This window comes from Streptomyces sp. NPDC102258 (assembly GCF_055584685.1).
This window is the reverse complement of the sequence record NZ_JBVJLO010000021.1, coordinates 1-55,864: the sequence shown is the minus strand read 5'-3', so window position 1 is coordinate 55,864 and position 55,864 is coordinate 1. Positions and strand designations below refer to the sequence as shown.

At 71.5% G+C, this 55,864-nt stretch carries 51 protein-coding genes and 2 pseudogenes (1 of these 53 cut by a window edge); 27 read left to right on the top strand and 26 right to left on the bottom strand.

What is annotated here, in order from left to right:
* Together ACZ6ZT_RS28775 and ACZ6ZT_RS28770 are read left to right on the top strand one after the other, a co-directional pair.
* Positions 1–25, top strand: a pseudogene (locus tag ACZ6ZT_RS28775) (response regulator transcription factor); its annotated part reaches 587 nt to the left of the window's first position; the annotation flags it as partial.
* Positions 18–869 carry an SDR family oxidoreductase gene (locus tag ACZ6ZT_RS28770; protein ID WP_469722961.1) on the top strand — a complete coding sequence of 284 codons (852 nt, stop codon included), beginning with the start codon at positions 18–20 and terminating at the stop codon, positions 867–869. The pseudogene ACZ6ZT_RS28775 and the gene ACZ6ZT_RS28770, both read left to right, overlap by 8 nt.
* Before the next feature lie 43 nt (positions 870–912).
* Here ACZ6ZT_RS28770 and ACZ6ZT_RS28765 read toward each other — a convergent pair whose 3' ends face one another.
* Positions 913–2,508: an NAD(P)/FAD-dependent oxidoreductase gene (locus ACZ6ZT_RS28765; RefSeq protein ID WP_469722960.1), complete on the bottom strand. Its 1,596-nt coding sequence runs from the start codon at positions 2,506–2,508 to the stop codon at positions 913–915.
* A gap of 103 nt (positions 2,509–2,611) precedes the next feature.
* Positions 2,612–3,151, bottom strand: coding sequence for an EF-hand domain-containing protein (locus tag ACZ6ZT_RS28760; RefSeq protein WP_469722959.1), 540 nt, complete (start codon positions 3,149–3,151; stop codon positions 2,612–2,614).
* A 290-nt stretch (positions 3,152–3,441) separates the two neighbouring features.
* On the opposite strand from ACZ6ZT_RS28760, the gene ACZ6ZT_RS28755 reads away from it, so the two are divergent.
* The gene (locus tag ACZ6ZT_RS28755) at positions 3,442–5,187 is read left to right on the top strand and encodes an immunity 49 family protein (RefSeq protein ID WP_469722958.1); all 1,746 of its coding nucleotides are present in this window, start codon (positions 3,442–3,444) and stop codon (positions 5,185–5,187) included.
* 53 nt (positions 5,188–5,240) lie between these two features.
* On the opposite strand, the gene ACZ6ZT_RS28750 is transcribed toward ACZ6ZT_RS28755, so the two are convergent.
* Positions 5,241–5,780, bottom strand: a complete 540-nt coding sequence (locus ACZ6ZT_RS28750; RefSeq protein ID WP_469722957.1) for a barstar family protein — start codon at positions 5,778–5,780, stop codon at positions 5,241–5,243.
* 705 nt (positions 5,781–6,485) lie between these two features.
* Between ACZ6ZT_RS28750 and ACZ6ZT_RS28745 the strand changes: the two genes are divergently transcribed.
* Positions 6,486–6,734 (top strand): hypothetical protein, encoded by a 249-nt coding sequence (locus tag ACZ6ZT_RS28745; protein WP_469722956.1) that lies wholly within the window; start codon positions 6,486–6,488, stop codon positions 6,732–6,734.
* Between the two features lie 97 nt (positions 6,735–6,831).
* On the opposite strand, the gene ACZ6ZT_RS28740 is transcribed toward ACZ6ZT_RS28745, so the two are convergent.
* Positions 6,832–7,449 (bottom strand): TetR/AcrR family transcriptional regulator, encoded by a 618-nt coding sequence (locus ACZ6ZT_RS28740; RefSeq protein WP_469722955.1) that lies wholly within the window; start codon positions 7,447–7,449, stop codon positions 6,832–6,834.
* Between the two features lie 184 nt (positions 7,450–7,633).
* Here ACZ6ZT_RS28740 and ACZ6ZT_RS28735 point away from each other — a divergent pair, with 184 nt between their 5' ends.
* Complete coding sequence (locus ACZ6ZT_RS28735) at positions 7,634–9,127, top strand: FAD-dependent monooxygenase (protein WP_469722954.1); 1,494 nt, start codon at positions 7,634–7,636, stop codon at positions 9,125–9,127.
* 406 nt (positions 9,128–9,533) lie between these two features.
* Positions 9,534–9,701, top strand: a complete 168-nt coding sequence (locus tag ACZ6ZT_RS28730) for a hypothetical protein (protein ID WP_469722952.1) — start codon at positions 9,534–9,536, stop codon at positions 9,699–9,701.
* Between the two features lie 688 nt (positions 9,702–10,389).
* Here the strand turns inward: ACZ6ZT_RS28730 and ACZ6ZT_RS28725 are convergent.
* The 3 genes from ACZ6ZT_RS28725 to ACZ6ZT_RS28715 all read right to left on the bottom strand — a co-directional run bounded on the left by ACZ6ZT_RS28725 (position 10,390) and on the right by ACZ6ZT_RS28715 (position 13,364).
* Positions 10,390–10,686: a hypothetical protein gene (locus ACZ6ZT_RS28725; protein ID WP_469722951.1), complete on the bottom strand. Its 297-nt coding sequence runs from the start codon at positions 10,684–10,686 to the stop codon at positions 10,390–10,392.
* A 383-nt stretch (positions 10,687–11,069) separates the two neighbouring features.
* Entirely contained in the window at positions 11,070–12,323 is a 1,254-nt protein-coding gene (locus tag ACZ6ZT_RS28720) for a methyltransferase family protein (RefSeq protein ID WP_469722950.1), read from the bottom strand.
* A gap of 159 nt (positions 12,324–12,482) precedes the next feature.
* Positions 12,483–13,364: a helix-turn-helix domain-containing protein gene (locus ACZ6ZT_RS28715; RefSeq protein ID WP_469722949.1), complete on the bottom strand. Its 882-nt coding sequence runs from the start codon at positions 13,362–13,364 to the stop codon at positions 12,483–12,485.
* Positions 13,365–13,562: 198 nt separating this feature from the next.
* Between ACZ6ZT_RS28715 and ACZ6ZT_RS28710 the strand changes: the two genes are divergently transcribed.
* The 3 genes from ACZ6ZT_RS28710 (at position 13,563) to ACZ6ZT_RS28700 (ending at position 16,089) form a co-directional block, all read left to right on the top strand.
* Entirely contained in the window at positions 13,563–13,976 is a 414-nt protein-coding gene (locus tag ACZ6ZT_RS28710; protein WP_469722948.1) for a (R)-mandelonitrile lyase, read from the top strand.
* 145 nt (positions 13,977–14,121) lie between these two features.
* Entirely contained in the window at positions 14,122–15,075 is a 954-nt protein-coding gene (locus tag ACZ6ZT_RS28705) for an alpha/beta hydrolase (protein WP_469722947.1), read from the top strand.
* Between the two features lie 81 nt (positions 15,076–15,156).
* Positions 15,157–16,089 (top strand): alpha/beta hydrolase, encoded by a 933-nt coding sequence (locus ACZ6ZT_RS28700; protein ID WP_469722946.1) that lies wholly within the window; start codon positions 15,157–15,159, stop codon positions 16,087–16,089.
* A 34-nt stretch (positions 16,090–16,123) separates the two neighbouring features.
* On the opposite strand, the gene mptB is transcribed toward ACZ6ZT_RS28700, so the two are convergent.
* On the bottom strand, positions 16,124–17,629 hold the full coding sequence (mptB, locus tag ACZ6ZT_RS28695) for a polyprenol phosphomannose-dependent alpha 1,6 mannosyltransferase MptB (RefSeq protein ID WP_469722945.1): 1,506 nt from the start codon (positions 17,627–17,629) through the stop codon (positions 16,124–16,126).
* Positions 17,630–17,815: 186 nt separating this feature from the next.
* Positions 17,816–18,481, bottom strand: coding sequence for a hypothetical protein (locus tag ACZ6ZT_RS28690; protein ID WP_469722944.1), 666 nt, complete (start codon positions 18,479–18,481; stop codon positions 17,816–17,818).
* 131 nt (positions 18,482–18,612) lie between these two features.
* Between ACZ6ZT_RS28690 and ACZ6ZT_RS28685 the strand changes: the two genes are divergently transcribed.
* Positions 18,613–19,260, top strand: a complete 648-nt coding sequence (locus tag ACZ6ZT_RS28685) for a class I SAM-dependent methyltransferase (protein ID WP_469722943.1) — start codon at positions 18,613–18,615, stop codon at positions 19,258–19,260.
* Positions 19,261–19,269: 9 nt separating this feature from the next.
* On the opposite strand, the gene ACZ6ZT_RS28680 is transcribed toward ACZ6ZT_RS28685, so the two are convergent.
* From ACZ6ZT_RS28680 to ACZ6ZT_RS28670, 3 genes are all read right to left on the bottom strand, one after another.
* On the bottom strand, positions 19,270–19,776 hold the full coding sequence (locus ACZ6ZT_RS28680; RefSeq protein WP_469722941.1) for a DinB family protein: 507 nt from the start codon (positions 19,774–19,776) through the stop codon (positions 19,270–19,272).
* Positions 19,777–19,904: 128 nt separating this feature from the next.
* Positions 19,905–20,288 (bottom strand): peptidase inhibitor family I36 protein, encoded by a 384-nt coding sequence (locus ACZ6ZT_RS28675; protein WP_469722939.1) that lies wholly within the window; start codon positions 20,286–20,288, stop codon positions 19,905–19,907.
* 436 nt (positions 20,289–20,724) lie between these two features.
* Positions 20,725–22,155 carry an MFS transporter gene (locus ACZ6ZT_RS28670; protein WP_469722938.1) on the bottom strand — a complete coding sequence of 477 codons (1,431 nt, stop codon included), beginning with the start codon at positions 22,153–22,155 and terminating at the stop codon, positions 20,725–20,727.
* A gap of 59 nt (positions 22,156–22,214) precedes the next feature.
* Here ACZ6ZT_RS28670 and ACZ6ZT_RS28665 point away from each other — a divergent pair, with 59 nt between their 5' ends.
* The 4 genes from ACZ6ZT_RS28665 to ACZ6ZT_RS28650 all read left to right on the top strand — a co-directional run bounded on the left by ACZ6ZT_RS28665 (position 22,215) and on the right by ACZ6ZT_RS28650 (position 27,891).
* A complete protein-coding gene (locus ACZ6ZT_RS28665; RefSeq protein WP_469722937.1) occupies positions 22,215–22,763 on the top strand; it encodes a winged helix-turn-helix transcriptional regulator in 549 nt (182 codons plus the stop codon).
* A gap of 351 nt (positions 22,764–23,114) precedes the next feature.
* Entirely contained in the window at positions 23,115–24,695 is a 1,581-nt protein-coding gene (locus ACZ6ZT_RS28660) for an amino acid permease (RefSeq protein ID WP_469722935.1), read from the top strand.
* A 21-nt stretch (positions 24,696–24,716) separates the two neighbouring features.
* Positions 24,717–26,363 (top strand): flavin monoamine oxidase family protein, encoded by a 1,647-nt coding sequence (locus ACZ6ZT_RS28655; protein ID WP_469722934.1) that lies wholly within the window; start codon positions 24,717–24,719, stop codon positions 26,361–26,363.
* 151 nt (positions 26,364–26,514) lie between these two features.
* Positions 26,515–27,891 carry a phospholipase D-like domain-containing protein gene (locus tag ACZ6ZT_RS28650; RefSeq protein WP_469722933.1) on the top strand — a complete coding sequence of 459 codons (1,377 nt, stop codon included), beginning with the start codon at positions 26,515–26,517 and terminating at the stop codon, positions 27,889–27,891.
* A gap of 143 nt (positions 27,892–28,034) precedes the next feature.
* Here the strand turns inward: ACZ6ZT_RS28650 and ACZ6ZT_RS28645 are convergent, their stop codons facing one another.
* A complete protein-coding gene (locus tag ACZ6ZT_RS28645) occupies positions 28,035–28,817 on the bottom strand; it encodes a ricin-type beta-trefoil lectin domain protein (RefSeq protein WP_469722932.1) in 783 nt (260 codons plus the stop codon).
* Entirely contained in the window at positions 28,783–29,436 is a 654-nt protein-coding gene (locus tag ACZ6ZT_RS28640; RefSeq protein WP_469722931.1) for a trypsin-like serine protease, read from the bottom strand. Before ACZ6ZT_RS28640 ends, ACZ6ZT_RS28645 begins: the two co-directional genes overlap by 35 nt.
* A 293-nt stretch (positions 29,437–29,729) precedes the next feature.
* Between ACZ6ZT_RS28640 and ACZ6ZT_RS28635 the strand changes: the two genes are divergently transcribed.
* From ACZ6ZT_RS28635 to ACZ6ZT_RS28625, 3 genes are read left to right on the top strand one after another with little or no spacing between them, the layout of a single operon-like run.
* Positions 29,730–30,584, top strand: a complete 855-nt coding sequence (locus ACZ6ZT_RS28635) for a heavy metal-binding domain-containing protein (RefSeq protein ID WP_469722930.1) — start codon at positions 29,730–29,732, stop codon at positions 30,582–30,584.
* Position 30,585: 1 nt separating this feature from the next.
* Positions 30,586–31,455, top strand: coding sequence for a heavy metal-binding domain-containing protein (locus ACZ6ZT_RS28630; protein ID WP_469722929.1), 870 nt, complete (start codon positions 30,586–30,588; stop codon positions 31,453–31,455).
* 1 nt (position 31,456) lies between these two features.
* Entirely contained in the window at positions 31,457–31,840 is a 384-nt protein-coding gene (locus tag ACZ6ZT_RS28625) for a hypothetical protein (RefSeq protein ID WP_469722928.1), read from the top strand.
* 212 nt (positions 31,841–32,052) lie between these two features.
* Here the strand turns inward: ACZ6ZT_RS28625 and ACZ6ZT_RS28620 are convergent, their stop codons facing one another.
* Positions 32,053–32,667: a TetR family transcriptional regulator gene (locus tag ACZ6ZT_RS28620; protein WP_469722927.1), complete on the bottom strand. Its 615-nt coding sequence runs from the start codon at positions 32,665–32,667 to the stop codon at positions 32,053–32,055.
* 81 nt (positions 32,668–32,748) lie between these two features.
* Between ACZ6ZT_RS28620 and ACZ6ZT_RS28615 the strand changes: the two genes are divergently transcribed.
* The 5 genes from ACZ6ZT_RS28615 (at position 32,749) to ACZ6ZT_RS28595 (ending at position 36,886) form a co-directional block, all read left to right on the top strand.
* Entirely contained in the window at positions 32,749–33,678 is a 930-nt protein-coding gene (locus tag ACZ6ZT_RS28615) for an oxidoreductase (protein WP_469722926.1), read from the top strand.
* Positions 33,679–33,966: 288 nt separating this feature from the next.
* Complete coding sequence (locus tag ACZ6ZT_RS28610; protein WP_469722925.1) at positions 33,967–34,173, top strand: hypothetical protein; 207 nt, start codon at positions 33,967–33,969, stop codon at positions 34,171–34,173.
* A gap of 175 nt (positions 34,174–34,348) precedes the next feature.
* On the top strand, positions 34,349–34,771 hold the full coding sequence (locus tag ACZ6ZT_RS28605) for a hypothetical protein (RefSeq protein ID WP_469722924.1): 423 nt from the start codon (positions 34,349–34,351) through the stop codon (positions 34,769–34,771).
* A gap of 319 nt (positions 34,772–35,090) precedes the next feature.
* The gene (locus ACZ6ZT_RS28600; protein WP_469722923.1) at positions 35,091–36,338 is read left to right on the top strand and encodes an MFS transporter; all 1,248 of its coding nucleotides are present in this window, start codon (positions 35,091–35,093) and stop codon (positions 36,336–36,338) included.
* Positions 36,335–36,886: a hypothetical protein gene (locus ACZ6ZT_RS28595; RefSeq protein WP_469722921.1), complete on the top strand. Its 552-nt coding sequence runs from the start codon at positions 36,335–36,337 to the stop codon at positions 36,884–36,886. The genes ACZ6ZT_RS28600 and ACZ6ZT_RS28595 overlap by 4 nt, the downstream gene beginning before the upstream one ends.
* Here ACZ6ZT_RS28595 and ACZ6ZT_RS28590 read toward each other — a convergent pair.
* On the bottom strand, positions 36,823–38,268 hold the full coding sequence (locus ACZ6ZT_RS28590) for an NUDIX domain-containing protein (RefSeq protein WP_469722920.1): 1,446 nt from the start codon (positions 38,266–38,268) through the stop codon (positions 36,823–36,825). The two genes, ACZ6ZT_RS28595 and ACZ6ZT_RS28590, sit on opposite strands and share 64 nt — an antisense overlap.
* Positions 38,269–38,330: 62 nt before the next feature.
* Positions 38,331–40,340: an ABC transporter ATP-binding protein gene (locus ACZ6ZT_RS28585; RefSeq protein ID WP_469722919.1), complete on the bottom strand. Its 2,010-nt coding sequence runs from the start codon at positions 40,338–40,340 to the stop codon at positions 38,331–38,333.
* A gap of 678 nt (positions 40,341–41,018) precedes the next feature.
* Here ACZ6ZT_RS28585 and ACZ6ZT_RS28580 point away from each other — a divergent pair.
* Positions 41,019–42,509, top strand: coding sequence for an MFS transporter (locus ACZ6ZT_RS28580; RefSeq protein ID WP_469722917.1), 1,491 nt, complete (start codon positions 41,019–41,021; stop codon positions 42,507–42,509).
* A gap of 445 nt (positions 42,510–42,954) precedes the next feature.
* On the opposite strand, the gene ACZ6ZT_RS28575 is transcribed toward ACZ6ZT_RS28580, so the two are convergent.
* The 3 genes from ACZ6ZT_RS28575 to ACZ6ZT_RS28565 form a co-directional block, all read right to left on the bottom strand.
* Positions 42,955–43,476, bottom strand: coding sequence for a hypothetical protein (locus ACZ6ZT_RS28575; protein WP_469722916.1), 522 nt, complete (start codon positions 43,474–43,476; stop codon positions 42,955–42,957).
* Positions 43,477–43,796: 320 nt separating this feature from the next.
* The gene (locus ACZ6ZT_RS28570; RefSeq protein WP_469722915.1) at positions 43,797–44,462 is read right to left on the bottom strand and encodes a hypothetical protein; all 666 of its coding nucleotides are present in this window, start codon (positions 44,460–44,462) and stop codon (positions 43,797–43,799) included.
* Positions 44,463–44,625: 163 nt separating this feature from the next.
* Positions 44,626–46,053, bottom strand: coding sequence for an MFS transporter (locus tag ACZ6ZT_RS28565; RefSeq protein ID WP_469722913.1), 1,428 nt, complete (start codon positions 46,051–46,053; stop codon positions 44,626–44,628).
* A 368-nt stretch (positions 46,054–46,421) separates the two neighbouring features.
* On the opposite strand from ACZ6ZT_RS28565, the gene ACZ6ZT_RS28560 reads away from it, so the two are divergent.
* On the top strand, positions 46,422–46,724 hold the full coding sequence (locus ACZ6ZT_RS28560; RefSeq protein ID WP_469723086.1) for an ArsR/SmtB family transcription factor: 303 nt from the start codon (positions 46,422–46,424) through the stop codon (positions 46,722–46,724).
* A 349-nt stretch (positions 46,725–47,073) separates the two neighbouring features.
* Here ACZ6ZT_RS28560 and ACZ6ZT_RS28555 read toward each other — a convergent pair whose 3' ends face one another.
* On the bottom strand, positions 47,074–47,691 hold the full coding sequence (locus ACZ6ZT_RS28555) for a TetR-like C-terminal domain-containing protein (RefSeq protein WP_469722912.1): 618 nt from the start codon (positions 47,689–47,691) through the stop codon (positions 47,074–47,076).
* 68 nt (positions 47,692–47,759) lie between these two features.
* Between ACZ6ZT_RS28555 and ACZ6ZT_RS28550 the strand changes: the two genes are divergently transcribed.
* Positions 47,760–49,094 carry an alpha/beta hydrolase gene (locus ACZ6ZT_RS28550; RefSeq protein ID WP_469722911.1) on the top strand — a complete coding sequence of 445 codons (1,335 nt, stop codon included), beginning with the start codon at positions 47,760–47,762 and terminating at the stop codon, positions 49,092–49,094.
* A gap of 156 nt (positions 49,095–49,250) precedes the next feature.
* Here the strand turns inward: ACZ6ZT_RS28550 and ACZ6ZT_RS28545 are convergent.
* Positions 49,251–49,665 (bottom strand): annotated as a pseudogene (locus ACZ6ZT_RS28545) (M15 family metallopeptidase); the annotation flags it as partial.
* A 50-nt stretch (positions 49,666–49,715) separates the two neighbouring features.
* A complete protein-coding gene (locus ACZ6ZT_RS28540; protein ID WP_469722909.1) occupies positions 49,716–50,501 on the bottom strand; it encodes an amidohydrolase family protein in 786 nt (261 codons plus the stop codon).
* A gap of 102 nt (positions 50,502–50,603) precedes the next feature.
* Here ACZ6ZT_RS28540 and ACZ6ZT_RS28535 point away from each other — a divergent pair, with 102 nt between their 5' ends.
* A complete protein-coding gene (locus ACZ6ZT_RS28535) occupies positions 50,604–50,996 on the top strand; it encodes a MerR family transcriptional regulator (protein ID WP_469722908.1) in 393 nt (130 codons plus the stop codon).
* Positions 50,997–51,350: 354 nt separating this feature from the next.
* Positions 51,351–52,580 (top strand): serine hydrolase domain-containing protein, encoded by a 1,230-nt coding sequence (locus tag ACZ6ZT_RS28530; RefSeq protein WP_469722906.1) that lies wholly within the window; start codon positions 51,351–51,353, stop codon positions 52,578–52,580.
* On the opposite strand, the gene ACZ6ZT_RS28525 is transcribed toward ACZ6ZT_RS28530, so the two are convergent.
* From ACZ6ZT_RS28525 to ACZ6ZT_RS28515, 3 genes are all read right to left on the bottom strand, one after another.
* Positions 52,523–52,804, bottom strand: coding sequence for an ATP-binding protein (locus tag ACZ6ZT_RS28525; protein ID WP_469722905.1), 282 nt, complete (start codon positions 52,802–52,804; stop codon positions 52,523–52,525). The two genes, ACZ6ZT_RS28530 and ACZ6ZT_RS28525, sit on opposite strands and share 58 nt — an antisense overlap.
* Before the next feature lie 720 nt (positions 52,805–53,524).
* Positions 53,525–54,949, bottom strand: coding sequence for a sensor histidine kinase (locus ACZ6ZT_RS28520; RefSeq protein WP_469722904.1), 1,425 nt, complete (start codon positions 54,947–54,949; stop codon positions 53,525–53,527).
* On the bottom strand, positions 54,946–55,680 hold the full coding sequence (locus tag ACZ6ZT_RS28515; protein ID WP_469722902.1) for a response regulator transcription factor: 735 nt from the start codon (positions 55,678–55,680) through the stop codon (positions 54,946–54,948). The genes ACZ6ZT_RS28520 and ACZ6ZT_RS28515 overlap by 4 nt, the downstream gene beginning before the upstream one ends.
* Between the last annotated feature and the right edge of the window lie 184 nt (positions 55,681–55,864).

Genomic DNA, 55,864 nt, shown 5'->3' with positions numbered 1-55,864 from the left:
GGCGACCGTGAAGACCCATGTGGCCAGTAACCGGGGCCACCGGAAACGTGGGCGGGCCGCTGACGCGGGCGCTGGCCGAGGCGGGCCGGCCGGTGACGGCGGTGTCGCGGCACGCGACGCCCGCGACCGACGGCGTCCCCCGCGGCGTCCGCCACCTGAAGGCCGACCTCACCGACGCCGCCACCCTCGAACCGGCCCTGGACGGGGCGCAGGCGCTGTTCCTGATGCTGCCCGGCGACCTGCACGCCGCCGGGGCCGACCCGGCCGGCATCATCCGCCGGGCCGCGGCCGCCGGGGTGCGCCGGATCGTCCTGCTCACCTCGCTGGCCGTGGCGACCAGGCCCTACGGCCCCACCCGCATCGCGATGCGCGCCGTCGAGGACACGCTGCGGGAGTCCGGCCCCGACTGGACCGTCCTGCGGCCGGGCGGCTTCGCCTCCAACGCCCTGTGGTGGGCCGATTCCGTCCGCGAACGACGGGTCGTCGCCGCGCCCTTCGGCGACACCGGGGTGCCGGTCATCGACCCGGCCGACATCGCCGAGGCCGCGGCGGCCTGCCTGCTGGACGACCGGCACAGCGGCGCGGTGTACGAACTGACCGGCCCGGAGACGATCACTCCGCGCGGGCAGGCGCAGGCCATCGCCCACGTGCTGGGCGCACCCGTACGGTTCCACGAGCTCACCCGCGCGGAGGCCGGGGCGGCCATGGCCCGGAGCATGCCGGCCGAACTCGCCGAGGACACCCTGGACATCCTCGGCGCCCCGAGCGCGGCCGAGGTACGCGTCAGCCCGGACGTACGGCGGATCCTCGGCCGCGCCCCCCGCCCCTTCGCCGACTGGGCGGCCCGCAACATCGCCGCGTTCCGCTGAGACCGCTGCGGCCTGCCGCCAGGGCGGCGGACGCCCGCGCCGGTCAGAACCCGCAGGGGGTGCGCGCGTCCTGGAAGAGCTCCGGGTGGCGGCGGCGGTACTCCACCAAGGACTGGGCCACCGCGGCGCCCTCGCCCACGGCCGCGCCGACCCGCTTGACGGACCCCGACCGTACGTCGCCCACCGCGAACACCCCGGGCCGGCTGGTCTCCATCGCCAGCGCGTCCGGACCGGCCCCGCCGCCGGTCAGGACGTACCCGCGCTCGTCGACCTTCAGCGCGCCGCCCAGCCACTCGCTCGACGGGCGGCCGCCGATCAGGACGTACAGGCAGTGCGCGGCGACGGTCCGCTCGCCGCCCTGGCGGTCCCGGAGCGTGAGCCCGGTGAGGGTGGACTCGCCGAGGCAGGCCGCCACTTCGGTGCCCAGTAGCACCTTCAGCCCGGGGGTCCGCTCGATGCGCTGCACCAGGTAGCTCGACATGGACGCGGCGAGGTCCGTGCCCCGGACCAGCAGGGTGACGGAGCGGGCGTAGCGCGCGAAGTAGAGGGCGGCCTGTCCGGCGGAGTTGCCCGCGCCCACCATGTACACGTCCTCCCCGGCGGTCGAGGGGGCGTCGGAGAGACAGGAGCCGTAGTAGACGCCGGAGTTGAGGAGCCGCTCGACCCCGGGGGCCGCCAGGCGGTTCCAGTCCACCCCCGTGGCGACCACCACGGCGGCCGCGGTCACCGAGGCCGTCTCGTCGGTGCCGGCCTTGACGAACTCGACGGTGTGGCCGCCCGTCGCGGTCGGCGTCACCCGGCTGGCCACCCGGGTGGGCTGCCACTCGACGCGCGCCCGGCGCGCCTGCTGCAGGGCCCGCTGGGCCAGGTCACCGCCCGAAAGCCCGACGGGGAAGCCGAGGTAGTTCTCGATCCGCGAGGTCGTCCCCGCCTGTCCGCCGGGCGCGTCGTCCTCGATCACGACCACGCTCATGCCCTCGGCGGCGGCGTACACCGCCGCCGACAGGCCTCCCGGGCCACCGCCGATCACGGCGACGTCGTAGTGGTCCTGCCCGGCCGGCCGGATCAGGCCGAGCCGCTCGGCCAGCGTGCTGATCGACGGGTCCACCAGCTCGGTGCCGTCCCCGAGCCGGACGGTCACCGGCGCCTCCCGCACCTCCTGCTCGGGCCGCCACCGGTAGAGCACGCCGCTGCGGCCGAGGAAGTCGCGTACCGCGTACGCGGCGGGCGAGAAGCGGCTGCCGCGCACCTCGGCGGTGGGCAGGTCGCCCGCGCGGTCGGCGTTCCAGGTGCACAGGGAGTCGTCGAGCGCGTCCCGGAGCCGCTCGGCCCGGCCCTCGTCGCCCCCGTCGGCCTCGGTACGGGCGCCGGGCACGGCCGCGGAGACCCCGGTCAGCGGCAGCCAGCGGACTCCGGGGTGCGCGGCGGCGGGCTCCGGCGCCTCGTCCGCGAGCACGGCCGCCACCGGCACGTTCCGCTCGGCCAACCCCGCCATCGCCCGGACCACCTCGGCCGGCCCTCCGACCTGCAGCACCCGGAACGACGTCCGGTACCAGCTCTGCACCAGCTCGGCCGTCTCGTGCCGGCGGAGCGGATCGGAGTCGGAGAGAACGATCACCGGCAGTGCGGCATCGGCCATCAAGAGGTCCTCCAGGCAGGTGGTGTCGAGGGATCGGCTTCCCTCGCGGCGGCGAGGGCGGCAAGGGCGGGGCGGGGGGCACGGAGCCCCCGGATGCCGCTGCTCAGAGCCGGCCGAAGAACTGGTTCCCGCGCGCCGTGTGCTTCTCGCTCGTGTAGTACTCCTTCATCGCGGAGCTGATCTCGTCACGGCTCAACCGCCCGTCACCGTCGACGTCGAGCCGTTGGAACGCCTCGTCGAAGGTCTCCCGGGGCAGCCCGAACATGCCGTGCAACAGGGAGGTGTACTCCTCGCGGGTCAGCATGCCGTCGCCGTCGAGGTCGGCGAGCTCGGTCCAGGCGTTGCTCATGACCCGGATCCGCTCCCAGATCCGGTTCTGGTCCGTGACGATCCGCGCCCGGAACGCGGCCCGGAACTCCTGCCGGTCGACCACCCCGTCGTCGTTCTTGTCCATCGTCTGGAAGACGGTGTCCCAGAGGTCCGCCAGCGAAGTCCGCAACGCGGCCACGGCGTCCGGGGCGTAGCCGTGCGACTCCGCGACCCGGTCCGAGAGGCCGATGACGTCCGACTTCACGAGCCTGCCGTCGCGGTCCGAGTCGAATACATCGAACGCCCGCTCCAACTTGATGTCCAGAACGCTCACGACACCATCCCCTCACTCCAAGTGGTCACCCCGTCACGGTGCGAGGCGGCCCCAGGAAACCACAAGCCCCGTCCTCCGCGCACGAAAACCCCAGGCCAACCATGCAATCGGGTGACGGCCGCCAACGGCGGGGACAGGGTCGAGGCGGCGAAACGGTGGCCCCGAGCCCCGGGGGCCGGAACGCTTTGTCGGAGCCGGTTCGTATGCTCGACGCGAGGCCGCCGCGCCGCCACCGGGGCGACGGCACCACGACAAGCACCACAACGAGCGTCACCACGGGGGACAAGCACGTGCGTATCGAACGCCACCAGGTCGCGGAGGCACGGCTGTCGCGTGCCGTCGAGGACTTCGCCGAGCGGATCGCCGGAGACGTGCACCGCATGCAGCACGACGAATCCCCGTCGTACGGCTGGGAGATGATCGCGGAGTCCTTCTTCGACTACCTCGGCGCCCGCTCCCTCGCCCACCCCGACCTCGACGGCAAGGACGCCCGCATCGCCGCCGAGTCCGCCGCGGCGGCCGCCATCGGCTCGCTCGCGCTCGAAGCGGGCCTCGGCGACCACGTCTTCATCGAGTACACCGGCACCGGCGTGAACCACGGCGAGACCGGGGACGGCGGGCCCGGCCCGGTCGCCGCCCACACCTGGCTCGACGCGTACTTCCCGGCCTTCACCACCGGTGCCTCCGACGCGAACACGAGGCTCTTCCTCACCGCCGCACCCACCCTGCGCGGCAACGAGCAACGGCCCGACGTGGCGCTCGTCCACGCGCTCATGGCGTTTCTCCACGGATACGCCGAGACCAGCCCCGGACACACGCCGGCGGCCGGCTCCGACGCGGAACGCGCCGCGCTGGTCGAGGAGATCGCCGCGCGGACGGGCGAGGGGACCGACTGGCCCGCGTACCGGGCGGCGCTGACCACCCTCAGGGCGCTCGCCGCGGACGACCGGGCGGCCTTCGAGCGCGCGCTCACCGCGCAGCTGGAGCAGCACCGAGCCCGCCACGAGACCCCCACCGCCCACGGACCCGCCGCGCGCACCCTGCTGCCGTTCGACGCGATCGCGCTGGCGGGCATGGCCACGCGGCTGAAGGAATGGCCCCTGGGGGTCGACTCACCGTACCTGCCGGCCGCGCCCGTCTCCGGCTTCCCGCCCACCGCCCCGCGCGTGGGGGCGTACGGGAAGGGCAAGCGGCCCGACGCCCTGGAAGCGCTCGCCGCGGGCCCCCTCGTCGTCGACCGCCCGCTGCCCCGCCACACCGTGACGGAACTGGACCGCTTCGACGCCAACGCCGCCCGACACCTCGCCAGGTTCGGGAACCCGGCGACGGACCCGGACCGCGCCGTCGCAACGCTGTCTTACGTGAGGACCAGCCAGACCCGCCGGTTCCTCGCGCGGGCCGCGCACGACCCGCGGGGCGAGGACCCGCGGCTGCGGGAGGCACTGCGGCTCGCGGCGCAGGCGGGGGCCGCCCTCTGCCGGCTGGCACGGGCCGAAGCAGGCACCGAGCAGGAGGTCACCGTCGGCGACGCCACCCGCACCCTCCCCGCGGAAGGCCCCTCGCACGACGGGTACGCCCAGCCCTGGAAGGAGGCGGTGGCCCTGGCCCTGATCGACGGCGACGACGCCCTGATCGCCGAATGCCTGGCCATGCCGCCCGCGCTGCTCGAAGGCGGTCGTTACGCCGGCCCCGTCGCGCCCTACGCGGCCGCGCTGCACGCCCACCTCACCGGCGCCGACCCGGTGCCCGCCCTGGACCGGGCCCTCACGCAGTGCGCCGCCCACGACCGCGGCGCCTACCTCCCCCCGCCCGCCCGGCTCCTGTCCCAGCTGGTGGTGGGCGACGCGGCCGGCTTCGCCCTGGCTCTTGCCGACGCCCTGGAAGACCACCGCGACCACCACACCCTCGCCGCCCTGCCCACCGACCCCGCAGCCGCCATAAACCTCGACGCCCTGGCCCTGACCTGCCACGCCCACCGCTCCAACACCCCGATCCCCCTCACCTCGCCCTACCTACCCACCGCCCTCCTGAACTGACGCCCCGCGCACCCTGCGGCCGGGACGGGGGAGCAGGCCCCATTGCTCCCCCGCTACTGAAGAACGAGGGTGACACCGCAGCGTTGGAGAAGCCGAACGATGTCCTCGAAACAGGTGAGCCCTTCATCGGGGTCCGAGACGACGCCGGCCAGAGCTCGGCGCGCCACGTCCGCGTCGTGCCAGATCAAGGTGAAGGGCAGCGCCACGCCGAACCCACCACTCAGGCAGTCCCGGAATGCGTCCCACGCCCAGCCGAAGTAGCACCCGGGCCCTACAAGAGCCTCTGCCATCGCGCAATGCAGACCGGGCACGTCGGTGGCGAACCTGCCGTCGAGATGGTAGGTGCCGCCAGAGCGGTCCGGGCCCTGGCCATTCATGCGGGCGGCCGTTAGGGCCAGCCATGCGGATCTGCCCTGCGCGTTGTGGCGGTACATCACCCCGCCGTGGCGGTGCAGTGCCCACAATTGCACCCAGTCCCGGTCCCACTCGCGGGGCCGATGCATTGCGGCGAGCAAGGCTTCAGCGGCTTCGCACCCGATGAGGTGCAGTGGAGTCGATGGCGGGGTCCCGCGCGGGACGAACAGCCCATCCACTCCCACGCAGTGTCCAGTGGGACTGGCCGCCATGGGGTTCCCGCGAAGAGTTTGAACTGCGGCGACATCCGAAGGGTGTGGTCCACCACTGCAGCGGCTGCTGCTCGTCCCATACCTCGACACGCACATCGCCCAGCAGGCCGCTCGTCCCTGCGGCCGACGACAGGGCATCGCACGACGGACCTGTGGGAGTACACCCTCGCAGCGTCAAAACCTCACGCGGCGGCGTCTTGTCCACGAACATGCCCTCGACGCCCGCGCAGCGCCCCCAATACTTGTCCTCGCCCTCCTCGTCCTCGCGGACCAGCAGGTATCTGACCGGGAAACCCCGGTCCCAGACGCCGTGATGTGAGACCTGCACAAATCCCCCGAACACTCAACCGATCTCTTGGCCCAGATACGACGTCGGTCGGGAGACCAGGTGCTCGGAGATTGCCGCCCCGGGGTCGCGAACGGCGATGCTCGACTGCTCGACACACTCCCGCTCGGTGACTACGCCCCGCATGCCCGACACCAGCGCATCGCTGTGGCCATCACCGTGGCCACCGTCACCCTGTTCGTAGCCGGCGGCTGGTACCTCTGGTACTGGGCGGTCGGGAGTTTCACCAGCAGCCTCGGCGTACCTTGCGCCGAGGCGCCCACTTCCTCCGCGCCACCCGTCTGTCCGCGGGAACCCATGACCGCCGGTGCACGATGGGTGCCTTCATGGGGCTGGACTACAAACTCGACCTGCGCGCGCCCCGCGAGGCCACGGAAAGCCGGCTGCGGGACGCGTACCCGGACATGGAGCTCGACCGGTACTGCGTGGACTCCCACATGTGTGCGGAGCCGAGGGTGAACCCGGTGCCGCTCAAGGACCGGCACGGGCGCAGGCTCGCCGACCTCATACGGGTCGAACTCGACTACGAGGACGGTGGCATCGCGCACCCGCGCATATCCGGGATCACCATGTGACGCACCGACGGCGGCTCGCCCGCTGGAAACAGCTCGGGCATCTGCCGGCTGCTCCTCGTGCGTGTACGTGTACGGGCCGGTCCTGGGTCTCCCTGGATCACTCTGAGCGGTCCGGCCCACCCCGGTGGAGCACGAGTGGGCGCTCTGCCGTCAAGTAGCGCTGCACCGTGGGGGCCAGCCACTCGATGACTTCCTCACGGCTCATCGCGGCGGTCGGCGGGAAGCGCAGCACATAGCGCGTCAGGGCCATGCCCAGGATCTGCGCGGACACCAGGGCGGCGCGGCGCGGCGCCTCGTCCGGGTCGGGGCAGACCGCGGCGGCCAGCGGCACCATCTGCTCGGAGAAGATCGCCCGCACCCGCTCGGCGCCGGCCGCGTTGGTGACGCCGACCCGAAGCAGGGCGGTCAGTACCTCGTCGCCCTCCCAGCGGTCGAAGAAGTGGGCGACCAGCGCCTCTCCGAGCCCGTCGGCCGACAGCGTGTCCGGAGCCGGAAAGCCGAGCTGGATCTCGCAGGCGGCCGCGAACAAGCCCTCCTTGTTGCCGTAGTACCGCATCACCATCGAGGGGTCGATCCCCGCGTCCCTGGCGATGGCCCGGATGGTTGCGCGCTCATAGCCGTCGGCCGCGAAGCGCTCGCGGGCGGCGTCGATGATCGCGGCCTTGGTGGCTCCGGAGGTGCGGCGGGGGCCTCCGGCGGGGGCTTCGGTCGTCATGCCAACAAATGTAGGCCAACGACTGTTGACACGCCAGTTTCCACGGTTCTACCGTTGCCAACGAGCGTTGACCCACAGGTGTTGACCCACAAGCGTTGACTTACGAACGTGACCCGCGAAGGTGACCTACAAGCGCCGACCCGCGACCGACGCCCACCCGCCGGCCGCCGTCCAGGAGGCAGCCATGAACGACTCCACCCACATCCCCGATGCCGCCTTAACAGCCGACGTCCTCGTCGTCGGATCCGGGCCGACCGGGCTGCTCCTCGCCGGCGACCTCGCCGCCGCGGGCGTGCGCGTCACCGTCGTCGAGCGCCGGCCGCAGGGGATCAGCAACATGACGCGCGCCTTCGGCGTCCACGCGCGCACCCTGGAGATGCTCGACGCCCGCGGCCTGGCCGAGGAACTCATCGAGACCGGCACCACCATCAGCCGCATGGACATGTTCGGCCACGTCAGGGTCGACCTGACGCGGCTGCGCTCCCGCTTCCCGTTCCTGCTGGTCTCCCCGCAGTACGAGATGGAGCGCCTCCTGGAGCGACGCGCCGTGACCGAAGGCGTCCAATTCCGGTACGCCACCGAGCTGGTGAGCCTGCGCCAGGACCGCGACGGTGTCACCGCCGAACTGCGCGAGACAGACAGCGAGCGGCGTCTCACCGCCCGCGTCCGCCATCTCGTCGGCGCCGACGGCTCCCGCAGCGGGGTCCGCGAGGCGCTCGGGGTGCCGTTCCCCGGCGCGTCCGTGATCCGCTCGATCGTCCTGGCGGACGTGCGGCTGAAGAAGGAGCCGGACGAGATGCTCAGCGTGAAGGGCTCCCGCGACTCCTTCGCCGTCATCGCCCCCTTCGGCGACGGCTACTTCCGGGTCATGGGGTGGAGCCGCGACCACCAGGTCCCCGACACCGCCCCCGTCGACCTCGACGAGCTGCGTGCCATCGCCAGCGAGGCCTTCGGCACCGACCTCGGGCTGCACGACCCGCGCTGGATCTCCCGCTTCCACAGCGACGAACGCCAGGCCCCGTCCTACCGGGTCGGGCGGGTCTTCCTCGCCGGAGACGCGGCCCACGTCCACTCTCCCGCCGGCGGTCAGGGCATGAACACCGGCCTCCAGGACGCCGCGAACCTCTCCTGGAAGCTCGCCGCCGCGATACGCGGACGCGTCGACGACCCCGAGGTGCTGCTCGACAGTTACGAGGCGGAGCGCCATCCGGTCGGCGCGTCGGTGCTGCGCAGCAGCGGGGCGCTGGTCCGGCTCGCCATGGCCCACACGCCGCTGCAGCGGGCGGCCCGTTCGCTGGCCACCCGGACCCTCAACTCCGTACGCCCGGCCGCCGACAAGGCGCTCGGGATGATCAGCGGCGTCGGCATCTCCTACCGGGCGGAGCGCGGCTCGCACCCGCTCACCGGGAAGCGCGCCCCCGACCTCGAACTCTTGGAGGGCCGTCTCTACGAGGCACTGCGGCGGGGCCAGTTCGTCATCGTGAGTCCGCACGGTGTCCCGAGCACCGCGCCCGAGGGCGTGGTGTGCGCGCGGTGGCGGAGCGGGCGCGGCAGCATGCTCCTCGTGCGGCCCGACGGATACGTGGCCTGGGCGAGCGACCGCCCCGACCCGGCCGGGCTGCACGCGGCGCTCGACCGCTGGACGGGGCCCGCGCGGGAGCGCGCGGTCGCCTCGTAGAGACACACGGAAGGGCGTGCCGCGTCTCATTTGATCATTTTGACCGCATACGAAGAACACCTCTTGAAGTGTGGCCAGCTCGCTTGGCCCCTAGTGAGGGTCTTCGGCGGTTACGGGCCGCGTTCCAGGCCGCCAGTGAACTCGGCCAGGGCACGGGCCAGCTCGGTCAACCTACGGTGTGGCATGCCGTCCGATGCGGCCGTCTCACGAGGCGGTGGATATCCCGGGGGGTGCAGGGGGCGTTGCAGGCTGTCGGCGCACCCCCGCCCCGGGAGGGCCGTGTGAGTGATGAGGACGCCATGTCGGACACCTTCGTGTTGCTGCGGGAAGAGTTTCTGACTTGACGGCGCTTGGGACGGCCACATCAAGGGGCGGCGACGCCGTCCTGGACGTAAGGGATTAGGCCGTGGGGGAGATCGAGCAGCAGGCGCCGGCGACCGCACAGCAGCCGTACGCGGTCCGCTTCTCCGCCACGGCCGCCAAGGTCCTCGACTCCCTGCCCGAGCACGTCGAAGACACCGTGTGGGACGTCCTGGACGCCGCCTCGTCCGACCCGTGGGGCTTCCGGCAGTAGCCACCCATACAACGGCCCGGCCTGCCATTGCAGTTGTTGGGGCCGGGCCGCTGCGCATCCTAGCTACAGCCGTATCCACCGGTCGCCACTCGGGCGGCAACGCGTAGCCGCGCGATAGTCACCAGCACCTCCACCTGGCGCGGCCTGCCACCCTTCGTCCAGCTGAACCCGCACAGCGCCTGGTGCGTGACGCCTCGGAAGCGTTCGTCCTCCGTGGCGGGCGAGCCGTAGCCCGGCACGTTCCAGGTGAACGTTGCCTCCCCGTCGTACGGTGTGCCCCGGCCCAGTCGTAGACCGGCTCGGTCGTGGTACAGCGCATGTGCACGGCAGGCCCCGTCCAGCGCTTGCCGTACCGGATCTGCGAGCTGGCATCGACCGAGTCCGCGCGGCGCTCGAAGGACAGGCCGTAGTCACTCATGTGATCCCACAAGCCCGGCTTCTGGTCGCGTATCATTGAGCGGAATATCGACAGCAGCCGTGCCAGGTCGTGCTGCCCAATCCAGACCTGTTCGTGTCTCCGGGCCGTAGCCGTACGTCGGGTCGTGGGCGGGCTCACTGGAGGGCCCCACGGTTGGCGGTCGGCGGCCTGACGCGTCGTAACCGCTTTCATCTGCTTGACGACCCGGGCTCGCCGGAGCCACGCTGTCCGTGCCGTTCGTGAGCTGGCCGAACCGCCTTGGCATGCAACTCAAGCTTGCGGCGGCGTCGCTCCGGGCAGCGCCCCGGCGAAGGCCCACCACTGCTCGATGGTCCACACGGCGACGCTGGAGCGGTCGGTGGACATCCGCAGCCACACCTCCTCGCCGCCGGGCATGAGCGCCACCTCCAGGTGCGCCTCGTCCCACGTGCCCACCGGGTACATCCACTCGATGCCGTCGGGCCACGTCCGCATCGCCACCGTGCGCACGCTCAGCGCCGCGGCGAAGGCGTCCAGCGCCGTCTTGGGTATCCGCACCGCCGCCGGCTCCCGCTCGATACCCGCCACCTGGCCCCCTCACGTGGTGCGGCGGGACCCGCTCCCACCGTCGCGGATCAGCGTCACATACCCGTGCGCCCACGGTGTCACGCCGTGAGGTGGGGCTCGCGGCCGTACCAGTTGTCCGCTGACAAGTGATCTCGACTAATTGAGAAGCGTGTTTGCCCGCTCGGCCGAGGCTGGTGAACCACCTGCGTGGCTTGGTGGCAGCGGTGCACGCAGTGTGTGGATCATGAACTGGTCTGACGACCTGCTGGCTGGGCTGGACGACATCGACTGGGCTGCTCTGGGGCATGCGTACGGGAGCGCCGAGGACGTGCCGGGCGTACTGCGGGCCGCGTGCGGGAGGACGAGATCGGCGAGCCCTTCGAACATGGCCGCGCCGCCCGGCGCTAGACGATGTCCGGCGGCCGCCGCGCTCTGCATGACACCGTCCTGCAGCGCTCCGAGGACCACCAGGGTCGGTCCTCCGGGAGGGCCGGTACGGGCTCGAACATGGCGGATCCGGCGGCCATGGCCCGGTCGAAGAGCGAGGCCAGGGCGGGATCACGGGCGAAGTGGTCGAAGTGGTGCCGGCCGTGGGAGCCCGTGAACACATCGGTGCCCGTACGCACGGCGTCCCCGAGGCCGCCGAACGACTCGTAGAACGCGCCGCCGTAGATGAGGGCCAGGGGGCGCATCGACCCGGGCACATCCGTACGGAGCAGCCCGCCGGCCGCCGTGAGCCGGTAGCCGTCCCCCTCGGGTTCCGCGAGGCCGAGGGCGGCGAGGTAGCGCAGCAGCCGGCCGAGGGCGTTCGGGTGTGCCCCGACCCGCCGGGCCAGAACGGGCACGGACCGTACGGGGGCGGTGGACCCGGGCGCCGCCATGTTGTCGGCGACGCCCAGTTCGGCGGCGACCGCCACGGCCCGGGTCGCCCAGGCCCCCGTCATGGTTTCCAGCAACCGCCGTGCCGGCTCCGCCGCCGGAGCGGGGTCCGAGCCCGGGGCCTCCGCGTACTGCCCGGCCACGGTGAGCTCCAGCCGCCGGGTGAAGGCGCTGCCTGTGGGCCGCTCGCCCCGGAAGTAGCGGACGGTGGTGTCATCGTGCGGGTTGTGCCCGCCGCCGTCCGGACGCAGTCCCGCCCGGCCCAGGAGCGACTGGAGGCCCTCCAGCACCACCGCATCCCCGTCCGCCACCACGAACGCCATGTGCGACTCGTTGCGTTCGGCGCGTTCCCGCACGGCGATCTCGGACGTCCCCGGCCCGCCGCCGCCCGCCCATACGAAGATCTCGACCTCGTACGGGCGACCGCCGCCGACCGGGGCCCGCAGGATCACCACGTCCAACTCGGCCGGATCCACCCCGTGTCTGCGGGCGAGCCGGTCGCGCACCACGGTGCTCGGCGTGGCCGCCCCGGCCGTCAGGCCCATCCCGCGCAAGGCGTCGCGGAGCCGGTCGAGGGAGGCGGGGAACACCATCACGGCGACGTGGGCCAAGGCGCAGTACCCCTCCACGGCCCGCCGCTCCTCGGCCCCGAGACCGGGCAGCGCCGCGGTCAGGGAGGCGGCCGTGTCGTGCGTACGCAGGTACGCGACGGCCGACGCGAGCGCGGCGGCGTCCTGCGGATCCAGGCCCTCCCGCGTGAGCTGGGGTCCACCGGGCATCGGCACGCATTTCCCTGCTGCGTGTCCGAGCCGGAGCCGGGCACGGCGCCGGCCGACAACGGCCAGGCGTCGATTCTCGCCGCATTCCGACGCCAGAGCCCCCGGTGGAAGCGGAGTTGACCGAAAGCGCACTGCCGTCGCCCTGCGCGCCCTGCCGCTCTAGCTGCCGCGCGGCGCGGCCCCGCGCCCCCGCGTCGCGAGGCCGGTGTCGGACCAGGCGGCCAGGATGCGCAACGCGTCGTGTGAGGGGGAGCCGGGTTCGGCGGTCCAGACGACGAGCTGCTGGTCGGTGTCGACCGTGGAGGCGAGGGTGTCCCAGTCGAGGGTCAGCGCGCCCACGACCGGGTGCCGCAGCACCTTGGTGCCCATGCCGCGGACGGCGACGTGGTGGGCGGCCCACCAGCGGCGGAAGTCGGGGTCGTGGACCGACAGCTCGCCGACGAGCGCGGTCAGCCGCGGACTGCCGGGGTCGCGGGCCGCTTCCATGCGCAGTTGGGCCACGCAGGTGTGGGCGACGTCCTGCCAGTCGGCGTACAGTTCCCGCATTTTCGGGTCGGTGAATACGAGCCGTAGGTAGTTCCGCTGCTTTTCCGGGATCTGCGAGAAATCGGTGACGAGCGCCGCGGCGAGGGGATTCCAGGCCAGGATGTCCATGGTGCGGCCGAGGACGATCGCGGGGGTGGTGGCGAGGTCGTCCAGGAGGCGGCGCAGCCGGGGCTGCACCTGCTGGACGGCGCGGCGGGCCGGTCGCTCGGAGAGGCGGCCGGCGACCTCGAAGAGGTAGGCGCGCTGGTCGTCGTCGAGGCGCAGCACGCGCGCGAGGGTGTGCAGTACCGGAGCCGACGCCTGGATGCGGCCCTGCTCCAGGCGGGTGTAGTAGTCGGTGCTGATGGCGGTGAGGGCGGCGACCTCTTCCCTGCGCAGACCGGGCACGCGGCGGCGGCTGCCGGTGTCGGGCAGCCCGACCGCGCCCGGCGTCAGCTCGGCCCTGCGGGCCTTGAGGAAGGCCCCGAGGGCACCGGGGCGCGCGCTGCTGTTCATGGGGCCCATTCTGGACCCGTCCGTGATGCTGTGGGAGGGAGACTTTTATCCCTGGATGGATTTCTCCCGGGATGGAATCCTCCTCTTTCAGGGGCTCGGAGCGCGTGCGAGAGTTTTTGATGTGACCACGGGAAACGGAAATTCCCTGGTCCGCGAACACACCGCGAGCACACCGCGAGCCCCCCCGGGAGACACGACATGGAATTCGTCCCGCGCCGGAACACGGCCAAGGCCCCGGCCGACTGGTTCACCGGAGACGTCTGGTTCGACGTCATCCACGCCGGCCGGGCACCGTCCCGGCTGCGGGCCAACCTGGTCCGCTTCGCTCCCGGCGCCCGCACCCACTGGCACTCCCACGTACTGGGCCAGACCCTGCACGTCACCTCCGGTGTGGCCCTCGTGGGCACCCGCGACGGTGTCGTCCTGGAAGCCCACCCGGGCCAGACCGTCACCTGTCCGCCCGGTGAGGAGCACTGGCACGGGGCCGGCCCGGACCACTTCATGGAGCACCTCGCCCTGTGGGAGGGAACGGGGGAGGACACCCCGGAAACCGAGTGGAGCGAACCCGTCACCGCGGAGCAGTACGACCGGCCCCGTACGACCTCGGGCTGAACCGGCGGCTCGGCTCGTAGACGGACCGACCCCGTGCCCGCCCCCACGGGCACGCCGCCCCGGACCGGAAACGCCGCGCGGAGCGCCGCGTACGGCCCAGCGGCACCCACCCACTGACACCCCCCCCGCAGCCAGGAGCACCACGATGGAAGCCATCACCTTCCCCAACGGCCAGATCACCCTGGCGGGCAACCTCTACCTGCCCGAGAACCTCAGCAGCAGCAACAACAGCGTCGCGGCGATCGTCGTCGTCCACCCCGGCGGCGGCGTCAAGGAACAGGCCGCAGGACTGTACGCGGGCAAGCTCGCCGAGCAGGGCTTCGTGGCCCTCGCCTTCGACGCCTCCTACCAGGGCGACAGCGGCGGCGAACCCCGCCACCTGGAAGACCCCTACGCCCGCGTCGACGACGTCCGCGCCGCCGTCGACCACCTCCAGACCCTCGACTTCGTCGACCCCGAGCGCATCGGCGCCCTCGGCATCTGCGCCGGCGGCGGCTACAGCGTCAACGCCGCCATGACCGACCACCGCATCAAGGCACTCACCACCGTCAGCGCCGTCAACATCGGCACCAGCTTCCGCCGCGGCTGGTACGGCACCGACCCCGACGCCGCCGCCGTCCCCACCCTCCAGGCCGTCGCCCGGCAGCGCACCGCGGAGGCCTCCCAGGGCGCTGAGCCCGCCTACCTGCCCTACGTCCCGGCCGAGCCGGACGCGGACACCCCCCGCGACCTGGTCGAGGCCGGCGACTACTACCTCACCCCCCGCGCGGCCCACCCCAACGCCAAGAACAAGTTCCTCTTCACCAAGAGCGTCTCCCGGATCTTCACCTTCGACGCCTTCCGCATGGTCGAGGACCTCCTCACCCAGCCCCTCCTCGTCGTCGCGGGCAGCGAGGCCGGATCGCTGTGGATGTCCACCGAACTCCACGGCCGCGCCCGCACCACCAAGCAGCTCCTGCTCGTCGAGGGCGGCACCCATATGGACTTCTACGACGTCCCCAAGTACGTCGACCAGGCCGTCTCCGCCGCCACCCCGTTCTTCACCGAGCACCTCGCGGCCGAGCCGGCCGAGCCGACCAAGCCGGCCGACGCGAGCTGACCGACCCGATGACGAGCGGCCGGTCCCCGTACCGGCCGCTCTCCCGCTCCCCATCCCCCCAACCACACCGAGGAGGACCCCGTGACCGACACCGTCAGGCACGTGGCCGTCAAGGCACTCGCCTGGGACCTGGCCGCCGACATCCACCTCCCGCCCGGCTTCGACGAGAGCACCGCGTACCCCGCGATCGTCGCCGTCCACCCCATCGGCTCGTGCAAGGAGCAGACGGCCGGCCACGTCTACGGACGCGCACTGGCCCGCGAAGGCTTCGTCGTCATCGCCTTCGACGCCAGTTTCCAGGGCGAAAGCGGCGGTGAACCGCGCGCCATCGAGGACCCGGTGGTCCGGTCCCAGGACATCGGCCACGTCATCGACCACCTGGTGACGCTGCCGTACGTCGACGCCGACCGCATCGGTGTCATCGGCGTGTGCGGGGGCGGCGGCTACGCCGTCAACGCCACCCTGACCGACCGCCGCATCAAGGCCGTGGGCAGCGTGACGGGCGTGAACTTCGGGCGCCTGATGCACGAGTCCTTCAGCGGCTACGACCCCATCGGCGCCCTCGACGCCATCGCCGAGCAGCGCACGGCCGAGGCGCGCGGAGGCGAGCGGAAGGTGACCCAGTACCTGCCCGCGTCACCGGCCGCGGCCAGGGAACAGGGGCTCACCGAGATCGACCTGTCCGAGGCCACCGACTACTACCGCACCGAGCGCGGCGAGAAGCCCGGCGGCCGCACCGAGGGACTCTTCTCCCGGCAGGGAGCGGCGATCGGCTGGGACGCCTTCCACCGCGCCGAAGTCCTCCTGACGCGGCCGCTGTGCGTCGTCGTCGGGGACAAGCCCGGTGCGTTCGGCGCCTACCGGGACGGCCTGGAGATCTACCGCCGCGCGGCGTCGAAGGACAAGGAACTGGTCGTCGCGGAAGGCTTCTCCCACTACGACCTGTACGACCGGCCCGAACCGGTCGAGATCGCCCTGAGCCACCTGATCCCGTTCTACAAGAAGCACCTCTGACCGCAGGCCGCCCCACCCGCCCCACCCGTCCGCCTCACCGGCGGGTACCGGCCGCCGCGCGCACGAAACCGGGGCCCCCGATCCGGGGCAGCAGCGCCGCGGGCGCCCACGCCAGGAGCGCCACGCCGGCCGCCGACACCCCCAGGACGGCCGCGAGTACGTACGTCACCGAGGGCGACGAGCCGCTGGGCAGCACGATGAACAGCACCCCCACCATCACCAGCCGCACCCACGTCCGGTCCAGCGACCGCCACCCGACCGCCGCCAGGGGTACCGCCCCCCACAGCAGGTACCAGGGCTGAACGACCGGAGCACACGCCACCAACGCCAGCAGGGCCAGACCCGTGGCGTACTCGGCACCGGTACGCGGCGCCCGCCACACGCAGATGACCACCGCGCACACACCGAGCAGCATCCCGGCCATCCGCACCCCGGCCACCGCGTCGAGACCCGTGTCGGCGCCCATGCCGAAACTGTCGGAGAGCAGGCTCAGCAGACGGCCGACGTCCGTACTGGGCGAGAGCACGGCGTACACCTGCGCGGGAGTGCGCAACGTCCCCAGCCACCCCCAGCCCAGACCGCTGACCGTCACCACCAGGAGGAGGGACACGGCGGCCACGAGCGCGATCCCGACCGCCCGCCGCCTTCCCGGCCACCGCCCGGCCGTGGCCGCGCCCGTGGCCGTGACCGCCCGCGCCCCCGAGGCCGCGGAAGCGACCGAGACAGCGGCCGCACAGCCCAGGGCCACCGCGGCGGGAGCCTTGACCAGCGCGGCCAGTACCAGCACGACCGTCCCCAGAACCCACCGGCCGCGGCGGAAGCACAGCAGCCCGGCCGCCATCAGCCCGATCATCAGCGCCTCGTTGTGCGCCCCGCCCACCAGATGCACCAGAACGAGTGGATTGAGCGCCGCCGCCCACACCGCCCCGTCCTCACCGACGCCCGCCTCGACCGCGATGCGCCGCACGGCCCACACCATCAGCCCCACACCGCACAGGGCCAGCAGGCGCATCCCCAACACCCCCGCCACCACATGGTGTTCACCCGTGAGCATCACAACGCACCGCGTGGCCACGATGGCCACAGGGCCGTACGGCGCCGGCGCGTCGCGCCACATCTCCGGAACGCTGTCCGCGACCGGGCCGCCCAGCACCTCCGGCCCCAGCCGGTACACATCCCAGCCCCGTTCCGCCAGCGCCCCCTGCGCCAGGTAGCTGTAGGCATCGCTGCTGAACAGCAACGGACCCGGCACCAGCGGCAGCACCCAGGACCACCACACCGCACGCAGCCCGCGCCCCCCGGCGGTGTCCCCGTCCCGGACCAGCCGCCCCAGCCACCACCAGGCGGCCACCAGCAGCACCAGCCCCGCGTACGCCACCGCGGCCCCCACCGCCGTCAACGCCGCACTCCGCTGCCCCCACACCCCGTCGGGAACCCCCAGGGGCAGCGCCCCGGCCGACCAGCCGCCGGCCCCCAAAAGCACGGACCCCCACATCCCGAGCAACCGGCACTTCCGGACCGTGAGTCCCGCCTCCACCATGCCGCCACCCTAGGGTGACGACGAGGCTCACTCGGCCGCTCGCGAAGAAGGTCCGCCCTCTCGTCACCTGCCCTTCGAGTGGACGACACGCAACGCAGCCGTCCCACCGAAAAACCCCGGGAGGACGGATCTCCGCCTTGTTCCCTGCTTCGACGCTGAGCGGACCGCGGGGCCGTGGGGACGCTCCTACCGCTCCGTCGGCCGCCATGGCTTCCGGCCCCGCTTTTCGTAGGCCTCGCGGACCCCGCCGGCCAGCCCGAGGAGTACCGCCGCCCCGACGGACACCTGGGCCGCGGTACGCAGGCCCCAGCCGTGGACGTCCACGGCAGCCCGCGGGGAGACCTTGCCCTGCGGGTCGCGGACGACGGCCACGGACCCGCCCTCCTTGGCGAGCCGTGAGGCGGTGTCCAGGTGTTCGGGGCCGCCCGCGGGGCAGTCCAGGCGGTGGTCGTACGAGGTCCGGGTCGTGAAGGTCCAATGGCCATCGGCGTCCATGGAGGAGTCCGTCTCGGTGTGCTCGGTGACCTTCAGCACGACACAACGGATCTCGATGCCCCGGTCCTCCAGCGCGCTGTGCCCCACGGACGCGAGTGCGAGCATGGCGCCGAGGCCGGCGGGGAGGGCGGACAGCGCGATGAGCGAGGCCCCGCGCCGGGCGGCGACGGCGGCATGCCAGCCGAGCAGGGCCAGGGGGAGCAGCAGCCCGCCCAGGAAGAACCCCCAGTTGCCCAGCGACCCGTAGGCCGCTTCCCAGGCCACCCCGAACGCCAGGGCCGCCGCCAGCGGTGGCACGACCAGCGCCACCCCGGTCCGCCAGATCCCGCGTCCCCATCCCCCATGCCAGCCCGCCATGCCCGCCCCCGGTGACTCGTACCCGTACGTCCCAGGTAACCGCGACGGCCCGAACAGGTAAAGAGCGCGCCCGCCCCACCGGAGAACGACTCCTCACCCCGAAACCCCGGGACGGTGTTAGCTTCCTCCCCGTGACGGACCACCAGGAGCGGACGAGGACGGCCTATGACGGGGTCGTCGAGCTGTATGCGTCGATGTTCGCCAACCGGCTGGAGACGCATCCGTTCTCGCGGAACATGATCGCCACCTTCGCCGAGCTGGTCCGTGAGACGGGGAACCCGCTGGTGGCCGACGTCGGGTGCGGGCCCGGGCATCTGACGGACATGCTGCACGACCTGGGGCTGGACGCCTTCGGGCTCGATCTTTCCCCGGGCATGGTCGACCACGCCCGGCGGGCTCACCCGGCGTTGCGGTTCGCGGAGGCGCGGATGGAGGCCCTGCCGGTCGCCGACGGCGCCCTCGGCGGCGTTCTGTCCCACTACTCGATGATTCACACCCCGCCCGGGGAGCTTTCCGCGCTCCTTGCCGAGCAGGTACGGGTCCTGGCGCCCGGAGGCCTGCTCCTGGTCTCCTTCTTCGCGACCGAAGAGCCGGAGCCGATCCGTTTCGACCACAAGGTAGCCCCAGCCTACAGCTGGCCGGCGGACCGCTTCAGCGACCTGCTGACCGAAGCCGGCCTCGTTCCCTTCGCCCGACTCCTCCACGACCCGGCCACCGAACGGGGCTTCCTCGACGCCCACCTGCTGGCCCGCAAGGGGCTGAAGGTGGGCGCGGGCTGAGCCGACCCGTCAGCCGCCGGTCGTACCGTCGAGCATCTCCCGCAGGATGTCCAGGTGGCCGTTGTGGCGGGCCGTTTCCTCGGTGAGGTGGAGGAGGATCCAGCGCAGGTCTACGTGGAGGCCGTTGCGGATGGTTCCCTTGGCCCGCTCGTCCAGGCTGTTCCCGGCGACCAGCTCGCGGTAACGGGCGCTCTGTTCACCGTATTCGTCAACCAGCTGTGTGAGCGGGAAGTCGACGGCGATACGCATCTCGCGGTCGGGGTCCTCCTCGGTCCAGGGGCCCCGGTCTTCCTCGCCGAGGAAGACCACCTGGAACCAGTAGTACTCGACCCAGCGGAGGTGGTTGATCACTCCGCTCAGGGTCATCAGCGGTGAGCCCGGCAGGAGCGCCTTACGGGCGTTCTCCGCGGAGACGCCGTCGCACTTGGCGCGGGCGGTGGCACGTGCGTAGTCGAGGAACGTGGTGAGCTGGGTGCGCTCGTCCCACGCGGGCGGGGTGTCGTCGATTCTGGTCATCGCGCGAAGCGTCCCCGATCACCGCGCCCGATGTCGAGGCATTTACCGGCGGCCCCGACCTGCTCCACCCAACTCCTCATCCGGCGAGCCGGCCACGCCGATCCCAAGGCCCAGCCGTCCTCACCGGCTCAGCCGCAGGCCGGCCCGCCCGAACCGTCGAACTGCACAGAGCTGAAGAAGTCCCGGAACTCGGGGAAGAAGTTGCCCTTGCCGGTCGCGCCGGCAGAAGTCACTTGCGTACAGCCGCTGTAGTTGGCGTCGGACCAGAGGTAGATGGTCGACGACGTCCGGTTCCAGTCCGACTTGGCCCGGTCGTTCATGCCGAGCGCCGCGAGATCCGGAGCACTCGTCCTGACCGTGATCATGTCCCCGGTCCCGTCGAGGCCGGAGAACATGCAGTAGTAGCCGGCGGGGCACCGGTCGTACCCGTCAGCCGCGTGGGCCATGGAGACCGGCACGACAGTGCCGGTCACAGCAGCCACTGCTACGAGTAGTACGGACAGCTTCTTCATCGGCGTTCCTTGGCTGAGGCGTCGTTGACGGCCAACGGCCCGATGACTAAGAAGACACGTCGGGAGCCCCGTCGTACGTCTCCGCATCACAGCTGTCTGAGCTACGCCACGGCGTGGTCACCTCCGTGGCGTGCCGGTCGTCGGTCTCACCAGTGGGTGAGGTCGAACACCCGGGAGCAGTGACCCCTCGGATGACGGGGCCGCCTCCGAGGGGAGTCGCCGTGAGCCGGATCATGGCCCGGACCAGAGCCGCCTGGAGCCGCGCGAGCCCCTCGCCTTGCCAGGGGGAGGCGGGGGCTGCTTGCGGGTCCTCGCCGGAGGGCGGGGGGAGTGGTGGCGTCATGTCTGGTTCACCGCGTCCGGACACCTGTTGGTGACACCCGCTCACCGTAGGCGGTGATGGTCTCCCCGGGGGTGCCGCCCGCGGTGCGGGGAGCTACCTCGGTGTCGCTTTGCGTGGGGTGGCGGCGAGTACCAGGGCGGCCGCGCCGGCCAGCAACGCGGCCGCGATCACCGCGGTCCAGCCGTGCCGGAAGCCCTCCAGCGCGGCCTCGGGGCCGTGGGGGGTGCCGATCAGGCTGACGGTGAGGGCGACGCCCACCACGGCTCCGATCTGCCGTGCCATCGTGGTGACGGCGGATCCGGTGGCGAGGCGTGCCGGGGGCAGCGCCGCCGCCGCGGCCCCGATCAGCGTGGGCAGCGCCAGCCCCACGCCCAGGCCGGTGAGCAGCATCCCCGGGAGCAGCGCGGTGGCGTAGTGGGGGCGGACCTCGATGGCGACGGCCCACCAGGCGACGCCGCCGGCGAACAGCACGGTGGCGAGGGCGGCGAGGCGGCCGGGTCCGAGCCGGCGCACCAGGGCGGCGCTGCCGAGCGCGACCGGGGGGACCAGCAGGGGCCCCGGGGAGATGGCGAGCCCGGTGCGCAGCGCCGAGTATCCCCAGACCTGCTGGCACCACAACGCCGAGGTGAGGAGCATCCCGGCGAAGGCGGCGGTGAACAGCAGCGCGGCCGCGTTGGCCGAGGCGAAGCCGGGCACCCGCATCAGCGACGGTTCGACCACAGGGGCCGGGTGGCGGGCCGAGCGGTACAGGAAACCGCCGGTCAGCAGGAGGGTGGCGAGCAGGCCGCCGAGCACCCGGGCCGACCCCCAGCCCCAGGTGTCCGCCTTGACCAGGGACACGGCGAGGGCGCCGATGGCGAGGGTGAGCAGTGCGGCCCCGAACAGGTCGGGCAGCGGCCCGTTGTCCCGGCCGCGCGGCCTGGGCAGTACGCGTACGCCGACGGCGATGGCGGCGATGCCGACCGGGACGTTGGCGAGGAACACCCAGCGCCAGTCGGCCTCGACGAGCAGTCCGCCGAGGACCGGTCCCAGGCCGGCGGCGATCCCGCCGATGGAGGCCCAGGCCCGGATGGCGCCGGGGCGCTCGGCCGGGGGAGTGGCGTCCAGCAGCAGCGCGAGCGAGGTCGGCATCAGCGCCGCCGCGCCCGCCGCCTGGACCACACGGGCGGCGTCCAGCCAGCCGACGGCGGGAGCGAGCGCGCAGAGCGCGGACGCGGCGGTGAACACGGTCAGGCCGGCGAGGAACACCTTCCGGTGGCCGATCCGGTCGGCCAGCCGTCCGGCGACGACCAGCAGTGCGGCGAAGACGATGGCGTAGCCGTTCAGCACCCAGGAGAGGGTGGCCAGGCTGCTGCCCTCGAAGTGCTGCTGCATCGCCGGCAGCGCGACGTTGACGATGAACAGGTCGAGGTTCGAGACGAAGACCGCGGCCGCGACCACCAGGAACGCGGCACGGCGGTGGGGCCGGTCCTGGTCCGGGTGTGCAGGCGCAACCAGTGGGTTTGATGTTCCAACTATCTCCATGGCCGGGAAAGTAGCGGAAGTGAGTTTGAATACGCAACCCGCTATGGCACCCTGGTGAAGTGACGACCCACCCCGCCGCCGGCCGCTCCGACGACCGCACCACCGACCGCCGGGCCGGCGCGCCGCTGCCGGGCCGCCCCTGCTCCATCGCCGCCGCCCTGCAGGTCCTCGGCGAGAAGTGGGCGCTGCTCGCCGTGCGCGAGCTCTTCTACGGGAACCACCGCTTCGACCGGATCGCCACCAACACCGGCGCGCCACGGGACCGCCTCACCGCACGGCTGCGTGCGCTGGAAGAGGCGGGAGTGGTCGAACGCCGCCTCTACAGCGAACGCCCGGCGCGCTACGAGTACCACCTCACCGACGCCGGCCGGGACCTCGCCCCGCTCACCCAGGCACTGCTCGCCTGGGGCGACCGCTGGCTGTCCCCGGAGCCCCCGGTGGTACTCCGTCACCACCCGGCGGACCGGCCGGACCACCCCGACCACCCGCTGGACGCGGCCTGGACCTGCCGCACCTGCGGGGCGGAGGTGCGCAACCCGGACGTCGGCCTGGAGATCCACTCTCCCGGTTGGGAACGCCAGGGCCCCACGCCGCCGCAAGGGCGTTGATCGGCAGGCGAAGCGTGCTGCGGCCCCGCCCGTTCGCGTGCGCGCGTTCCCGGGAGTAGCGGCGCACCACCACCGCCGTGCGGGGCACTGCGTACGACATCGTCACGCACCACCACTCGGCGACGCCCGAGCAACTGCTCGCGCCCCCCGGCCGCCGTACCCGGGCACGCCGGCCAGGAGCCGGCGGCCGGCTTGTTCCGCGCACATCACCGAACGGTTACGCGGTACCGCAGACCCCCGTCCGGCCCGACAACTCGTCGCCCCCGTAAGGGGATTATCGGACTGCATGCCGATTGTGGCCCACGTCACGCAGGGAGAGAGTGAGCGCCCTCACGACAGGAACGAGGAGCCATGGGCACGGATCACAGCACGGGCGGCGGCGCACCCCAGGTCCAGCGGCTGAAAGCCAACTCGGTCGGCCTGGTCGGTGTCGTCTTCATGGCCGTCGCCACCGCCGCTCCCATCACCGCGATGACCGGCAACCTGCCCATCGCCGTCGGCTTCGGAAACGGCATCGGCGCCCCCGCCGGATACCTCTTCGCGACCGCCGTACTGACCGTCTTCGCCGTCGGCTACGTCGCCATGGCCAAACGGATCACCGCCGCCGGCGCCTTCTACGGGTACATCTCGCACGGCCTCGGCCGGATCGCCGGCATGGCCTCCGGCATGCTGGCGGTCCTCGCCTACATCGTCTTCGAGGCCTCGATCGTCGGCGTCTTCTCCTACTTCGCCAAGACCACCGTCCACGACCAGCTCGGCGTGGACCTGCCCTGGATCGTCTACGCGGCCGCCATGCTCGCGATCACCGCCGCCCTCGCCCACTTCGACATCAACCTCACCGCCAAGGCCCTGGGCGTGATGCTGATCGCCGAGATCGCCGTACTCTTCGCCGTCGCCACCGCCGTACTGATCGCGGGCGGCGGCCCCGACGGGATACCGCTGGAGCCCGTCAACCCGAAGAACGCCTTCACCGGGACCTCCGCCGGCCTCGGCCTCTTCTTCGCCTTCTGGTCCTGGGTCGGCTTCGAATCCACCGCCATGTACGGGGAGGAGTCCAAGAACCCGAAGAAGGTCATCCCCAAGGCCACCCTGATCTCCGTCGTCGGCGTCGGCCTCTTCTACATCTACGTCTCCTGGATGACCATCGCGGGCAACGGACTCGCCGCGTCCGTGGAGCTCTCCGCGTCCGCGAGCCCGCTCGACCTGTTCTTCGCCCCCACCCGGACCTTCATCGGCGCCTGGGCCGTCGACGCCTTCCAGTGGCTGCTGCTCACCGGCTCCTTCGCCTGCGGCATGGCCTTCCACCAGTGCGCCGCCCGCTACCTCTACGCCATCGGCCGCGAGGGCTTCCTGCACCCGGGCCTGGGCCGTACGCACGCCCGGCACGGCTCCCCGTACATCTCCTCCCTGGTGCAGACGGCCATCGCCACCGCCCTGGTCGCGCTGTTCTGGCTGACCGGGCAGGACCCGTACATCCACCTGTACACGCTGCTCGCGATCCTCGGCACCATGGCGATCCTCATCGTCCAGACCCTGTGCTCCTTCGCGGTGATCGGCTACTTCCGCAAGAACCACCCCCAAGACCGGCACTGGTTCCGTACGTTCACGGCCCCGCTGGTCGGCGGCATCGCCATGGCCGCCGTGGTCGTGCTGCTGCTGGCCAACATGAAGACGGCGGCCGGGCTGGCCGCCGACTCGTTCTTCTTCACGCTGATCCCGTGGATCGTCGGGGTCGTCTTCTTCGGCGGGCTCGGACTCGGCCTGTGGCTGAAGTTCAAAGCCCCCGCGCGCTACGAGATCATCGGCCGCGTCGTCCTGGAGGACGCCGCCGAGCGCACGGACGAGCCCACGGACGGGCCCACCGACGGGCCCGCCGCCGGTCCCACCGCCGGCTCCACCGACGAACCCGCCCCCACCGCCGCGAACATCTGAGAAGGAGCCACCCCCATGCCCATGGCCCGTACGCCACTGATGCACGCGCTCCGTCAGCTCGCCGAGGAGCACGCCGCCGGCCGCCGGCTCCGCCAGCCCGTCGCCGAGGTCCGCGGCTCCACCCGCCGCCAGCTCCTCGGGCGCGCCGCCGCCCTCGGCCTCGCCACCTCCCTCGCCTCGGCGGGCGTCTCCGCGGCCACCCCCGCGACCGCCTACGCCACGGAGAGCGCCCCCGAGAAGAAGCCGGTCACCCCCGCCCGCGTCGCCATCGTCGGCGCCGGCATCTCCGGGCTGACCGCCGCCCTCACCCTCAAGGACGCGGGCGTCCCCTTCACGCTCCACGAGGCCAACCCGGCCCGCGTCGGCGGCCGCATGTGGACCCAGCGCTCCCTGTGGGCCTACGGGCAGACCTCCGAGATCGGCGGCGAGCTCATCGACACCAGCCACAAGAAGATCCTGGAGCTCTGCCGCCGCTTCAACCTACCCACCGAGGACTTCCTCGGCGGCGGCCCCAACGGAGCCGAGGAGATCCTCTGGTTCGGCGGCGCCTATTACCCGCGCGAGCAGGCCGACGAGGACTTCAACGCCGTCTACCAGGCCCTCCACCGCGACCTCCAGGACGCCGGCGAGGTCTCCTGGAACTCCTCCACCCCCGCGGGCACCGCCCTCGACAACATGACCCTGTACGAGTGGATCGAGACCCGCATCCCCGGCGGCCACGGCTCGCGCCTCGGCCGCTTCATCGACGTGGCGTACGCCGTCGAGTACGGAGCCGACACCCAGCAGCAGTCCGCCCTCGCCCTGGTCCTGCTGATGGGCTACCAGACCAATCCGGGCAACTTCAACGTCTGGGGCCTGTCCAACGAGCGCTACCACATCACCGGCGGCAACGACCAGCTGCCGAACGCCATCGCCCAGGCCCTGCCCGCCGGTTCGCTCGTCATGGGCCGCGAACTGGTCGCCGTGCGGGTCTCCGACGCCGGCACCCAGACGCTGACCTTCAACGACGCGGGCTCCACCCGGACGGTCGTCGCCGACCACACCATCCTGTGCCTGCCGCTGCCCATCCTCCAACGGATCGACATCACCGGCGCCGGCTTCGACCCGCTGATGAAGAACCTCCTGCGCGACGCCCGCATGGGCTACTGCACCAAGCTCAACATGCAGTTCACCAGCCGCCCCTGGCGCGGCACCGGCCCCTGGCCCGGGGTCTCCGCCGGGGACTGCTTCACCGACAGCGAGGTCCAGCAGACCTGGGACACCACCAAGGTCCAGCCGGGCAACGGCGGCATCCTGCTCCAGTACGGCGGCGGCACCCTGGCCGGCGCCCTCACCCCGGCGACCCCCTTCGCCACCGATTCCGACCCCTACGTACGCGCCCTCGCGGGCCGGATGCTCACCGGGATCGACGCCTTCTTCCCCGGCACCAAGACGGCCTGGAACGGGAAGGCGCAACTGTCGGCCTGGCACCGCAATCCGTACTCCCTCGGCGCGTACTCGTACTGGCCGACCGGCTACCTGCACCGGTACGCCAAGTACGAGGGCACCGCACAGGGCCGCATCCACATCGGCGGCGAGCACTGCAGCTACGACTTCCAGGGATTCATGGAAGGCGGGGCGACCGAGGGGGAGAGGGCGGCAAAGGAAGTGATCACGGCCCTGACGTAACGCCCAGGCGGGGGCCAGGTCCGGGAGGAGGCCGGCCCCCGCGAGGGCGGCGGCGTGGCGTGGCTCCGTCATCCGGGAACCCCCCGAGCGATCCACGACAATGACCACCGAGAAACGATCACCGTACGAGCTGCAAAGAGGATTTTCCGCGATGCGCCACCTCCGCCGAACACTCATCGTCCTGGCCGCCGCCGTGAGCCTGGGAGGGGTCGGGATGTCCGCGTACGCCACCGGTGGCCTTCCCGCCCCCGGCGCCGGCCAGGAGTCCATGCCGTACGCCATCGAGGACTTCGCCGGATATGCCGCGGACCCGGCGCCGGTGGAGCTGGTGGCGACCTTCAACGATCCCGCCAAGACGGCCCCGCGACCGGCCGGCGTCAGCCCCAGCGCCTGGGGCAACCAGAACGCCATCCGCGACCAGTTGATCGACCTGATCCAGCGTGCCGCACCCGGTTCGCTCGTCCGCGGCTCCGTTTACCTGTTCACCGATGACGAGGTGCGCAAGGCTCTTCTCGCCCGCAAGGGCGACCTGCGCATCCAGCTCGTCCTCGACGCGGACACCGTCACCGCGGCCGGCGGAGAATACGCGAACCTCGCCGCCGCCTTGGGGAAGGTGGACTACGGGCAGGACGTCGACGCCGACAGCGCCGGTTCGTTCGTCGTGGCCTGCCCCCAGGGCCGCGGCTGCGTCGGCAACCGGATGCTGCCTCCCGCCGACGGCTCAGGCGAAGGCGAGTCCGCGATCAACCACAACAAGTTCTTCCTCTTCGAGAAGGTCGGCAGCACCAAGAACGTGGTGTTCCAGTCCTCCGCGAACCTCACCACGAACCACCGCGTCGGCATGTACAACAACGCCGTCACCATCCCCGACACCGGCCTGTACCAGGAGTACGACCGCTACTGGAAGCAGCTCCTGGACCACGGCACCCACGGAGCCGGGCTCGCCGACAACTACACCACCAAGGACATCGGCCCGTACAAGACCTACTTCTTCCCGCGCGTGGAGTCCGACCGGGACCCCGCGCCCACCTCGCCGGTCGACCCACGCCAGGACGCCGCTACGGACACGGTCGTCTCCCTCCTCAGGAACGTGGACTGCGCGGCCACACCCCGGCCGCAGATCCGCATCGGCATGTACGCCTTCACCCGTACGCAGGTCGCCGACCAGCTCAGCGCCATGCGCGCCGCGGGCTGCGAGATACGGGTCGCGTACAACGGGGACAACGGCAACGTCGGCTCAGCCGTCAGGAACACCCTGGCCGCCGCCCACCTCAACGAGCTCCGCAAGTGCGAGGGGACCGAGTCCGGCGGCCTAGGAATCCACTCCAAGTACCTGCTCATCGACGGCACGTACCTGGGCACGCCGGGACGCAAACTCGTCTTCACCGGCAGCCACAACTACACCTACCCCAACCTTCGCTCCCAAGACGAGACCCTGCTGAAAATCGACAACGCCGGTGTGTACGAGGCGTTCCGCCAGAACTTCGACACGACCCTCCTCGCCGGCTCCCACTGTCCGCCGGCCTAGGGATCGGAAGGGGGAGCGGGGCCGCCGGACGCGTCCCGCCCCTGCCACCGCTCCTGCGGACCCTGGCAGCCAGGTCCCGTGGGGGCGGTTTCGCTCAGGTACGGAGGTCGCTCGTACGCACTACTCCGGCCGTGGGGCGGTGGTCAGGGGCGGTTCCACTTGGCGTTCGCGCCGGTGCCGCAGGCCCACAGGCCGACCGGGGAGCCGTTGGTGACGGCTTCGCCGAAGACGTTGGCGCACTGCTCGGGCTTGACGGCGCTTGTGAGGGTGGTCCCGTCGTAGTTCCACTTCTGTTCGCCGCGGCCGTCACAGGCCAGGGCCTTGAGCCGGGAGGACTGCGGGGCGCCGGCCTCGGCGGTCAGGCAGAGGTTGCCGTCGGCCTGCATCTGCAGGTAAGCGTCCCAGTTCCAGGTGTACTTGCCCCACAGCTCGCGGCCGGTGGCCCGCTCACGGACCAGGACGTTGCCCTGGATGTCCATGATGACGACGAACGTGTCGTTGCCCATCCACGCGCCGGGCATCAGCTTGTCACCCGAAGCGAGCTTGGGCCCGCGCCCGGCGGTGCCGGTGGACCACAGGGCCCCGCCCTGGCTGGAGCCGCCGTCCTTCGTGTAGATCACCAGGTTGCCGTCCGCCTGCACGTCCAGGCGTGCACCGGTGTTGCCGTAGGTGCGGGAAGACCACAGGGCGCTGGCCCCGTCGGCCTCGTTGGCGCCCTTCTTGTAGACGACGAGGTTGCCGTCGGCCTGCATCTTGGCGTACGCGCCCGGGTTGCCGCCGGTGTGGGAGGCCCACAGCGCGGCACCCTTACCCTCACCGCCGGTGATGTGGTAGAAAACCAGGTTTCCGTCAGCCTGCACGGTCAGACGGCCGCTCTCGCCGAGCAGCGTCTCACCGGACTGCAGTGTCGCCCTGGACTTGAACACGACGGGACGCTGCCTGACCGGCCGCGTTCAGCAGGGGGCCACCCGTGTCGCCCTTGCAGATGGCGTCGGTGCCCTTGCCGGTGAGCGCAAGGGTGGTGGCGTCACTCGTGTTGACCGTGAAGGTGCCGGTGTGCAGCTTGCCGGGCACCCATTCGGTCTTCGTGCGCCCGAATCCGGCTGCGGTGACGTCGGAACCGGCAGCGGGCGCGGCCGCGGCGCGGGCGGCGGTGGCTATCCCGGAGGTGGGAGCGACGAGCCGGGCCAGGATCAGGTCCCGGTCGGGGTGCGGGAACACGTCGGAGACAGCGAGGGCCTTGCCGTCGCTGAGGGTCGCCACGGCCTTCAGCGACGGCTCACCGGCCGGGACGGAGGCACCCGGCGTGGCGGCGAAGCAGCTCGCGGCGGTCAGGACCCAGGAAGCGTCGACGAGCGTCCCGCTGCAAGCGCGGCTGTTCGCCTCCGCTCCGAGCGTCAGCTTCACGGTGTAGGCGTGTTTGCCGGCGGCGGCTTCCGGCCCGGCCACGCCAAGGGCGGGCGTGGCGGAGATCAGACTCGCGGTGACCGCGGCGGTCACGAGCAGACCCGTCATCCGCGCGGTGCGCGGACGGAGCGCAGACATGTGGTGCTTCCTTAACAACAGGACAAGGCGACGCGTACGCGCCGAAGATACTTGGCGGGGCGGTGGAGGGGGGACCCTCGTCAGGTGGGCCGGGTCCCCGACAGTGCTGGCTGGGGCGCGGTGCGCCAACGGGGGTTACCGAGCGGAGGTGTTGGAGTAATTGATCTTCGATCCTTCCGGATGTCCGGTCATACAGGCTGCCCGGTGGCACTCGCGGTCCGCGCGAAGAGCCGGGGAGGCGGACGCCGGACAGCCGGAAGGCGGCCGCCGGGAAGCCGATCGCGAAGGGACCGATGACACACCCGCGCAACGCCGGTTCGGTCGGGACCGGTGACAGCACCTGGGACTCGTTCCTGTCGGCCCCGGAGTTCGCCGCCGTCAACGCGGCAGGCTTCGACCCGGTCGGGCACGTGATCGGCACGACCGTCCACTCCACCGGCTACACCGGCGTCGGAGGCTGCCCCGGTGCGTGGGCGGCCCCGTCGGCGGACGGTCATCCGAAGCCCTCCCGCCGGACCTCGTCCTACGCCCCCCTGACCCAGGCTCTGTACACCGTCCGCAAGCGGGCGCTGACCCGTGCGGTGGACGAGTGCCGGGCGCTCGACGCCGACGGGATCGTCGGGGTGACCCTGGAGACCTGGCCCATGCTGTTGGGGGATCTGGAGTGCACCGTACGGGGCACAGCCGTCCGGGCCCGCTCGCGGATCCGGCCCCACCAGCCCTTCGCCTCACACCTCAGCGGCCAGGACTTCGCCCGGCTGATCCACTCCGGCTGGGTACCCACCGGTCTCGCCTTCGGCATCGCCGTGTGCGGCCGCCACGACGACTGGCGCACTACCCGCAGGGGCCGCTGGACCGCCCCGAACGAGGAGGTCGACGCCTACACCCTGGTGGTGAACCGCGCCCGCCACGAGGCCCGCACCCGGCTGACCCTGGACGCGGCCGCGGCGGGTGGCGACGGGGTGGTGGTCGACCAGACGGACCTGACCGTGGAACGGACCGAGTGCGGTGACGTCCCCCTGGGCTACGCGTACGACTTCAGCGCGGAGGCGGCGTTCGTCGGCACCGCCGTCGCGCGCTTCGGCCGCTCGGCGCGGGCCGCCGGCCCCGGACCGTTGACCTTCATGCGACTCGATCGGGAGCACTGACATGACCGAGCGAACCAGGATGGACCCGGCCGCCGACGGCGCTTCCGGGGACACCTACGAGGATGCCGCGCAGGAAGCCATGCGGCGACTCGCGCGGCCGCCGTCCGGTACGGATCGCGGCGCCTTCTTCACCTCGGACCTCACGGTGAACGAGTTCCTGCTCGTGCGCGAGGCCGGCTTCCGCCCGCTGGGTTTGGTCCTCGGTTCCTCCGTCTACCACGTCGGCATCCAGCTGGGCCGCTGGACGAAGAACCAGGAACTGACCAAGCTGTCGCAGGCCATGTACCACGCGCGCGAACTCGCCATGAGCCGGATGGAGGCCGAGGCGAGCGCGCTCGGCGCGGACGGGATCGTCGGCGTGCGGCTGGACATCGAGTTCAAGGAGTTCGGCTCGGACGTCGCCGAGTTCATCGCGGTCGGCACGGCGGTGAAGGCGGACGGCGCGGACCCGGGACCGGGCGGGACCTGGCTGAACAACAAGGACAAGCCCTTCACCTCGAACCTGTCCGGCCAGGACTTCTGGACGCTCGTCCGGGCCGGGTACGCACCCCTCGACCTGGTCATGGGCTCGTGCGTCTACCACATGGCGCACCAGCGCTTCACGCAGGCGCTGGGCACCGCGGGCCGCAACGTCGAGATCGAGCCCTTCACCCAGGCGCTGTACGACGCACGCGGGCTGGCCATGAGCCGCATGAAGGCGGAGGGGGAAGCCCTGGACGCCGAGGGCGTCGTGGCGGTCCAGCTGCACCAGCACACGCACCGCTGGGGCGGCCACACCACCGAGTTCTTCGCGATCGGTACGGCAGTGCGCCCGCTGCGCGACGACCACGTGATCGAACGGCCGACCCTCGTGCTGGGCCTCGATGGCTGACATGGACGTGGAACTGCTCGCCGCGGCGCTGCGCCGCGACACCGCCGACCTGGACCTCTACGCCGCCGTCCTCACGGCGAACCTCGCGGACTCACTGCCGCCGGACGCGGTACGGGTCACGCGCAGCCGCTCCCTCGGCCAGCGGCTGGCCGGGAGGGCGGGGACGGTCACCGAAGTGGCCGTCTCCCTGGGCGACCGGCGGTTCACCCTGCGGGCGGACACGGCCCGGACGACCGCGGAGATCTGCCACGAGGTGCGAGCCGTCGTCCTCTCGCGGCGCTCCGTGGACCTGGACGAATGGCTCACCGCCCTGGCCCGGGCCCTGTCGGAGTCCGCGGCGTCGAACGCCCGGGCCCGCATGGCGGTGGAACGCTTCCTGACCTGAGAACGGGCTGCACCGATCCCGTCCTGAATTGGCCTCACATGCGGAGCGTGACCTCAAGCCCCGCAGGGCGGCCGCGATCACAGGGCGCCTTGGCACCTGAGCCCCTTCCAGCCTGACGGCGGTTCCGGACGCGTGCTGGAAGGTCCGGGACCGAGCCGTCGACTCGGGCGCAGCGCGAGAGGGCCTCCCGCTGCGCGCACCCGCTAGACGCCTTAAGGCCGCACCACGGCATCCAGCGCCGGTGCCGTGACCAGGAAGGCCCGCTCGGTCAAGGCGGCCGGGTTCTCGGCGCCGTCGCTGTCGCTCCAGCGCCGCAGCACCGTGTGGAAGGCCGACAGCGCCATCCCTGCGGCCAGCTGCGGGTAGAGCTCCACCTCCGGGTCGAGGCCGACACGGTCCGCCACCTCCGCCGCCAACTCGTCGCGCCACTGCGCCTGGAGCTCCAGGAAGCGGGCGAGGAGGGCGGGGGTGCCCAGGATCAGCTGGACGACGTGAAGGGTTCGTTCGGAGTGGCCGGCGCAGGCGTCGATGGCACGCCAGACCGTGTGACGCAGGGCGGTCGACGGGGATTCCGTGGCCGGGCGGCCCGCCAGCTCGGCGCGCATGTCCGCGCCCATTCCGGCCAGGAACTGGACGACGACGTCCTCCTTGGACGCGAAGTAGCGGAAGAACGTCCGCTTCGAGACGCCCGCCGCCGCGGCGATCTCGTCCACCGTGACCGCGTCGAAGCCCTCGCTGGCCAGCAGGCCGAGCGCGGCCCGCGTCAGTTCGTCGGCGACGAGCTGGCGCTTGCGCTGGGCCAGGGTTCCTTCGGGGCTGGGAGTCATACGGCCATCGTATCCGCGAGCCACACATGACCCTAAGAGTCATCGTTGACACTTGGTGTCAGCAATGGCAGCGTAAGTCACATGAATAAACCAGAGCGCTGGACCACCGACCGGATCCCCGACCAGAGCGGACGCGTGGTCGTCGTCACCGGAGCCAACAGCGGACTCGGACTGGCCACCACCCGCGCGCTGGCGCGCAAGGGCGCACGCGTGGTCCTCGCCGTGCGCGACGAGGGGAAGGGCCGTCGCGCTGCCGCGGAGGCGGCGACGCCGGGCGCCCGCCTGGACGTGCTGCCGCTCGACCTGACCGACCTGGACTCCGTGCGCGCGTTCGCCGCCCGGCTGCGCTCCGACGGAGTGCGCCCCGACGTGCTCGTCAACAACGCCGGACTGATGGCCCCGCCCCGCACGCTCACCCCGGACGGGCGCGAGGTCCAGTTCGCCGCCAACCACCTCGGCCACTTCGCCCTCACCGGCCTGCTCCTCGATCTGATGGCGGACGGCAAGGACCCCCGGGTCGTCACGGTGACGTCCGCCAACCACCGCCGGGCGCGGCTCTTCTTCGACGACCTGACCGGCGAGCGCCACTACTCGCCGATGGGCCACTACAACCAGTCGAAGCTCGCCAACGCCGTCTTCGGATGGGAGCTGCACCGGCGGCTCGGCGCGGCCGGCAGCCCGGTGCGCAGTGTGCTGGCCCACCCCGGTTACGCCTCCACCAGCCTCCAGACCACGTCCCCCACCGGCATGGTGAAGCTGATGTTCGGCCGCCTGTTGCTGCCGCTCGCCCAGTCGGCGGACCAGGGCGCCCTGCCCCAGCTGTACGCGGCGACCGCTCCGGACGTCCAGGGCGGCGCTCTGTACGGCCCCGACGGCCTGGGGGAACTGCGCGGTGCGCCCAAGCGGGTGGAACTGGCGGCGCGGGCCTCGGACCCCGCGACCGGAGGACGACTCTGGGACCTCTCCGAGGAACTGACCGGCGTACGCTTCCCCCTCCCGGCCGCCGCCTGACCGGGAGCAAGGGTGATGGGCGGATGGCCACAGGGCATTCAGAGCATCGGGACCTCCGCGTGTGCATCCGATTCGGCGGTTTCCGGAATTCCTCGCCCCACCGCCGAGCGCTCTTCCGCTTTTCGGCCCGTTCGGTGACGTGCGTGGCTTGTTCTCCAGCATGGCGGCGGTGCCCGGCTCGAATCGCCTTGACGAGGTGTCGAACCGGTTGCAAAGGTCAGGGCGAAGACCAACGGGGCGCCACGGGGTTTGTGTTCGGCGCACCGTTCAAACGGGGGAGAGGGCGCGGTGAAGTCAGCGCATTCATTTGTCTTGAACGCCGCCACATGGTTACCCGACGAGCGCGAGAGCGCGTCGGACATGGTGGCCGCAGGCCGCATCACGGCCGACGACGCCATCGCCGACCCGGAGGTCGAGGCGGCCCTCATGACCATGGTCGACCGGTTCGCCCTACCGCATTCGATCGATGGTCCGCCGACTGCGGCCGTCCGTTGATGTGCCCGGTGAACTGGTCGTATTCCTGCGGTCCCGCTTCCTCCGGGGGCAGCGGGACCAGCCGCGCGTGTGCCCCAGGCCGCGGCTGACGCGGTCCGCGCAGCCGGCCCGCCTTCGACGCGCGGCGATCAGGCAGGCCCCGGCGGCCTCTCCCACGCGAGGTCACCGGACCACCGTGGACGAGCAACTGCACCCACGCGCTGCCGGACGTGCACCCCTTCTGGCGGCCCCCTTCACCGCGCTGCGAAGCATCTCCGCCTACCAGCGGGCCGCACGGTCCGAACAGGCGGTACTCGCGGTGCCGGAGCAGACGACGCTGCCGACACCACACCCGCTGGTGGATTCCGGTGACCTCGTCAACTCCGGCGCGCTGCTGGTGTTCGCGCGCGGCGAGGGTCTGCGGGTGAGCGGTGTGGAGGCGTTCGACGGAGCGGAGGCGACCACCGCCCGGCTGCGTGAGCTGGCCGGGGACGGCGGCCCGGACACCCCGCTCGTCCTCGGCCCTGGATCGAGGAACGGGAGTTCGGTGCCGCGGTCCCGGTGCACCGGGTCGCGTCCGGCAGCTACTGCACCAGCGTCTGGCTCGACCTGGCCCTGACGACTCGACCACCGGCAGGCGGTGCGCTGCTACATCGATCCGCTGTCCGGTCGCGGTCACCTGGCCCGTGCTCGCCGTCACCGCCACGGCCACCACTGCCACCACTGACACCGCTGCCGTGGCGTAGCCGAAAGGACACGGACGCGCATGCGCATCGGGGCCGACGTGCTCACCATCGACGCGCCGTCGGCACGCCGGTCATCCCGCCGGCGGCCGTACGCCGCATGGCTCAGACGGCCGCCGGGCCGGCCCCGGCACAGGAAATCCCGTCCCGGGTCTGACCCGGGCACCTCGCAAGACGACCGGAGGACAGCTCCTCATGACCACCCCCTCACCCACTACAGCACTCCCGGGCCGCGTGCTGGCCGTCGCCGTGTGCAGCGCGTTCCTCGTCGGCCTCGACTCGATGATCACCGTGCCGCTCATCCCCGAGATCGCGGCCGACACGAACACCGCCGCCCGGGCCGGCGGCTTGTTCGTCAGCGCCTACGCACTGCTCTTCGCCCTGGTGGCACCCCTGTGCGGCGCCATGTCCGACCGCCTCGGGCGCCGCAGGATCCTCTGCACCGGCCTGGTGGTGTTCGCCCTGGCCAACGTCCTCACCGGCCTGGGCGGCGACTTCACCCTCATCCTGATCAGCCGTGCCGTGGCCGGTTTCGGCTCGGCCATGATCATGCCGAGCGTGTACGCGATGATCGCCGAGAACTTCCCGTTCGAGAAGCGCGGCAAGATCATGGGCATCGTCGTGGCCGGACTGCTCAGCTCCACCGTGCTCGGCGTACCGCTCGGTTCCTACCTCGCCTACCTGATGAGCTGGCGGGCCGCCTTCTTCGCCGTCGCGGTCGTCGCGGCCGCCGTCTACCTCATGGTCCTCGTCCGCCTCCCGGCCGTCGCTCCCAAGGACCCGCAGGAGAGGGCGCCGGGCAACCCCGTCGCGACCTACCTCGGGATGATCCGCCGCGCCGTCACCACGCCCGCGGTGCTGTGCGTTCTCGCCTCGACCCTGCTGTGGAGCGCCGCGCTCTACGGCATGTTCTCGAACATCGGCATCTTCTTCGCCGAGCGTTTCGACCTCAACGAGGCACAGACCGGATTCGCGATCACGGGCTCCGGAGCGGGCAGCATGACGGGAGCCCTCCTCGGCGGCCGTATCGCCGACCGGCTGGGCAAGCGCCGCGTACTCGTCGCCGCCGCACAGGTCGCGGCCGCCGGAGTGAGCGCCGTACCGCTGATCGGGGAGCACCTTGTCCCCGTCCTCATCGTGTTCATCGTCTGGGGCACCGCCGTCGGAGTCGGACAGCCCGCCCTCAAAGCGCTGGTCAGCGAGTTGCGCCCGGAGATGCGCGGCACCGCACTGGCCCTCAACGGCTCCGCGCAGTACGCCGGGATGATGCTGGCCACCAGCATCGCGGCGGCACTGCTGCAGAGCAGCGTTTCGTTCACCGTGATCGGTGTGATCTGCGGAGTCTGCGCCCTCGCCGTCCTGCCCCTTCTCGTCGGAGTCCGGGTCACCGCCCAGCAGGACGCCCCGACCCGCCCTGCCTCCCAGAAGGAGACGACGGCATGAGCACCACGTCCGCCGGCCAGGAGACGGACCTCGGCAAGGTCCTCTTCGAGAAGTTCGTCGACCTGTGGAACGGCGACATGGAACTCGCCGACGCCTCGGAGTTCATCGCCGACGAGTTCACCGTCCACAGCGCCGAACTCGCCCGCTGCCTCGGCTTCCCCGATTCCAACCGGATCACCACCCGCGACGGTCTGCTCGACTGGGTCCGCGCGGTACGCCTGCTGCTCCACGACGTGCGGTTCACCACCGACCCCGGCCCCCTGCGGGACGGCGACTACACGCTCACCGGCACGTACGCCGACGGGGCTCCCACCGCGACCGTCGAACCCGGCACGCCGGTCCAGTACGCCGGAATGTCCCCCTCGGGCCGTACGGGCACACCAGTGCGTCGGGCTACGCGGGCCGGCGGCCGCGGCAGGGGGTGCTGCCGCGAGATGCTGAGGCCCGGCCGGCCGGGCGGATGCGCCAGGTATGGCGGCCGCCCTCACCAGCCCAGCTCCGTGTACAGCCGCCCGGCTGTGATGCCTTCGATGGCCGCCCGGGTGTAGGCGACGAGCGGCTCGGGGAGTTCGTCCGGATGCCACCACTGCCAGCCGAGGCATTTGTCGGGCTCGCGGACCTCCGGGACGCCCTTCCACCGGCGGGCCCGGAACACGAGACCGATACGCGGCCGGGCGCCGGGCGAGTCGACCAGGTGCACCGCATGGACGTACTCGACGTCGGCGGGATCGATGACCAGGCCGGTCTCCTCAAGGGTCTCCCGCAGCAGGCAGGCGATCGCCGGCTCCTGCGCGCAGTGGCCCGCCGGGAAGTGCCACGTGTCCCCTGCGAAGGCGGAGTCCGGCTGGCGCAGCCCGAGCAGGACGCGGCCCTCGTCGTCTTCGAGGTAGAGGTGGACACCCATCACGAGGGGAACGGCCTCGTGCGAAACGGGCGCCGGGCGCGAGCCGGCGGCCGCCTCGCGGGCGACATGGCGGCGGATGAGGTCGCTCGTCGACGGGCTCAGCCGCAGCCGGGGCAGCTCGTCCGGCGCGAACCAGCGGAGCAGGACGCCCTCCCGTAGATCGAGCGTGTCGGGGACGCCGCGCCAGAGGCCGGCGAAGACCTGGACGGGGACGGCGAGTCCGTCGACGCCGGTCGCGGTTTCCACCGCATACGGTTCCAGCTCCCCGACCACCAGACCGGGTACCTCTTCGGCGAGCTCGCGGCGGATGGTGTCTTCCAGCGACCGGTCACCGGCTTCCCGGCCGCCTCCCAGGAGCGCGAACGCACCCGGCTCCCAGATGCCCGGGTAGTTGTCGCGCAGGTGCAGCAGGTAGCGGCCGGCCCCGTCGTACAGCAGGGCGGAGGCGTTCACCGGCTCGGCCCGGCCGTCGAGACCGGCCACCAGCAGCTTGGCGCGCAGGGCGGGAGAGGTGACCTGGTCGAAGGGGAGCCACTGGGCCCCTGTGACCTCCTCGTCCTGAAGGACGGTCTTCGGGCGCCCGTGACCGGTGTGGAAGACGAAGCGCAGGTCGTAGTGGTGATGGGCCGGTTCGCCCTTGGCCGGATCGGCGTCGATGGCGTGGACGTCGATGTCGATGGGGGTGTCCAGAAACCGGGAGGTCAGGCACAGGTCGCCCGGGCTGATCCCCGTCTCCTCGCACACCTCCCGCAGCGCCGCACCGAGCAGCGTACGGTCGTCGGCCTCGACGTGGCCGCCCGGCGCGAGGAGCAGTCCGGTTGACCGGTGCACCGCGTGCAGGACCCGGCGGTCACGGTCGATGACGGCGGCGCTGCAGGTGAGGTGCGCGGGAAACGTCGTGCGGCTGGTCGGGGCAGCGGATTCCGCCAAGGCGGCCAGAAGACCGGCCAGGCCGGTGCGCTCGCGCGGGTGTCGGTCGAGGTAGGCCTCGACGGTGCTGCGGATGTGGGACAGGGCGGGGGGCACGTGATCACCTCGGAGTCGGCGGGGCAGGCGTCGTATTCAGGTGCGGGCGGCGCCGCTGGGGCTCATGCCTCGGGGCCCGTCGCGGCGGCGCGGGGCTGGTAGGCGTCGGCCTGCAGCGTGAACATGGCGGCGTACCTCCCGCCTCGGGCCATGAGCTCGTCGTGGGAACCGGATTCGACGATCCGGCCGCTGTCGAAGACGTGGATACGGTCGCAGTCCACGACGCTGGCCAGCCGGTGGGAGATCAGTACGGTGATCTGGTCCTCGCGCAGCCGTCCCCGCAACACGGCCTCGTACACGGCGTGTTCGGACGGCGGGTCCATGCTCGCGGTCGGCTCGTCCAGAAGCAGCAGCGGTGCCTTCTTGTACAGGCCGCGGCCCACCGCGACCTTCGCCCACTGCCCGCCCGACAGCTCCTGGCCGCCCTTGAACCGCTTCGACAGCAGGGTCTCCCACTGGCGGGGCAGCCCGGCGACCACCCCGTCGGCGCCCGAAGCCCGGGCGGCGTCCATCGCCCGCTGCGGATCGGCCTCCATCAGGCTCCCGGTGGAGATCGTGATGTTCGACAGGGCACTGAAAGGGAAGTGGGCCGGGCCCTGGAGGACGCAGGCGACCTGGCGGTGCACGGAAGGGGCGTCCATCTCGCGGACGTCCACGCCGTCCCAGCGGACCTGGCCCCGCTGCGCCTCGTAGAGGCCGGCGAGGAGTTTGGCGCAGGTGGACTTGCCCGAGCCGTTGAGGCCGACGAAGGCGATGGTCTCGCCGACGGACAGGCTGAGGGTGATCCCGTTCAGAGCCGGGGTGTCCTTGCCGGGATAGGTGAAGTGGACGTCGTCCATGGCGATCGTCTTCACCCGCGAGGGTGCCCGGAGTTCGGCGGTCCGGGGCAGCAGCCGGCGGCAGCGCTCCTGGACGGCGAGGAGGTCGGAGACCCAGAGGGCGTGCTCGTAGACGAGGTGCGCGGTCTCGATGAGCCGGGTCAGCGACGCTTGGGCGGCCTGGATGGCGAGGACCGCGCCCGCGCCCGCGGCCAGCGGCAGCCAGCCGGAGATCAGCATGGCGCCGAGCGCGGTGTAGGTGACGCCGGTCCCGAGGCCTCCGACGGTGCGTCCGGCCAGGTTGAGGACCGCGGAGTAGGTGCCGAGCCGGGTGTCCTCCGCCGCGATCTTCGTGGTGAGACGCCGGTGCTCGTCCAGGAGGGCGTCCTGGGCGGTATCGGAGCGCAGCTCGGCGGCGGCGTCCACGTCCAGGAGCAGCCAGGAGAAGACCCGGACGCGGCGCTGGAGGGCGTTCCACCGTTTGAAGGAGTGGAACCGGGCCCGGGCGCTGCGGACGGCCGCCGCGCCCACCGGCAGGACGGAGAGCAGGAGGAGCGGCAGGAGGGCGGGATGCAGGATGCCCAGGACGGAGGCGGTTCCGAGGAGACCGAGGAGGGCGGAGGCGAGGGAGATGACCTGCCCGACGATCTGCCGCGCGTAGAAGAGGCCGCGGTCGTTCGCGCGGTGGACCTCGTCGTGCCACTCGGCGTCCTCGACCGCCTCCAGCTTCACGTGCGCGGTGAGCCGGAAGAACTCGCACTCCAGAGCCGTGCGGATCTTCGGGGTGACGAGTGCCTGCGCCACCGCGACGGCGGCCTCCAGCACGGCGCGGGCGGCCAGGAGTCCGACGACGAGGAGGATCTGGGGGACGGCGGCGCGCACGCGCTCGGGGGTGGGGCCCTGGGCGAAGAGGTGCTGGAGGACGGAGACCGAGGCGAGCAGCCCGCCGGCGCTCATGACGGCCGAGGCCAGCTGGCAGATGACGATGGCGGTCGTCGCGGTCCGGTCCGCCTGCCAGGCGAACCGCCCGACGAGGGCCGTGATGCTCGGCAGCCGCGTGAGGACCTGGCGCACGGTGGCGTTGGCGGCGGCCCCGTCGTGGACGGACCAGTACGCCTCCTCCATCTCGTCGGCGACGTCGCCGTCCGCGGGCCCGGCCGGCACGGAGGCGGGTGGCAGGGGCAGCGGCAGCGGCTCGGACCGCGGCCCGGGGATTGCGCTCTCGGGGGTTCCGGAACCCGTCCGGCCGCTCATGCGGGCCGCCCCTGTTCGAATCCGGACTCAGGGTGGGCGGGTGTGGGTAAGGCGTTCATGCAGTCCTCCAATTGGGCGGCGGAGTGGCACTGGTGGTCTAGAAACGTGCCGGAACGGGACCCGTAACGGCCCCGATCGGGCGAATCGATCGAACGGAGTCGCGAATGGGGCATGCATCCCGGACGCGTCGGGGGCGGGCGCTTCTGAACTCACACGTTCGAGTGGAGCCAGGCCTGGCGGCACCCGAACAGGGGCTTGCCGCGCGCGGTGACGGTGCGGTGCGGACGCCGGCGGTCGGCAGCCGGCAGTCGGCATGGCGGGACCTTTATCCGGTGTGCGGCGGGGCCCGGGGGTGTCGTACTGTGGATGAGTTCCTGCGCCGAAGCGTCGGTGGTTGTCGGCGGCAGCGACCGGAATTCCTGTTCCTTCTGCCTTCTGTGTCGATCTTGAGGTGACGTCCTATCAATCAGGCCATGTAGTCGTCCGTTTTCCCCACGTGCTGATGTGTCGCACGTGTTCGGGGGCGGACGTCGCGCTGGCCTGAGTTGCGTCACCCCCCCCGTTTTTTCTGTCTCTCCCCGGGTGCAGCTCTGCCGTCTGCCCCGGGTTTCCTGCTGTCGGTTCCCGGCGCGGCTGACGGCTGGGCTCCCCGATTCCTTTGGATCAGGAGTCCCCGTCGTGTCTTCCTCCGCGCTCGGCAACGAGCCGCAGCACACCACCCGGCCCCCGCGCCGCCCAGCACCTCACCTCCCGAAGACGAAGACGAAGACGGCCTTGGCCGCCCGGATCGCCCTCGTGGTGCTGCTGGTCGCCGAGCTCATGGACATCCTCGACCAGTCGATCGTCCTGACCGCCCTGCCCGCGATCCGGGAGTCCACCGGCGCCGGGCCGGCCGCGGTGCAGTGGCTGACCGCCGCGTACTCGCTGACGGTCGCCGTGGGGCTGATCACCGGCGGACGCCTCGGCGACCTCCACGGCCGGCGCAGGATCCTCCTCACGGGCACCGTCGTGTTCACCGTGGCCTCGCTGCTGTGCGGCCTCGCCACCGGCACCGGTCTGCTGATCGCGGCCCGGGTGCTCCAGGGCGGCGGAGTCGCCCTGATGATCCCGCAGGTCCTCGCCACCCTCCACGTCACCTTCGCCGGTGAGAACCGCAGCAAGGCCTTCGGCCTCTACGGAGCCGTCCTCTCACTCGCCAACGTCCTGGGCCCCGTCCTCGGCGGACTGCTCACCGAGGCCGACCTGTTCGGGCTGTCCTGGCGGCCGATCTTCCTGATCAACGTGCCCGTCGGCCTCGCCGTGCTTCTCCTCGGCAACAAGTTCATCCCCGAGTCGACCGGACAGAAGACCGACCGGCTCGACCTGACCGGCGTGCTCCTGTCCGCGCTGGCCGTCGTCCTGATCCTCTTCCCCCTCACCGAGGGCCACACCCACCACTGGCCACTGTGGTGCTTCGCCATGCTCGCCACCGGCCTGTGCGCGCTCGGCGTCTTCCTGCGCCACCAGCAGCGCGAGCAGCACCACGCCCCGCTCGTTGCCCTGTCCCTCTTCCGGAGCCGGCAGTTCTCCGGGGGCCTGTCCACGCAGCTGCTGCTCGGCCTGCTGTGCGGCTTGTTCTTCATGACCTGGACCCTCTACCTCCAGCTCGGCCTGGGCATGACCCCCTTCCACGCGGCCCTGGCCTTCGTGCTGCTCTCCCTGGGCGAACTGGCCGGTGCGACGATCGCGGCGAAGAGCGGCGGCCGTTTCGCCCGCCGCCTGCCCCAGGCCGGGGCGCTGGTCGCGCTCGCCTCGATGGCCTCGTACGGACTCCAGGCCGACCTGTTCCAGGCGGAGCTGACCCTCGCGGCGATGACCGCTCCGGTGGTGCTGATCGGCTTCGGCCTCGGCATGGTCGGCGGCCCGCTCGCCGACATGGCGCTGGCCAGAGTCCCGCACGAGGACGCCGGGTCCGCCTCGGGCCTGTTCAACACGGCCATGCACCTGGGCATCGCCCTCGGCACGGCACTGACCGCCCTGGTCTTCTTCGCCGCCACCGACGGGTCGTCCGACGCCGGGCCCAACCGCGACGCGTTCATCAGCGTGCTGTGGTGGGCGGGCGGCATCCTGGCCCTGATGTGGGCCCTGATGTTCTCCCTGCCCAAGCGCACCAGCAGCCGGGCCGACTGAGCGGCTCTTCGATATTGCGGACGGGGCGCACGCACTGGAGCCGGCCCCCGCGGCCCGCCGCGGACACCGAACGCCTGCGGATGGTGGGCGGCACCTCATGACCGGCTAGTGCATCAGCTCGGAGCGGGGGTGCTCCGGCGCCGCCGGGCCGACGTAGAGCCCGGTGCGGGAGCCAGCTGCTGTCGTCGCCGCCTTCGAACGTGGCGTCGAAGAGCCGGCCAAAGGCCGGCCAGGCGGGCAACCGCCAGAAGCGCGGCTTCCGCGGTGGCCGGGTCGCCGCGCTTCGACCAGCCCCGACTACCGCGAACGCCATGCGGTCGGGTGCGGGATCAACCGCCTCAAGAGACACACCGTGCTGTCGCCACGCGCCGCCACAAGCTCGCCGTCCGCTACGAGGCGACCGTCCACGTCGCCGCCATCAACGAGTGGTCGCGACCCGTGGCAGTCACACGCCGGGATCCACGTTCCACACCATGGGCAGATCGCTGCCGCAGAAGACGCAGGCGAAATCGTCCTCGCGAACGATGTTGTGCTCCTGGCAGTCGGGGCACCGCCGGAACACCACCTCGTGGGTAGATCCGGACGGCCGACCGAGTCCAACAGCGTCCAGAGCGCGGGCGACATCCGCCCATGAGCTGACGTCCGGGCAGTACCCGGTGGACTGGTTGCTGACCTCGCTCACGGTCCACCGGTCTGCCTCGCGCATGAAGCCGATCTCGCCGGCGCTCAGAACCATGTCTCCGCCGGCACAGGCCACGTGCTCGCTTCGCCGCGGCGCCAACTGAAGCACACCGTCCGTGCCGACCACGAAGGTGAAGGGTTCGGCCAGCTCCGCCGCCGATTGCTCCGCGATCCAGCCGCCGAAGTCAGCCGCCGAGCCGATCCGCCGCCCGCCGCCACCTGGCCGGACCGCAGCTTTCAGTTCGACCGGTCCGACATATCGGTAACTCCGACCCCGTGTACTCACGGCAGCCAAGCTAGAGCCCGTCCGACACACGCCCCAATGCCGGGGTTGTCCGGCGCTACCTGCAGACAGGCGCGCCCATGTTCGGAGAGCATCTGGTCCCGCCGTTCTGACGGTACGGAGCCACGGCACACGGCTACGGCAAAGCCACAAGTGCGACAGATCGACTCAACGTCCCAGCGCAACCGGCCGTCCACCAGGGCCTGAACTCCCCAGCACTCCGCTTCCGCATCGCAGTCCTGGCAGACCGCGGAATACCTGACGGATTCAAAGACCGCCTGATCCACACCCACCCCCAACCGAGACGAGGTCAAACGACAAGGTCAGCCCTGGTCCTCCACGCCCCCTCGCAGTCCCCACTCATCGAGACCGGAGTAGATCACTGCGATGCGGCCCCTGGGGAAATCGAGTGACGTAGCCTCCCCGCTGTAGAGGGCTACCAGCGACTCGGGCCCTCGCCACCAGGTATCTGCCAAGCCCATCACCTCGCGCACCGGCGTGTAGCCGTTCAGCTCGATGCCATCGACGTCATCGCCGACGAGTTTGGTGACCTGCCTTGCCCAGATGGACGCGTGGTGAGCCAAGGCGAGCGATTCCACCCAGCCCTCGACGGTCGCATGGAGGGGTGCCCACCGCTCTGCATGGATACCGAACTCACCAGACGGACCGATCATGAATGAGTAGGGGACTGCGGTCCGCTGCATCCCGGCTTCGAACCACCACCCGGCGGAGTCTTCTTCGGGCGAGTCCGGATCGAGGTATTTGGGACCTCCGTCGTACTGCGGTGCGGGTGGCAAGAGCAGACCGCCCCACCGCTCTTGGTAGGCCGCCATTCGATCGATCACCGCTGTTGGGACGTCCCGCTCAAGCCACCACTGCCTGTGACCCTCGACGGGGCGAACGCCGACCTTGACGCCATGCGTGCTGACGAACGACCGCGCTCGGCAGGTCAGGCCGTCGGGCACATCGTTGATGAGGTGAAGATTCACCCGGCGGACGCTACCCAGCCGCCATGGAAAGAGCATGCGCGGGTGCTGCCACCCCCTGGGCACGACCGCCGGGCCCCATCCGGTACGACCGGATCGAGAACGGCCGGGGCGCTGGAGAATGTGGGCCGTCGGTTCAACCGCGCCCCGTCGGAGGTGAGGGACGTCACCGGGCGGCGGAGGCCGCCGGGGCGGGGGCGGCCGGCACGGGGGCGGCGGACTTGCGGATGCCGGTCGCGCTCAGTACGGCGGCCACGGTCAGGGCCACGACGGCTGAGAGCAGGGCGGCCCGCAGACCGGAGAGGAAGTGACCGGAAGTGGCCTGACCGACGAGCAGTCCCATGGCGGCGACTCCGATGAGGCCGCCGAGCTGGCGGGAGGCGTTGAGGACGCCGGAGGCGATCCCGCCGTTGGCCGGTTCCACCGAGCTCAGCATCGCGTTGGTCATGGCGGGGACGACCAGGCCGATACCGAAGCCGGCGACCAGGAACTGTACGACAAGGGCCGGGTAGGAGCCGGAACCCACGGCGGGCAGGACGGCCAGGTAGCCGAGCGCGGCAAGGGCGTTGCCGACGAGCAGGACGCGCCGGGCACCGTGGCGCTTGACCAGTGAGCCGCAGGCCAGGTTGGCGGCCATGATGGCGGCGGTCATGGGAAGGAAGGCAAGGCCGGCGGTGACCGGTGAGTACTCCCACACCTGCTGGAAGAAGAGGCTGAAGACGAAGATGAGGCCGTAGAAGGCGAAGTTCAGCAGGACGCCGATGAGCGAGGTGGCGGTGAACGCCTGGCGCCCGAACAGGTGGAGCGGCAGCATCGGGTCGGCGCTGCGGTGTTCGACGGTGAGGAAGGCGATCAGCGCGGCTGCGAAGACCGCCAGGCAGGTGATGACCAGGGCGGCCCCCCACCCCTGGGCGTTGGCCTCGATGATGGCGGTGGTCAGGCTGCCGAGGCCGATGACGGCAAGCAGCTGGCCGGGCAGGTCGAGGGAGCGTCGGCGGGAGCGGTCACGGGCCGGAGCGGGCTGCGCGTACAGCTGGGTGAGCAGGATGCCGACAGCGGCGATGGGGAGGTTGACGTAGAAGATGGAGCGCCAGCCGAGGGTGTCCACCAGCAGTCCGCCGACGACCGGTCCCAGGGCCAGCGCGAGGCCGCCGGCGGCGGCCCAGAGGCTTACGGCGCGGGTGCGGCGGGCGGGGTCGGGGAAGTTGGTGTTCACGAGGGACAGCGAGGAGGGCACGATCATGGCCGCCCCGATGCCCTGGAGGACGCGCGCCGTGATGAGGGTGATCAGGGACGGGGCGGCGCCGCAGGCCAGCGAGGTGAGGGCGAAGAGCGCGAAGCCGAGGATGAAGATGCCCTTGGGGTCGAAGCGGTCGCCCAGGGCTCCGGCGGTGAGCAGGAAGGCGGCGAAGGTGAGGGTGTAGCCGTTGATCACCCATTCCAGGCCGGAGAGGCTGTCACCGAATTCTCCGGCGAGGGCCTTGGTGGCGACGTTGACGACGCTGACGTCGAGAATGACGACTACGAAGCCCAGGCAGGCGGCGAAGAGGGTCGGGCCCGGCCGGGCCGCGGCGGAGGGTTCATGGCGAATCATGTGCTCTGCCTTTCATGGGTGGTGCGGAAGACGAGGATGGGTACGGGACCGGGCGGCGGCGTACCGGACCGGCCAGGCCGTTCCCGACGCCGGGTGTGGCCGCGGGCTGCCGGGGGCCGCAGCGGACGAGGCCCTGGCAGGCAGGCAGGCAGGCATCACGGGATCGCGCCAGGCACACGTAGACTGTTCGCCGCAAGACGAACACCACGGAGTGTACGCATGGCGACGAACACTCTGCAATCGGTGCCCGGTGTGATCCGGACACCCCGACGGGACGGAGAGCCGCCGTGGCGGCAGCACACGCGCAGCCTGCGCCGGAGAGCCGGCACTCGGCCGGGGCACACGAAGCGGCGGCGACGAGCCATCGCGTGCCGCCGGTCCACACCGACCCTCGGGAGGTGTCCCTGGAGGCCGCCCTGCTCGCGCTGGCCGACCCGGTCCGCCGCACACTCGTACGGGAACTCGCCGGGGCCGGTGACTGGCAGCGTTCGTGCGGGAGTTTCGACGTGCCGGTGACCAAGGCGACCCTCAGTCGGCACTTCGCGGTCCTGCGGGACGCCGGGCTGCTGGAACAGCGCGACGCCGGGGCCAAGCGGCTCAACCGGCTGCGGCGGCCCGAGTTCGACGAGCGCTTTCCCGGGCTGCTCGAATTGGTTTTGGGGACGGACTAAGGCCCTGGGCGATGGGCCGCGGCACCCGCTCGTACAGCGCTGTGGCCACCGCCGACGCCACGGTGGGGTCGGTTCGGCCGGGGCGCCGTAGACCACGGCGAGCGACAGCAAGCCGGCGCAGGCCGCCACATGCAGGACCGGGCGTAGTTGGCGTCCGTACGGTTGACGACCGTACGAAATCCGGTGAGCCGCGCCGCGTGCGTACCCGGCGCCGGGTCGACCACGCCGGTCCGCCAACGTCCGGAGCCACGGGTGCGCCGACCACGTTGGTGAAGCAACCGACGTCCGGGAGGGCGGAAGTCGGCGTGCGCATAGCGTTACGGAGCTCGGCGGAGGCGTTCCGCCGGCGTCAAGGGGCGGGTTCGCCTCGGCGAAGGCTTCGGAACACCGCCGGGGTCGCCCACCCGCGCAACGTGGCGTGAACCGCCGATCGGAACGCGGCCTCGGCCGTGGCGGCGTCGAGGGCCCCGGCCAGTTCGAGAGTCACCAGCCCGTGCAGGGTGGCCCAGATCGACAAGGCGATCGACGCTGCCTCGCCGACGAGGACGGACGCCGCCAACGCGCGCTCGATCGCCGCGAGGAGCGGCCCGATCGGGTCACTGGCACCGACCTCCCCCGAAGGGTCGAAGGACTGCACGCCACCGAACAGCACCGTGTACAGGTGGCTGTGTCCGAGCCCCCAGCGGCGGTAGGCGACGGCCAGCGTGTAGAGGTCGGCGAGAGGGTCCGCCGACGTCTGCGCCGCTGACAGGTCCTGGAACAGGCCGGCGACGGCTCTGTCGCGCACCGCACCGATCAGCCCGTCCTTGCCGCCGAACAAGGAGTACACCGCCGTCGTCGACGCCTCGGCGGCAGCCGCCACGGCGCGGACCGTGAGCGATTCTCGCGGACGGGTGGCGAGCATCTCGGTCGCGCACTCCACAAGCCGCTCTGCGACGGCTTCGTCGTTCGTTCTCGGCCTACCCACGACCAGGAGCCTACTCTCTTTGATAACGTCGTTTTGAAACAGTGTTCTGAAACTGCTGGAGGTCCGCTATGCCCGCATCCGTCATGCGTTTTCTCCGCTTCACCGGCCGCTTACTGCTGGCCCTGGCCGCCGTCGCGATGCTGGTCGTCGTCTTTCTCGCGCTGATCGCCCTCACAGACGGGGCAGGTTCGGGGCTCGCCGCATGGTTGCCGACCCTTGGGGCCGGGGTCGTCTTCGCGATGTGGCGTGGCCGGCGCCGCAGTCGGCCGACACGGTTCGTGCTGTTCCTGCCGGTGGTCGTCGCGGCAGCAGTGACGGCATCGGTCTGCGTCCCGGCCGCGCCGACGGCCCGCCGGTACCCGCCCGACCTGCCGTTCGTGACCACGCAGCACTGGAGCCTGTCCACCGGCAGCCGGGTCGCGGTGTACCACTACCCGCCTGCGAGCCCCGGCCCCCGGCATCCCGTCCCGCTCGTGTATCTCAACGGAGGCCCGGTCCGTGGCATCTCGATGCTCGACCACCGATTCCTGCAACTCCTCGCCCGCCAGGGCTACGACGTCTACGCCTACGAACAGGCCGGCGGCGGACGAAGCGACCTGCTCCCCATGAGCCAATACACGATCTCCAGGTCGGTCAGCGACCTCGCCGCCTTCACCGAACGCCTCAACAAGGGCAAGGTCGACGTCCTGGGATTCTCCTCGGGCGGGGTCGTGCTCACCCGCGCCCTGGCCGACCCGAGCTACGCCGCACGCGTACACCGGGCGGTCATAGCCGAGCCCGGCCCTATGGACGCCCCCACCGCGCACATCACCGGACACACGGGCCAAAAATCCGCACGGGGCATCGCGCCGGCCCTGACCGGACCGCGATCGACAACCGCCCCCCGGTACGCCGTGGCATTCGGCCTCATGCGCCTCGGGCTCCTCACCCCCGACACCGAACTGGTCGGACAGGCTGAAGGCGACAACGCCTTCACCGCCGCCGACCTCGGCAGCGACACCGCATCCGCCTACTGCGCGGGCGACGCGCACCGCATTCCCGCAGAGGACACCGCACAGAACTTCTCCTTCAGCCCCGCCGCCAGCCTCCGCATCCAGCAGACCGTCAAGGACTCACCCTCCATCGCCTCACCACTGCGGCAATCCCGGACCCCCGCGATGCTGATGATCGCCGAGTGCTCCTCCCAGGTCCGTCAATGGGCGACCACCGTCCTGGCCAATGACCCCGCCGTCCAGCGCACGCAGTACATGCCCGGAGTCGGACACCACATGTGGAACGGCCTGGACGACAACAACGACCGCGCCGCCGCCGTCATCACCGCGTTCCTGCAGGACAGGCCGGCACCCCTGCCGAACTACCCGACCCGTGACGAGATCCCTACCTTCCTGCGCGACCACAAATGAAGACGTCGCAGCCCGTCACCGGCCTGCGACTACGGCGTTGCGGTCGAGTACCACCACATCGATCACCCGGTCCTGACTGGTAGCGGGCGTGGCGTGCCAGTCCTGTGAGGTGTGGGTGGTGCTCATGCGGTGAGTGCTCCCTCTGGGGCGGGTGGCTCAGGCGGCGTCGGTGGGGTACTCGGAGGCCGGTCCGTACAGGGCTGCGGGTTGCCCGGTCGTCAGGGCCAGTAGCGGTCGCCGAAGGACCAGTGCCACCGCTCGGTCGGGTAGTTCGCGAAGCCCACGGCCGTGAATGCGCGGCTGAGGGTGCCACGGTGGAGCCGCGCGGGCGGGAGAGGCCGTCCGCCATGGTGCAGCAGGCGCCGGAGCTTTCCTCGGGACTGGCGTTGACGGGGGTGCCCATGTCGAGCTCCGTGCCGTCCGCGGTGACGAGGGCCAGGTCGACGGCCGCGCCGGCGCTGTGCGGAGCGATCTCCGACGGTGACACGTACCGGCTCGCCTGCGACCGCAGTCCCTCGGCGGGCCAGTCGGCGTGGGCGGCGCGGAACCCGGCCGCGTACTCCTCGACGTACCACTGTGCGCTGTTGCCCGTACGGGCCAGGCCCTGGCCCCCGCGTACGGTCAGAGGCCGAGCAGTTCCGCGAGGGTGCCGCCCAGGACGCGATCGCGCAGCGCGCCCGGCGAGGTCACGCGTTCGACGGTGGTACGGGCGAGGACGGGGTCGCCGTAGGGTGCGTCCGAGCCGAACAGGGTGCGGTCCGGCACCTCCTTGATGGCCAGTCGTACCGCGAAGAGGACGTTCGCCGTCGACAGGTCCAGGTGCAGGTTCGGGGTGTTCCGGGCCAGGTCGATGGCCGTCAGCCAGTTCAGTCCGCCCAACTGGCTGATCACCACCGGGACGTTCGGGTGGCGACGCGCGAGCCGGGCCAGGGTGATCAGGTCCCGCGCGGTGGTCGGCGCGAAGCCGTGCACGACGACCGGCAGCCCGCCGTGATCCGCGGCCGCCCGCAGGACCGGCTCGATCCGCCCGGCCTCGTCCGGCGGCGCGGTCAGCTCGCCGATGCCTCGAAAACCCCGGCCGACGATGTCCCGTTCGACCTCTGCCGCGATCTGCTCGGCCGGCACGTCCAGGCGGACCTTTCCGAAGCCGATGAAGCGATCGGGGTGGGCCGCGCACGCCGCGTCCAGCTCCCGCCACGCGGCCTGGTGGCCGTCGGGACCGCCGGACCGCCCGCTGACCGTCTCGTCCAGCACGCTCATCTCGCGCCGGAACGAAACCAGATCGGTGGCCCGTTCGGGGTGTGGCCGGGTGCTGAAGAGCACGGCGCGGTCGACTCCCGCTTCGTCCAGCAGGGCGATGTGGCTGTGCACGGGATCGTGGACATGGCTGTGCGCATCGATGATCAACGGATTTCTCCTGGTCAGGACCGGCGGCGGCGCCGGAATGCCGCCGCCGGACCCATCGTTGAAGGTTGACACCATGGCAAGGTCAAGCTCCACGGAGAAACGATGCTGATCGGACAACTGGCCAAGAGGACCGGGACGAGCGAGCGCCTGCTCCGGTACTACGAACGCGTCGGCCTCCTCACCTCGACCCGTCAGGCCAACGGATACCGCGACTACGACGCCGCCGCCGAGCAGACGGTCGGACAGATTCGCGCTCTGCTGGCGGCCGGGCTGCCCACCGCCTCGATCCGGCACGTCCTGCCCTGCGCCCTCGCGGACGGCGCGCTGCGTCCGTGCCCGGGGGTGCTGGACAAGCTCCACGCCCAACTCACGCAGCTCGACCGGCGCGCGGAGGAAGTGGCGCAGGCTCGCCACACCCTGCGCCGGGTCATCGCGGCAACCGAAGGCGCCGAATCCGCCGCAGGACCCGCGACCACTCCGCCGCGCTCGGGTTGAACGGACCGTCCACGTCCGGCCGTCGGTCAGCCAGCCGGTAGTAGACCGCCGTAGCGTCGAGGTCGAGGCGGGTCGGACCGGCGTACTGGGCTTCAGCCTGGGAGGCCACACCGCGTACTTCGCGGCCGCGGTCGCACTTCTAAGCCTGCCCCGCAGACTCGTGGCGACGCCCCGTGAGGCAACCCCGGCCTATTGACGGTCGGCGCGCTCGGCGACGCGTCGAGTTCCTGGTCAGCACCATCCCTCCAGCCTCGCTGCGCGCCGTGTGAGACAACCCCGTACGCCCGTCGGGAGTCTCTTCGAGCACAGGGGCGCCCGGCCGGCGCGGCCCCCCAGCGCTCCGGAGGTCCCACCATGAAGCAGCGCTCCTTACGCACCGCCTCGCTCGCGTTGACGCTGGCCGCCGTCATCAGCGCGGCCGTGCTCCCTCCGACCGCGCACGCCGGGGACTCCGGGCAAGGAGGACGCGGGCACGACGCGACTCAGGCGGCCTTACGGGCCCTCGTCTCGTCCGGCGGGTTGCCCGGAGTGGCCGCGCACTCCCGGGGCGGCGGGGCCAGGTGGTTCGGCGCGGCCGGTTACGCCGACACGGCGACGGGTCGTCCCCGCTCGGCCGGTGACCACTTCCGGGCGGCCAGCATCACCAAGACGTTGGTCGCGACCGTCCTCCTGCAACTGGAGGCCGAGGGAAGACTGCGCATGGACGACACCGTCGAACGGTGGCTGCCCGGCCTGCTCCAGGGCAACGGCTACGACGGCACCCAGGTCACCCTGCGTCAGCTGCTCAACCACACCAGCGGCATCGCCGACTACGCATCCGACCCCGCCTTCATCCAGGACGCCGCCGGCCCCGGATTCCCCGAGCACCGGTACGACTCCCACACGCCCGAGGAACTCGTCGCCATCGCCCTCAGGTACCCGCCGCAGCCCGGTCCGCACCGGGCACCGTCGTACTCGAACACCAACTTCGTGATCGCTGGCCTGGTCATCGAGAGGGCGACCGGCCGTTCGTACGCCACCGAGGTCACGCGCCGCCTCATCCGCCCGTTGCAGCTGTACGGAACCTCCTTCCCCGGCACCGCGCCGCAGCTGCCGGTCCCACACCCCGTCGGCTACTCCCGGCTCCACCAGACCCAGCCCGGCGCCGAGATCCACGACGCCACGGAACAGAACATGACCTGGCTGGGCGCCGCCGGCGACGTCATCTCCACCGGCGGCGACCTCAACCGCTTCCACCGCGCCCTCATGCGCGGCGAACTCCTCCCCCCGGCCCAGATGCGGCAGATGCTGGACGAGGTGCCGGCGCAGGATGGCTTCGGTTACGGCCTCGGGGTCGAGTTCGCGGACCTATCCTGCGGCGTGAAGGTGGTGGGCAAGAGCGGACGTACGAACGGCTCGCTGTCCGCGATGTTCGGAACGCGGGACGGCGACCACCAGCTGACGTTCAACGCCAACGGCGACTGGCTCCAGGACGATGCGCTCTACCTCGACGTGCTCGAAGCGGAGTTCTGCGGCAAGCCCCCGCCTCAGACCCGCACCGGCAAACTCGCCGACTCCCCCCTCCACCAGCCCCGAACCTCGTGAGCAGCGCGTCTCTTCCGACGGTTACGGGGTCCCGGCCGAGGTGGCGGCCCGGAGGGGAGCAGGAGCCGGAAGCGGGTGTGACCGGGGCGGCTTTCGGCCGTGAGGGAGCCCCCATGGGCATGCGCGACGCCTTCGACGGCGGCGAGCCCGAGGCCGGTGGAGCCGGTGCGGGGCGAGCGGCCGTAGTCGGCACGGGAGAAATGCCGGAAGATGTCGGGCAGCAAGTCCTCCGGGATACGGGTCCGTCAGCGGTGACAGCGAGCTCACCCTGCCGCGCGTCCGACCGCGCACGCCGCTCACCCGGGCAAGGGGGACGAGGCCCTGAGGCTGCTTGCGCGCCATCTTCCCGCGCTGCGCGCATCGACGATCGAGCAGCGGGCGGAGGAGGAACGCTGGGTGGCCCGAGACCTGGAGTCGTGCAGTTCCCCCGCACGTCGTGGCCGCCGTCGCGGCGGACATGGTGGCCCGCCTCCGCGAGGCAGGCAACGCTTGGAGATTAGGGCCGAGTGCGCGGATTACTGGGACGCCCGCGCCACCTTCCACGACCTCACCCCTGACCAGGCCGCGGCCGCGCTCGGTCTCACCGAGAGCCCCCCCGCAAACCCTCACATACGACGGCTGGGTGGCGGGCGATAGGTGCACATCCGGCTGGCTGGCTGGCTGACGACGGGGCCATGGCCACGAGCAGGCGGCCCTGTGCTAGCCACCCGGGGTCGGTGCTGGGCGGAGCGTACGCTCCGCATTTCATTCGGTGCGGAGAGCATGGTCGTCGGGGCAGGCATCCTCCGCCGACAGGCGATCCTGACGGCCCGCCACGGCCCAACGGCCAGCGCAGGCGCGGCGCGACAATGAGCCTTCCTCCAGAGGGCCTGTCCGTCGCTTCTGTCGTGGGTGTTCCATGCGGCGGGGTTACTCGACAGGTGTGTGCTGGCAGGGCGAACGCTTCAGGCGGGAAGTGTGATGCGGAAGGTGGTGTGTCCGGGGCGGCTGGTGACGGTGGTGGTGCCGCCGTGCGCGGTGATGACGGCGTGGACGATGGCGAGGCCGAGGCCGGTGCTTCCGGTGCTGCGGGAGCGGGCGTGGTCGGCGCGGACGAAACGGCCGAAGACTTCGGGCTGGAGTTCGTCGGGGATGCCGGGGCCGGTGTCGCTCACCTCCACGCAGGTGGTGGTCTGGTCCGTGGTGAGGGCGATGGTCACGTCGGTACCGGGTGGCGTGTGCGTACGGGCGTTGGCGAGGAGGTTGCCGATCGCCTGCTGGAGGCGGTGGGCGTCGCCGGTGACGATGACCGGTTCTTCCGGGAGGTCGAGGAGCCAGTGGTGGCCGGGGCCGGCGGCGCGGGCGTCGTCCGTCGCGTTCAGGATCAGCAGGGTCAGATCGACCGGTTCGTCTTCCAGGGGCCGTCCGGCGTCCAGACGCGCGAGAAGCAGCAGGTCATCGACGAGGCGGGTCATGCGCAGTGACTCGCTGTCGATGCGTTCCAGAGCGTGGCGGACGTCGGCGGGGACGGGCCCGCGATGGCGCAGGGCGAGTTCGGCGTGGCCGCGGATGTTGGCGACGGGGGTACGTAGTTCGTGGCTGGCGTCGGCGGCGAAGTGCCGCAGGCGCTCCTCGCTGGTCTGCCGGCGGGTGAGCGCGTCTTCGACGTGGCCGAGCAGGTTGTTGAGGGCGGTGCCGACCTGGCCGACCTCGGTGCGGGGGTCGGTGTCGGAGAGGGGGCCGGGCATGGCGATCTCACCGCTGGCGAGCGGTAGCCCGGCGACCTCCGCCGCATGCGCGGTGACCTTCCGCAGGGGGCGCAGGGAGATCCGTACCCACAGGGTCCCCGCGATGCCGGTCGCCACGAGCGCGGCACCGAACAGGGCGGCTTCCACCGCTTCGAGGCGGTGGACGGTCTCTTCCACCGGGTGCAGGGGCAGGCCCGTGATCAGGGTGTCCTGGTCGTCGCCCGAGACAGCCGTGACGCGGTATCTGCCCAGCCCGGAGAGGCGGATGCTGTGCCCGCGCCCGTCCACGGGGGTTCCTGCCAGGGTGCGGCGGTCTTCGGGGGTGAGGGGGAGGGGCCGGTCGGTGGCGGCGTCGACGACGGCGGCCTGGGTGACGGTGTGGTCCAGGAGGCGGGCGCCGAAGGTTGCCTCGGCCTGGCCCCGGGTGTCGGGGCGGTTGTCGCCGTCGGGTGTGGTCTCGTGTTCCAGGCTGGCCGCGAACCGGCCGCCGGACGCGGAGAGCTGTTCGTCCAGGCGCCCCATCAGGAAGCCCCGCAGGGCGAGGGCGGTGGTGATCCCGACGCCGAAACAGGCGACGGCGAGCAGGGCGACGAGTCCGACGGTGAGCTGGCCGCGCAGCGTGCGGGGCGGCAGGCGTTTCACAGCGCTTCGGGCTTGAGGACGTAGCCGAGACCGCGCACGGTGTGGATCATCGGGGTGCGTCCGGCGTCGATCTTCTTGCGCAGGTAGCTGATGTAGAGCTCGACGATGTGGGCGCGGCCGCCGAAGTCGTAGGCCCAGACCCGGTCGAGGATCTGGTCCTTGGACAGGACGCGGCGGGGGTTGCGCATGAGGAAGCGCAGGAGTTCGAACTCGGTGCGCGACAGCTCTACGGTATCCCCGCCACGCTGGACCTCCCGGGCCTCCTCGTCCATGGTGAGGTCTCCGACGGTGAGCCGGTTCGCGCCCGGCCCCACGGTCATCCCGGCCCGTCGCAGCAGCCCGCGCAGCCGGGCCAGTACTTCCTCCAGGCTGTAGGGCTTGGTGACGTAGTCGTCGCCGCCCGCGGTGATCCCCGCGATGCGGTCCTCGACCGCGTCGCGGGCCGTCAGGAACAGGACGCACACCGTGGGCATCTCCCGTCTGAGGGCCCGCAGGACCTGGAGCCCGTCCAGGTCGGGCAGCATCCAGTCCAGGATCACCGCGTCCGGCCGGAAATCACGGGCCGTGGCGAGCGCGGTCGCACCGTCACCCGCCGTGGCCACCTGCCAGCCCTCGCCGGTGATGACCCCGGCCAGCACATCGGTGACGTCGGGTTCGTCGTCGACGACGAGGATCCGTACGGGATCCCCGCCGGGGCGGTGCAGAAGCGGTGTCTTGCGCGGCTCGTCCATGATTCCTTCAGCTTCCCCCGCGCGGGCCGCGGCAGGGGCGGGGCGTGCCTTTGAGTTTCCTCTGAATCGGAGCTGAAAGAGCGTTTTGTTCCGCCTTGGGTGTTTGGTAAGTAACGTGGTGTCAGCGGGTTGGGTCCACGCATGGAGGCGTGTGAGGATCCGCCCATGGAGTGCGATGTGTGTG

What these genes read in the sequence shown, in the direction of transcription:
- ACZ6ZT_RS28680 (WP_469722941.1), bottom strand. Translation starts at nt 19,776, where the DNA reads ATGACCAGAATCGACGACACCCCGCCCGCGTGGGACGAGCGCACCCAG.
- ACZ6ZT_RS28515 (WP_469722902.1), bottom strand. Translation starts at nt 55,680, where the DNA reads ATGGACGAGCCGCGCAAGACACCGCTTCTGCACCGCCCCGGCGGGGAT.
- ACZ6ZT_RS28720 (WP_469722950.1), bottom strand. Translation starts at nt 12,323, where the DNA reads ATGCCCGGTGGACCCCAGCTCACGCGGGAGGGCCTGGATCCGCAGGAC.
- ACZ6ZT_RS28690 (WP_469722944.1), bottom strand. Translation starts at nt 18,481, where the DNA reads ATGGCGGGCTGGCATGGGGGATGGGGACGCGGGATCTGGCGGACCGGG.
- ACZ6ZT_RS28565 (WP_469722913.1), bottom strand. Translation starts at nt 46,053, where the DNA reads ATGATTCGCCATGAACCCTCCGCCGCGGCCCGGCCGGGCCCGACCCTC.
- ACZ6ZT_RS28770 (WP_469722961.1), top strand. Translation starts at nt 18, where the DNA reads ATGTGGCCAGTAACCGGGGCCACCGGAAACGTGGGCGGGCCGCTGACG.
- ACZ6ZT_RS28620 (WP_469722927.1), bottom strand. Translation starts at nt 32,667, where the DNA reads ATGACTCCCAGCCCCGAAGGAACCCTGGCCCAGCGCAAGCGCCAGCTC.
- ACZ6ZT_RS28535 (WP_469722908.1), top strand. Translation starts at nt 50,604, where the DNA reads ATGCTGATCGGACAACTGGCCAAGAGGACCGGGACGAGCGAGCGCCTG.
- ACZ6ZT_RS28740 (WP_469722955.1), bottom strand. Translation starts at nt 7,449, where the DNA reads ATGACGACCGAAGCCCCCGCCGGAGGCCCCCGCCGCACCTCCGGAGCC.
- ACZ6ZT_RS28625 (WP_469722928.1), top strand. Translation starts at nt 31,457, where the DNA reads ATGGACGTGGAACTGCTCGCCGCGGCGCTGCGCCGCGACACCGCCGAC.
- ACZ6ZT_RS28530 (WP_469722906.1), top strand. Translation starts at nt 51,351, where the DNA reads ATGAAGCAGCGCTCCTTACGCACCGCCTCGCTCGCGTTGACGCTGGCC.
- ACZ6ZT_RS28615 (WP_469722926.1), top strand. Translation starts at nt 32,749, where the DNA reads ATGAATAAACCAGAGCGCTGGACCACCGACCGGATCCCCGACCAGAGC.
- ACZ6ZT_RS28670 (WP_469722938.1), bottom strand. Translation starts at nt 22,155, where the DNA reads ATGGAGATAGTTGGAACATCAAACCCACTGGTTGCGCCTGCACACCCG.
- ACZ6ZT_RS28600 (WP_469722923.1), top strand. Translation starts at nt 35,091, where the DNA reads ATGACCACCCCCTCACCCACTACAGCACTCCCGGGCCGCGTGCTGGCC.
- ACZ6ZT_RS28660 (WP_469722935.1), top strand. Translation starts at nt 23,115, where the DNA reads ATGGGCACGGATCACAGCACGGGCGGCGGCGCACCCCAGGTCCAGCGG.
- ACZ6ZT_RS28585 (WP_469722919.1), bottom strand. Translation starts at nt 40,340, where the DNA reads ATGAGCGGCCGGACGGGTTCCGGAACCCCCGAGAGCGCAATCCCCGGG.
- ACZ6ZT_RS28630 (WP_469722929.1), top strand. Translation starts at nt 30,586, where the DNA reads ATGACCGAGCGAACCAGGATGGACCCGGCCGCCGACGGCGCTTCCGGG.
- ACZ6ZT_RS28640 (WP_469722931.1), bottom strand. Translation starts at nt 29,436, where the DNA reads ATGTCTGCGCTCCGTCCGCGCACCGCGCGGATGACGGGTCTGCTCGTG.
- ACZ6ZT_RS28705 (WP_469722947.1), top strand. Translation starts at nt 14,122, where the DNA reads ATGGAAGCCATCACCTTCCCCAACGGCCAGATCACCCTGGCGGGCAAC.
- mptB (WP_469722945.1), bottom strand. Translation starts at nt 17,629, where the DNA reads ATGGTGGAGGCGGGACTCACGGTCCGGAAGTGCCGGTTGCTCGGGATG.
- ACZ6ZT_RS28635 (WP_469722930.1), top strand. Translation starts at nt 29,730, where the DNA reads ATGACACACCCGCGCAACGCCGGTTCGGTCGGGACCGGTGACAGCACC.
- ACZ6ZT_RS28765 (WP_469722960.1), bottom strand. Translation starts at nt 2,508, where the DNA reads ATGGCCGATGCCGCACTGCCGGTGATCGTTCTCTCCGACTCCGATCCG.
- ACZ6ZT_RS28710 (WP_469722948.1), top strand. Translation starts at nt 13,563, where the DNA reads ATGGAATTCGTCCCGCGCCGGAACACGGCCAAGGCCCCGGCCGACTGG.
- ACZ6ZT_RS28550 (WP_469722911.1), top strand. Translation starts at nt 47,760, where the DNA reads ATGCCCGCATCCGTCATGCGTTTTCTCCGCTTCACCGGCCGCTTACTG.
- ACZ6ZT_RS28745 (WP_469722956.1), top strand. Translation starts at nt 6,486, where the DNA reads ATGGGGCTGGACTACAAACTCGACCTGCGCGCGCCCCGCGAGGCCACG.
- ACZ6ZT_RS28675 (WP_469722939.1), bottom strand. Translation starts at nt 20,288, where the DNA reads ATGAAGAAGCTGTCCGTACTACTCGTAGCAGTGGCTGCTGTGACCGGC.
- ACZ6ZT_RS28595 (WP_469722921.1), top strand. Translation starts at nt 36,335, where the DNA reads ATGAGCACCACGTCCGCCGGCCAGGAGACGGACCTCGGCAAGGTCCTC.
- ACZ6ZT_RS28715 (WP_469722949.1), bottom strand. Translation starts at nt 13,364, where the DNA reads ATGAACAGCAGCGCGCGCCCCGGTGCCCTCGGGGCCTTCCTCAAGGCC.
- ACZ6ZT_RS28650 (WP_469722933.1), top strand. Translation starts at nt 26,515, where the DNA reads ATGCGCCACCTCCGCCGAACACTCATCGTCCTGGCCGCCGCCGTGAGC.
- ACZ6ZT_RS28655 (WP_469722934.1), top strand. Translation starts at nt 24,717, where the DNA reads ATGGCCCGTACGCCACTGATGCACGCGCTCCGTCAGCTCGCCGAGGAG.
- ACZ6ZT_RS28735 (WP_469722954.1), top strand. Translation starts at nt 7,634, where the DNA reads ATGAACGACTCCACCCACATCCCCGATGCCGCCTTAACAGCCGACGTC.